Source organism: Glycomyces luteolus, assembly GCF_027622875.1.
Classification (GTDB): domain Bacteria; phylum Actinomycetota; class Actinomycetes; order Mycobacteriales; family Micromonosporaceae; genus Glycomyces; species Glycomyces luteolus.
The window spans coordinates 1-54,771 of record NZ_JAPZVP010000017.1 but is presented as its reverse complement, the minus strand read 5'-3'; the positions used below and the strand labels follow the sequence as shown (position 1 = coordinate 54,771).

The 54,771-nt window shown below is 70.3% G+C and carries 55 protein-coding genes and 1 pseudogene (1 of these 56 only partly in view); 22 read left to right on the top strand and 34 right to left on the bottom strand.

The annotated features are described in order from the left end of the window. The 13 genes in view from O1R50_RS19730 to O1R50_RS19670 are tightly spaced (at most 34 nt apart) and all read right to left on the bottom strand, a layout consistent with a single transcriptional unit that may run on beyond the window. Positions 1–64, bottom strand: partial view of a LysE family translocator gene (locus O1R50_RS19730; RefSeq protein WP_270111900.1) — the start only. The gene continues 611 nt to the left of window position 1, outside the view; the window shows 64 of its 675 coding nt (coding positions 1–64); the start codon lies at positions 62–64; the stop codon falls past the left edge of the window. Positions 65–78: 14 nt separating this feature from the next. Continuing rightward, complete coding sequence (locus O1R50_RS19725) at positions 79–1,065, bottom strand: ornithine cyclodeaminase family protein (protein WP_270111899.1); 987 nt, start codon at positions 1,063–1,065, stop codon at positions 79–81. Continuing rightward, positions 1,062–1,550 carry a GNAT family N-acetyltransferase gene (locus O1R50_RS19720; protein WP_270111898.1) on the bottom strand — a complete coding sequence of 163 codons (489 nt, stop codon included), beginning with the start codon at positions 1,548–1,550 and terminating at the stop codon, positions 1,062–1,064. Before O1R50_RS19720 ends, O1R50_RS19725 begins: the two co-directional genes overlap by 4 nt. Continuing rightward, the gene (locus tag O1R50_RS19715; RefSeq protein WP_270111897.1) at positions 1,547–2,722 is read right to left on the bottom strand and encodes a 3-dehydroquinate synthase II; all 1,176 of its coding nucleotides are present in this window, start codon (positions 2,720–2,722) and stop codon (positions 1,547–1,549) included. The genes O1R50_RS19720 and O1R50_RS19715 overlap by 4 nt, the downstream gene beginning before the upstream one ends. A 19-nt stretch (positions 2,723–2,741) precedes the next feature. Next, positions 2,742–3,560 (bottom strand): class I fructose-bisphosphate aldolase, encoded by an 819-nt coding sequence (locus O1R50_RS19710; protein ID WP_270111896.1) that lies wholly within the window; start codon positions 3,558–3,560, stop codon positions 2,742–2,744. A 34-nt stretch (positions 3,561–3,594) separates the two neighbouring features. After that, the gene (locus O1R50_RS19705) at positions 3,595–4,179 is read right to left on the bottom strand and encodes a UbiX family flavin prenyltransferase (protein ID WP_270111895.1); all 585 of its coding nucleotides are present in this window, start codon (positions 4,177–4,179) and stop codon (positions 3,595–3,597) included. Next, positions 4,176–5,147, bottom strand: coding sequence for an enolase C-terminal domain-like protein (locus tag O1R50_RS19700; protein ID WP_270111894.1), 972 nt, complete (start codon positions 5,145–5,147; stop codon positions 4,176–4,178). The genes O1R50_RS19705 and O1R50_RS19700 overlap by 4 nt, the downstream gene beginning before the upstream one ends. Continuing rightward, positions 5,144–6,148, bottom strand: a complete 1,005-nt coding sequence (locus tag O1R50_RS19695) for a DUF1611 domain-containing protein (protein ID WP_270111893.1) — start codon at positions 6,146–6,148, stop codon at positions 5,144–5,146. Before O1R50_RS19695 ends, O1R50_RS19700 begins: the two co-directional genes overlap by 4 nt. Next, positions 6,145–7,584 (bottom strand): UbiD family decarboxylase, encoded by a 1,440-nt coding sequence (locus O1R50_RS19690; protein ID WP_270111892.1) that lies wholly within the window; start codon positions 7,582–7,584, stop codon positions 6,145–6,147. The genes O1R50_RS19695 and O1R50_RS19690 overlap by 4 nt, the downstream gene beginning before the upstream one ends. A 16-nt stretch (positions 7,585–7,600) precedes the next feature. Beyond that, complete coding sequence (locus O1R50_RS19685) at positions 7,601–9,229, bottom strand: TrpB-like pyridoxal phosphate-dependent enzyme (RefSeq protein WP_270111891.1); 1,629 nt, start codon at positions 9,227–9,229, stop codon at positions 7,601–7,603. Positions 9,230–9,241: 12 nt separating this feature from the next. Continuing rightward, positions 9,242–9,520: a BMC domain-containing protein gene (locus O1R50_RS19680; RefSeq protein WP_270111890.1), complete on the bottom strand. Its 279-nt coding sequence runs from the start codon at positions 9,518–9,520 to the stop codon at positions 9,242–9,244. 18 nt (positions 9,521–9,538) lie between these two features. Continuing rightward, positions 9,539–9,826 (bottom strand): hypothetical protein, encoded by a 288-nt coding sequence (locus O1R50_RS19675; RefSeq protein ID WP_270111889.1) that lies wholly within the window; start codon positions 9,824–9,826, stop codon positions 9,539–9,541. Next, positions 9,823–10,074: a EutN/CcmL family microcompartment protein gene (locus O1R50_RS19670; RefSeq protein WP_270111888.1), complete on the bottom strand. Its 252-nt coding sequence runs from the start codon at positions 10,072–10,074 to the stop codon at positions 9,823–9,825. The genes O1R50_RS19675 and O1R50_RS19670 overlap by 4 nt, the downstream gene beginning before the upstream one ends. Positions 10,075–10,489: 415 nt before the next feature. Between O1R50_RS19670 and O1R50_RS19665 the strand changes: the two genes are divergently transcribed. Genes O1R50_RS19665 through O1R50_RS19655 form a run of 3 tightly spaced genes read left to right on the top strand, consistent with a single transcriptional unit; the run spans position 10,490 to position 12,959 of the window. After that, a complete protein-coding gene (locus tag O1R50_RS19665; RefSeq protein WP_270111887.1) occupies positions 10,490–11,173 on the top strand; it encodes a DUF2306 domain-containing protein in 684 nt (227 codons plus the stop codon). Continuing rightward, complete coding sequence (locus tag O1R50_RS19660; RefSeq protein WP_270111886.1) at positions 11,170–12,300, top strand: sensor histidine kinase; 1,131 nt, start codon at positions 11,170–11,172, stop codon at positions 12,298–12,300. The genes O1R50_RS19665 and O1R50_RS19660 overlap by 4 nt, the downstream gene beginning before the upstream one ends. Next, positions 12,297–12,959 (top strand): response regulator, encoded by a 663-nt coding sequence (locus O1R50_RS19655; RefSeq protein WP_270111885.1) that lies wholly within the window; start codon positions 12,297–12,299, stop codon positions 12,957–12,959. Before O1R50_RS19660 ends, O1R50_RS19655 begins: the two co-directional genes overlap by 4 nt. Here O1R50_RS19655 and O1R50_RS19650 read toward each other — a convergent pair. Further along, positions 12,952–13,455 carry an ArsR/SmtB family transcription factor gene (locus O1R50_RS19650; protein WP_270111884.1) on the bottom strand — a complete coding sequence of 168 codons (504 nt, stop codon included), beginning with the start codon at positions 13,453–13,455 and terminating at the stop codon, positions 12,952–12,954. The genes O1R50_RS19655 and O1R50_RS19650 overlap by 8 nt on opposite strands. An 81-nt stretch (positions 13,456–13,536) precedes the next feature. Between O1R50_RS19650 and O1R50_RS19645 the strand changes: the two genes are divergently transcribed. Continuing rightward, a complete protein-coding gene (locus tag O1R50_RS19645; protein ID WP_270111883.1) occupies positions 13,537–14,493 on the top strand; it encodes a S41 family peptidase in 957 nt (318 codons plus the stop codon). A 6-nt stretch (positions 14,494–14,499) separates the two neighbouring features. Here the strand turns inward: O1R50_RS19645 and O1R50_RS19640 are convergent, their stop codons facing one another. From O1R50_RS19640 to O1R50_RS19630, 3 genes are all read right to left on the bottom strand, one after another. Continuing rightward, positions 14,500–15,063, bottom strand: a complete 564-nt coding sequence (locus O1R50_RS19640) for a GNAT family N-acetyltransferase (protein WP_270111882.1) — start codon at positions 15,061–15,063, stop codon at positions 14,500–14,502. Between the two features lie 277 nt (positions 15,064–15,340). Beyond that, entirely contained in the window at positions 15,341–16,246 is a 906-nt protein-coding gene (locus O1R50_RS19635) for a diacylglycerol kinase catalytic domain-containing protein (protein WP_270111881.1), read from the bottom strand. Then, positions 16,243–17,244: an SPFH domain-containing protein gene (locus tag O1R50_RS19630; RefSeq protein ID WP_270111880.1), complete on the bottom strand. Its 1,002-nt coding sequence runs from the start codon at positions 17,242–17,244 to the stop codon at positions 16,243–16,245. The genes O1R50_RS19635 and O1R50_RS19630 overlap by 4 nt, the downstream gene beginning before the upstream one ends. Positions 17,245–17,311: 67 nt before the next feature. Here O1R50_RS19630 and O1R50_RS19625 point away from each other — a divergent pair, with 67 nt between their 5' ends. After that, the gene (locus O1R50_RS19625) at positions 17,312–17,992 is read left to right on the top strand and encodes an NUDIX hydrolase (protein WP_270111879.1); all 681 of its coding nucleotides are present in this window, start codon (positions 17,312–17,314) and stop codon (positions 17,990–17,992) included. A gap of 29 nt (positions 17,993–18,021) precedes the next feature. Continuing rightward, the gene (locus O1R50_RS19620; protein ID WP_270111877.1) at positions 18,022–18,795 is read left to right on the top strand and encodes a hypothetical protein; all 774 of its coding nucleotides are present in this window, start codon (positions 18,022–18,024) and stop codon (positions 18,793–18,795) included. Here O1R50_RS19620 and O1R50_RS19615 read toward each other — a convergent pair. Together O1R50_RS19615 and O1R50_RS19610 are read right to left on the bottom strand one after the other, a co-directional pair. After that, positions 18,759–19,961, bottom strand: coding sequence for a sulfotransferase family protein (locus O1R50_RS19615; protein ID WP_270111876.1), 1,203 nt, complete (start codon positions 19,959–19,961; stop codon positions 18,759–18,761). The two genes, O1R50_RS19620 and O1R50_RS19615, sit on opposite strands and share 37 nt — an antisense overlap. 86 nt (positions 19,962–20,047) lie before the next feature. Further along, on the bottom strand, positions 20,048–20,503 hold the full coding sequence (locus O1R50_RS19610) for a MarR family winged helix-turn-helix transcriptional regulator (RefSeq protein ID WP_270111875.1): 456 nt from the start codon (positions 20,501–20,503) through the stop codon (positions 20,048–20,050). A 53-nt stretch (positions 20,504–20,556) separates the two neighbouring features. On the opposite strand from O1R50_RS19610, the gene O1R50_RS19605 reads away from it, so the two are divergent. After that, complete coding sequence (locus O1R50_RS19605) at positions 20,557–21,051, top strand: SgcJ/EcaC family oxidoreductase (RefSeq protein ID WP_270111874.1); 495 nt, start codon at positions 20,557–20,559, stop codon at positions 21,049–21,051. 29 nt (positions 21,052–21,080) lie between these two features. Further along, positions 21,081–21,839, top strand: coding sequence for an SIR2 family NAD-dependent protein deacylase (locus O1R50_RS19600; protein ID WP_270111873.1), 759 nt, complete (start codon positions 21,081–21,083; stop codon positions 21,837–21,839). Between the two features lie 9 nt (positions 21,840–21,848). On the opposite strand, the gene O1R50_RS19595 is transcribed toward O1R50_RS19600, so the two are convergent. The 6 genes and pseudogenes from O1R50_RS19595 to O1R50_RS19570 all read right to left on the bottom strand — a co-directional run bounded on the left by O1R50_RS19595 (position 21,849) and on the right by O1R50_RS19570 (position 26,973). Continuing rightward, positions 21,849–22,358 (bottom strand): mycothiol transferase, encoded by a 510-nt coding sequence (locus tag O1R50_RS19595; RefSeq protein ID WP_270111872.1) that lies wholly within the window; start codon positions 22,356–22,358, stop codon positions 21,849–21,851. 125 nt (positions 22,359–22,483) lie between these two features. Then, a pseudogene (locus tag O1R50_RS19590) lies at positions 22,484–23,411 on the bottom strand (ADP-ribosylglycohydrolase family protein). A gap of 52 nt (positions 23,412–23,463) precedes the next feature. Beyond that, positions 23,464–24,009, bottom strand: a complete 546-nt coding sequence (locus tag O1R50_RS19585; protein ID WP_270111871.1) for a hypothetical protein — start codon at positions 24,007–24,009, stop codon at positions 23,464–23,466. 4 nt (positions 24,010–24,013) lie between these two features. Further along, positions 24,014–24,907: an alpha/beta fold hydrolase gene (locus O1R50_RS19580; protein ID WP_270111870.1), complete on the bottom strand. Its 894-nt coding sequence runs from the start codon at positions 24,905–24,907 to the stop codon at positions 24,014–24,016. A gap of 20 nt (positions 24,908–24,927) precedes the next feature. Further along, entirely contained in the window at positions 24,928–25,497 is a 570-nt protein-coding gene (locus tag O1R50_RS19575) for a TetR/AcrR family transcriptional regulator (protein WP_270111869.1), read from the bottom strand. 66 nt (positions 25,498–25,563) lie between these two features. Next, a complete protein-coding gene (locus O1R50_RS19570; protein ID WP_408612755.1) occupies positions 25,564–26,973 on the bottom strand; it encodes an aminotransferase-like domain-containing protein in 1,410 nt (469 codons plus the stop codon). Here O1R50_RS19570 and O1R50_RS19565 point away from each other — a divergent pair. Then, positions 26,972–28,045, top strand: coding sequence for a DMT family transporter (locus O1R50_RS19565; protein WP_270111867.1), 1,074 nt, complete (start codon positions 26,972–26,974; stop codon positions 28,043–28,045). The two genes, O1R50_RS19570 and O1R50_RS19565, sit on opposite strands and share 2 nt — an antisense overlap. Here the strand turns inward: O1R50_RS19565 and O1R50_RS19560 are convergent. Next, on the bottom strand, positions 28,042–29,466 hold the full coding sequence (locus tag O1R50_RS19560) for a dihydrolipoyl dehydrogenase family protein (RefSeq protein ID WP_270111866.1): 1,425 nt from the start codon (positions 29,464–29,466) through the stop codon (positions 28,042–28,044). The genes O1R50_RS19565 and O1R50_RS19560 overlap by 4 nt on opposite strands. Before the next feature lie 870 nt (positions 29,467–30,336). On the opposite strand from O1R50_RS19560, the gene O1R50_RS19555 reads away from it, so the two are divergent. Next, on the top strand, positions 30,337–30,633 hold the full coding sequence (locus O1R50_RS19555; protein WP_270111865.1) for a hypothetical protein: 297 nt from the start codon (positions 30,337–30,339) through the stop codon (positions 30,631–30,633). Between the two features lie 340 nt (positions 30,634–30,973). Here the strand turns inward: O1R50_RS19555 and O1R50_RS19550 are convergent, their stop codons facing one another. The 5 genes from O1R50_RS19550 to O1R50_RS19530 all read right to left on the bottom strand — a co-directional run bounded on the left by O1R50_RS19550 (position 30,974) and on the right by O1R50_RS19530 (position 37,807). Beyond that, the gene (locus O1R50_RS19550; RefSeq protein WP_270111864.1) at positions 30,974–32,470 is read right to left on the bottom strand and encodes a ricin-type beta-trefoil lectin domain protein; all 1,497 of its coding nucleotides are present in this window, start codon (positions 32,468–32,470) and stop codon (positions 30,974–30,976) included. Positions 32,471–32,646: 176 nt separating this feature from the next. Then, positions 32,647–33,744, bottom strand: a complete 1,098-nt coding sequence (locus O1R50_RS19545) for a Gfo/Idh/MocA family protein (RefSeq protein ID WP_270111863.1) — start codon at positions 33,742–33,744, stop codon at positions 32,647–32,649. After that, on the bottom strand, positions 33,723–34,424 hold the full coding sequence (locus tag O1R50_RS19540) for a ThuA domain-containing protein (protein WP_270111862.1): 702 nt from the start codon (positions 34,422–34,424) through the stop codon (positions 33,723–33,725). Before O1R50_RS19540 ends, O1R50_RS19545 begins: the two co-directional genes overlap by 22 nt. Positions 34,425–34,537: 113 nt before the next feature. Next, complete coding sequence (locus tag O1R50_RS19535) at positions 34,538–35,536, bottom strand: glycosyltransferase family 2 protein (protein ID WP_270111861.1); 999 nt, start codon at positions 35,534–35,536, stop codon at positions 34,538–34,540. Positions 35,537–35,656: 120 nt separating this feature from the next. Further along, positions 35,657–37,807 (bottom strand): alpha-galactosidase, encoded by a 2,151-nt coding sequence (locus tag O1R50_RS19530; protein WP_270111860.1) that lies wholly within the window; start codon positions 37,805–37,807, stop codon positions 35,657–35,659. Between the two features lie 261 nt (positions 37,808–38,068). On the opposite strand from O1R50_RS19530, the gene O1R50_RS19525 reads away from it, so the two are divergent. The 10 genes from O1R50_RS19525 to O1R50_RS19480 all read left to right on the top strand — a co-directional run bounded on the left by O1R50_RS19525 (position 38,069) and on the right by O1R50_RS19480 (position 50,103). Further along, a complete protein-coding gene (locus tag O1R50_RS19525) occupies positions 38,069–39,760 on the top strand; it encodes an ABC transporter substrate-binding protein (RefSeq protein ID WP_270111859.1) in 1,692 nt (563 codons plus the stop codon). Between the two features lie 6 nt (positions 39,761–39,766). Further along, positions 39,767–40,735 (top strand): ABC transporter permease, encoded by a 969-nt coding sequence (locus O1R50_RS19520; protein ID WP_270111858.1) that lies wholly within the window; start codon positions 39,767–39,769, stop codon positions 40,733–40,735. Beyond that, positions 40,732–41,730 (top strand): ABC transporter permease, encoded by a 999-nt coding sequence (locus tag O1R50_RS19515; protein ID WP_270111857.1) that lies wholly within the window; start codon positions 40,732–40,734, stop codon positions 41,728–41,730. The genes O1R50_RS19520 and O1R50_RS19515 overlap by 4 nt, the downstream gene beginning before the upstream one ends. Continuing rightward, entirely contained in the window at positions 41,727–42,566 is an 840-nt protein-coding gene (locus O1R50_RS19510; RefSeq protein WP_270111856.1) for an ABC transporter ATP-binding protein, read from the top strand. The genes O1R50_RS19515 and O1R50_RS19510 overlap by 4 nt, the downstream gene beginning before the upstream one ends. Next, positions 42,563–43,468 carry an ATP-binding cassette domain-containing protein gene (locus tag O1R50_RS19505; protein WP_270111855.1) on the top strand — a complete coding sequence of 302 codons (906 nt, stop codon included), beginning with the start codon at positions 42,563–42,565 and terminating at the stop codon, positions 43,466–43,468. The genes O1R50_RS19510 and O1R50_RS19505 overlap by 4 nt, the downstream gene beginning before the upstream one ends. Then, positions 43,465–44,757 (top strand): alpha/beta fold hydrolase, encoded by a 1,293-nt coding sequence (locus O1R50_RS19500; RefSeq protein ID WP_270111854.1) that lies wholly within the window; start codon positions 43,465–43,467, stop codon positions 44,755–44,757. Before O1R50_RS19505 ends, O1R50_RS19500 begins: the two co-directional genes overlap by 4 nt. After that, positions 44,754–46,196 (top strand): aminopeptidase P family protein, encoded by a 1,443-nt coding sequence (locus tag O1R50_RS19495; protein ID WP_270111853.1) that lies wholly within the window; start codon positions 44,754–44,756, stop codon positions 46,194–46,196. Before O1R50_RS19500 ends, O1R50_RS19495 begins: the two co-directional genes overlap by 4 nt. Continuing rightward, a complete protein-coding gene (locus tag O1R50_RS19490; protein ID WP_270111852.1) occupies positions 46,193–48,604 on the top strand; it encodes a beta-L-arabinofuranosidase domain-containing protein in 2,412 nt (803 codons plus the stop codon). The genes O1R50_RS19495 and O1R50_RS19490 overlap by 4 nt, the downstream gene beginning before the upstream one ends. Then, a complete protein-coding gene (locus O1R50_RS19485; protein ID WP_270111851.1) occupies positions 48,601–49,278 on the top strand; it encodes a GntR family transcriptional regulator in 678 nt (225 codons plus the stop codon). The genes O1R50_RS19490 and O1R50_RS19485 overlap by 4 nt, the downstream gene beginning before the upstream one ends. Before the next feature lie 90 nt (positions 49,279–49,368). Beyond that, positions 49,369–50,103: an SDR family oxidoreductase gene (locus O1R50_RS19480; RefSeq protein ID WP_270111850.1), complete on the top strand. Its 735-nt coding sequence runs from the start codon at positions 49,369–49,371 to the stop codon at positions 50,101–50,103. Positions 50,104–50,135: 32 nt separating this feature from the next. On the opposite strand, the gene O1R50_RS19475 is transcribed toward O1R50_RS19480, so the two are convergent. Then, the gene (locus O1R50_RS19475; protein WP_270111849.1) at positions 50,136–51,032 is read right to left on the bottom strand and encodes an RNA polymerase sigma-70 factor; all 897 of its coding nucleotides are present in this window, start codon (positions 51,030–51,032) and stop codon (positions 50,136–50,138) included. A gap of 143 nt (positions 51,033–51,175) precedes the next feature. Between O1R50_RS19475 and O1R50_RS19470 the strand changes: the two genes are divergently transcribed. Then, on the top strand, positions 51,176–52,270 hold the full coding sequence (locus O1R50_RS19470; protein WP_270111848.1) for a cellulose binding domain-containing protein: 1,095 nt from the start codon (positions 51,176–51,178) through the stop codon (positions 52,268–52,270). Between the two features lie 156 nt (positions 52,271–52,426). After that, positions 52,427–52,831 (top strand): DUF7144 family membrane protein, encoded by a 405-nt coding sequence (locus O1R50_RS19465; RefSeq protein WP_270111847.1) that lies wholly within the window; start codon positions 52,427–52,429, stop codon positions 52,829–52,831. 12 nt (positions 52,832–52,843) lie between these two features. Here the strand turns inward: O1R50_RS19465 and O1R50_RS19460 are convergent, their stop codons facing one another. Together O1R50_RS19460 and O1R50_RS19455 are read right to left on the bottom strand one after the other, a co-directional pair. Further along, a complete protein-coding gene (locus O1R50_RS19460) occupies positions 52,844–53,908 on the bottom strand; it encodes a signal peptidase I (RefSeq protein ID WP_270111846.1) in 1,065 nt (354 codons plus the stop codon). Beyond that, entirely contained in the window at positions 53,908–54,498 is a 591-nt protein-coding gene (locus tag O1R50_RS19455; protein ID WP_270111845.1) for a hypothetical protein, read from the bottom strand. The genes O1R50_RS19460 and O1R50_RS19455 overlap by 1 nt, the downstream gene beginning before the upstream one ends. Between the last annotated feature and the right edge of the window lie 273 nt (positions 54,499–54,771).

Sequence of the window (54,771 nt, the reverse complement as noted above, 5' to 3'; positions counted from 1 at the left end):
AGTCCGGTCCGGGCGAGGCGGCGCCGAGGATGAACACGCCGCCGTATACGAGGAGTTGCATCATGTTCGCGTCGCTCCTCAGAACTCGACCCATTGGCCGAGGCCGGCGCGCACGGCGACCTCGTAGAGGTGCCGGGCGGCCACCACGTCCTCGACGGCGAGGCCGAGGGATTTGAACACCGTGATCTCCGCATCGGACGTGCGCGCCGCGATGGTCCCGGCGAGGATCTCGCCGAGTTCGCCGCGCACGTCCGGTTCGGTCACCACGCCCGCCTCGACCGCGCGCAGGTAGTCGCCGGACTCGTTCACCAGCGACTCCTTGCGGTCGCACCAGAGCGACGCGGCCGCGATGAGGTGCGGGTCGAGTTCGGCCGCAACCGGAATGGAGGATCCGACCGCGTTGACGTGCGCACCGGGGGCGACCCAGTCGCGGAACAGGACCGGGTCGTGCGAGGTGGTGGCGGTGACGATCACGTCGGCGCCCGCCACCGCCTCCTCGGGATCGCTGAAGGCGGTGATCGGCACAGCGACGCCCGAGGTCTCGGTCTCGGCGAAGGCCCTGGCGTTGGCGGGGTCGCGGCTGACGACGCGCACTTCGGTGAACGGCCGCACGTCGGCGAGCGCCCGCAAGTGGGCCTTGGCCTGGGTCCCGGTGCCGAAGATGGTGAGCACGTTCGCGTCCCGCCGGGCGAGGGCCTCGGTGGCGAGCGCCGAGACGGCCGCGGTGCGGACCTCGGTGATCGCGGCGGCGTTCATGATCGCGAGCGGTTCGCCGGTCTCGTGGTCGAACAGGGTCACGACGCCCTGGTGGGCGTCCTTGCCGCGCTCGGGGTTGCCGTGGAAGACGCACACCGACTTCATGCCGAAGCTCGGCCGTTCACCGTCCACATGCGTCGACATGAGGGCGAGCAGCCCGGCCAGGCCCGGGGGCCGGACGACGGTGCGCAGCGGCAGGAACACCTCGCCGCCCGCCAGGGCCAGGAGCGCCTCGCGCATCAGGTCGCGGCAGTCGCGCGCGGTCAGATGCTTGTGGACTTCGTCGCCCGACAGCACCAGGAGTCTCATGGGGATCCGTCCTTTCGTTCTGTCTGTTTGGTGAGGTACACGAGGGTGAGCCGGGTCGAGACCGGTTCGCGGCGCGTCTCGCGGTACCCCTCGCTCTCCAGCAGCGCCAGGTACTCCACGCTGCGGTGGCCGGTGTAGAACTCGAGCTCGGCTCCCGGCGGGGCGGCGGCCTCGATGCCGCGCAGGAGGCGCCGCCCGATGCCGGCCCGCCGGAAGCGCGGGTGCACGATCAGCCGTCCGATGTGGAATCTCAGGCTGTCGGTCTCGGCGCGGACGCTCGCGATGAGCTCGCCGTCGAGCCGGCAGGCGATCACCGTTTCGCGCTTGAGCACCGAGAGCAGCGTGTCGCGGGGCTCAACGAGCGCGGGCAGCCGCCACTCGTCGTAGCGCTCGGCTTCGCCCTGGTAGCAGAGGTACTGCAGTTTCAGCAGGTCGTCGACGTCGTCCTCAGTGGCCGGCTCGAAGACCGGTTCACTGGGGCTCATCGCTCGTCGATGGTCTCGTCGATGCGGATCCCGACGTGCCGTCCGGGGCGGTCGAGGTAGCCGAGCAGCCGGTCGCCGAGCTTGATCTCGGCGGAGGGCCGGATCTCGCCGTCGGCGCCCATCATTCGGACGTGCCAGTCGTCCTGGATGAAGGTGTTGACCTCGCGCCCGTCGATCTCGGCTTCGATCAGCAGCAGCGGCCGCCGTTCGATCTTGACCCGCCCCACCGTGACCGGCCGGGCGCGGCCTTCGGCGTTGACCGCCAGGACCTCGGAGCCGGCGCGCAGGTCGCTGAGATAGACGGCCCGGTCGTTCGGGCCCCAGACGTACAGGTGCAGCGCCCCCGCGTTGACCCTGAAGGGCCGCAGGTTCATGTACGGCAGGAAGTGGGTCTCGCTGCAGGTCATGAGCCCGCCGGTGGAGGTCGAGCCGATGAGCATGCCCTCGTCGACGCCCAGTGCGGAGGTGGTGTCGACGCAGACCCGGGTCCCCATCGGCACGTGGGTGACGGCGGTGACCGTGGCGGGGCGGAGCGCGAGCTGCTGGCGGGTGCTCTCGCTCGCGATGTCGGCCAGCCTGGTGACCTCGACGATGTCGGTGGAGCGCAGCACGATGATGTCGGCCCCGGACTCCATCGTCATGAAGCTGACCTCGCCGTCGGTGCCGCTCTGGACGATTTTCGCGACCCGGGTGCTGGTGTGCTGGGCCTCGGCGAGCACCAGTTCGAGCGGGATGTTGGTGGGGTCCTTGAAGACGATCGCGACGAGGTCGACGCGGCCGAGGTGCTCGACGACCCGCATCAGCGAGTCGTGGTCGTCGACGTGTTCGAGCAGCCCGACGGGGCCGTCGTAGCCGCTGGACGGCAGCGCCTCGGGGGAGGTGCCGACCAGGCAGTCGAGCCTGCCTTCGATCACCGGGTGCTCCAGGATGGCGGCGGCGTCCTCCGCCTGCTCGATGACGGGGCTGATCAAAGCCCGTTGCGGCAACTGGTAGGAGGCCAGCACATCGAGGCCGTCCACAGTGGCCATGAAGCGTTCGTATCCGGACTGGCAGGCGCGGTCGACGACGGCGACCGGGGTCGAGGCGTCGACCCAGAGCCAGGCCTGCTGGTCGCCGCGCTTGCCGGGGCGGGTGTCGCGGGCGACGGGGTTCTCAGTGGTCGGGGCGGTCATGGTGGTCCTCTCGGTCGGCTCAGAACGGGTTGCGGGGGAGGTCGGGGATCGGGTAGGCGTCCAGGTCTTCGAAGGACCGCACGCGGGACTGGCCGTGTACCGCCGCGTACAGCTCCTTGGCCGAGCGCTGCGGGTCGGCGTCCTGGAACACGTTGCGGCCCAAGGCGACACCGCTGGCTCCGGCCTCCATCGCGAGGCGGACGCCGTCGAGGACGGCCTGGCGGTCGTCGTTGTACGGCCCGCCCGAGACGACCACGGGGACGCCCGCTCCGGCGACGATGCGCTCGACCTCTTCGGGAACGAGGGGCATCGACACCTTCACCAGGTCCGCGCCCAGCTCGGCGGCGGCGCGGGCCACGTGGACGATGTCGTCGGTGGCCTCGCCGCTCATGCCGGGCGGCTGCGGGTAGGTCATGGCGAGCACCGGCAGTCCGAGCAGCCGGGCCTCGCGGGTGACCCGACCGACCGTGGCCAGCATGTCCGCGTCGCCTTCGCAGCCGAGGTTGAGCTGCACCGAGACGCCGTCGGCGCCGAGCCCGGCGGCCTCTTCGACTTCGGCGACCAGAACCTTCGCCGGGTGGCTCGAGGCCCCCTGCACGGAGGCGTTGAGGTGCACCAGCACCGCGACCTCGGGGTGGTCGCCCAGTTGGCGGGACACGACCGGGATCTGGCCCTTGTGGACGACGATGGCGTCGACGTGGCGCTTCACGCGCTCGACGGCCAGCTCCAGGTCGGTCAGGCCTTTGATGGGGCCCAAGGTGACACCGTGGTCCATCGGGCAGATGACGACGCGTCCCGTCTCGGGGTGCCGCAATCGCCGCAGACGCAGTTCCTTCACGACGGGACTCCTTTCCTGGCAGGTGTTTTCGAACTCAGGTGTCGCACAGTTGATTCGCCTTCCATGCTTTGAGCCGCCACGAGCGCACGCCGAGGCAGGCGGCGGTCTTGGCGGCCACGAATTCGACGAGTTCCTCCATCGACTGAGGTCGGTGGTAGAAGCCGGGTGACGCGGGGGCGATGATGACGCCGAGCCCGGAGAGCCGCGCCATCTGCTCGAGCGTCCCGGTGGCCATGGGCATCTCGCGGGGGACGACGACCATGCGCCGCCGCTCTTTCATGGCGACCATCGCCGCGCGGGTGATCAGCGTGTCGGCCATGTGGGCGTTGAGGCGGGCCAGCGAGTTCATGGAGCACGGCACCACGGCGAGGCCGTCGAACACGAACGAGCCGGAGGCGATCGACGCGCCGATGTCGGCGTCGTCGAAGACCTCCGTCGCCAGCGCCAGCACCTGGTGCAGGCGTTCGGGTTCGACTTCGTGCCGCAATGTCACGAGGCCGCCCGCGGAGATCACCACGTAGGCCTCGTGGCCGGCCTCGACGAGGATCTCGATGAGCCGCAGGGCGTACTCCGATCCGGACGCGCCGGTGATCGCCACGACATATCGCTCGGTGCTCATGCCGTCCTCCCGATGCCGGGTCCGTCGTCGAGCCGGAGGCGGGACCGCTCGGCCCCGGTGAGCCAGCGGTCGCCGTCGAGGTCGACGTGGTCGGCGAGGCCGGTGAGGGCTCCCGCGTAGGCGATGGACCGCTCGGGTTCGATGAAGCAGCCGATGCCGATCTCGGCTCCGGCGGCCCGCGCGATCCGGATGCCGTCGAGGACGGGCAGGAGGCCGCCGAACTTGAGCAGTTTGAAGTTGATCCCGGCGGCCGCGTCGCCGTGGCGGCGGACGGCGTCGGTGTCGCGCACCGACTCGTCGAGGAAGATCCGGTCGCGCCGCCACTGCGCGCGGCGGGGAACGATCGCCTCCAGGGACCGGACCGGGTCTTCGACGCCGATCGGATCGCATTCGCGCAGCGCCGGGGCGAGCGCATCGTACTCGGCGAGGTCCCAGCCGCTGTTGACGTCGAAGAGGAACCGGCTGCCGGTGCCGCGGCACGAAGCGATGATCGCGGCGTCGTCGGGTCCGCCGAGCTTGACCTTGTAGCGGCCCGGCGTGTGCGTCCAAGGCCTGTCGGTGTCGAGCAGGTCCACAGTGGTGAACAGCGGGGCGCCGTCCGGTCGCGGCAGGCCGAGGTATGACCACAGCGGCTCGTTCGCGGCCGTGGCGAGCGCGTCCAGGACCGCCATCTCGACGCCGAGCGTGGCCGCCGTCGGCAGTTTCCCGTAGTAGGGGGCGAGGAAGTCCGCGAGGTCGTCGGCGTCGGCGACGTTCCGGTCCTCCACCGCTTCAGCGATCTGGTCGGCGGCTTCGCGCATCGCGTTCGCCGAGACGGGCGCCCAAGGGCCGGTGGCGACCTCGGACCAGCCGCGCGTCCCGGCTCCCGTGTAGACGAAGCGGTGCACGCGCACCTCCCGGACCACGGTGTGCGACACGGCGAGCGGGAACAGCAGGCCGCGGTCTTCGCTCTCGCAGGTCAGCTTCATCGGGCCACCAGCCGATCGGCGAGCGGCTCGAGTCCCAGCCGCGGGCTGACCACGGGCAGGCCGAGATCGGATTCGATCCTGGCCATGTGCCGACGGGCCTCGTCGATGCGGAGGTCGGCGTCGAACATGACGCTCACGGCGACGACCTCGGCCGGTCGCAGGCGCGCGGCCAGCGCCTGCGTCAGCGCGATCTGCTCGCCCAGGTCGCCGATGGCCTGCCCGAAGTAGGCGAGGCGGGTGCGGCTCAGGTCGTGGCAGAACACGAGCTTGTCGGGTGCGGCGCCGTGCATCAGACCGAGGGCGACCCCCGAGTACGCGGGGTGGAACAGCGAGCCCTGGCCTTCGACGAGGATCAGGTCGGCCTCGGCGGCCTTCATGACCTCGTGCTCGACCACTCCCGCGAGGAAGTCGGCCTTGACCGCGTCGACCGCCCGGCCAGATCCGGTGATGTACATGCCGGTCTGGCCGGTGGCCACGACCGCTGTGCGGCGGCGGCCGCGGAGCATCCGCTCGATTTCGAGGACGGTGGTCATCTTGCCTGAGGCGCAGTCGGATCCGACCGTGAGCAGCACGGAGGCCTCGAGTTCGGCCGCCTTGCCCGACCCGATCCGGTCTTCAACGGGCAGATGGCGGAGGTCGATGAGCCGTTCGGCGCTCGGGAACCGGTCGGCGAGGCGCTCGTGCAGGCCGCTGACGAGCCACATGCCGCGGTCGAGCACGTCCCGCACGAACGGGAACACGGCCGCGGTCGACCCGCCGCCGGGGGGCGAGCCGCCCAGGACGACTTCTTCCGCGCCGAGAGCGCAGGCCTCGTCCAGGCCGGCGACCACGGGAATCGGCCGTCCGATGTAGGGCACTACCTGGTCTGCGCGCTTGCCCGCGTGCGCGGCGTCGATGACGGCCACGATGTGCTCGCAGAAGCGGGCGATGCCGTGGCCCATCTTGGCCTGGAGGTCGGCGAGCTGGCCGAAGGTCGCCACGGCCGCCGGTGGACGGGTCATGACGCCCCACCTCCCAGGAAGTCGGCGCGGCGGAACCGCCGGCGCATCTCGAACGGCGCGGTGCAGTCGAACACCGCCTTGGTGGTGGTGCCGACGTGCCGGTTGGCCGGGTTGAACTGCGGGTTCTGGGACGGGTCGAGCGGGTGCCCGTTGAGGAACGGCACGGAGATCAGCGACGTGTCGGCCTGGAACCGGGTCGTCATCGCCCACAGCACGTCCTGCTCGCTGAACAGGTCCACGTCCCGGTCGACCAGGTAGACGTGCTTGAGCTCGTGGAAGGCCGCGAACGCGGCGAGCCCGGCCTGCCGGGCGGTCGCGTCGTCGACCGGGCCGGTCTTGTCGAACTGGAGGACGGCCGAGAGCTTTCCGCCGCCGTGGTGCGGGCAGTGGCAGTTGACCAGCGATCCGGTCACCCCGGCCGTGAGCGACTGGTAGAGGCTCGCCTCGGTCGGCAGGGCCAGGATGTTCGACTGCTCGCTGCCGGGGCCGAGCAGGCACTGGTACAGCGGGTTGCGCCGGTGCGTGACCGCCGTGACCTCCACTCGTGGCAGTGCGGACTGCGCCGATCCCTGGTAGCCCAGGAACTCGGGGAGCGAGCCGCCCTCATCGTCCGTGGGGTGCTCGCGCATCATCGTGTCCGAGAGGTAGCCCTCGATGACGATCTCGGCGTTCGCGATCGCCAGGCCCGGCACAGTGGCCGCCTCGCAGACCGGGACGCCGCGGCCGCGGATCGACCCGGCGACGTTGAGTTCGTTGAAGCCGAACGGGGTCGTCGGGTAGGTGAAGGCCGCGACCAGGTAGATCGCCGGGTCGAGCCCGATGCTGATGGTGATCGGCAGGCGTCCGCCGCGCTCGACGGCGCGGCGGCGGAGCCGGTCGATGTGCCTGCCGGGCACGAAGTACGCGCTCAGCGTGTTCGGTCCTTGCAGGCAGAGCCGGTGGATGGTGACGTCCTGCTCGCCGGTCTCCTCGTCGACGGCGTACATCAGGCCCATCGTGATGTACGGCCCGGCGTCCTGCGGCGTGTGCGTCAGTGCCGGGATGACGCGGCGCACGTCCAGGTCGGGGCCGTCGAGGACGACCTCCTGGCACGGCGGCGGCCCCTGGACCCTGGCCGGCGGGTGGTCCGCGTTGACATGCGCCGCAAGGTCGAGCGCGATCCGCTCGGGTGCCATCCCGATCATGGCCGCGCAGTCGGCGCGCCTCCCGTGGACGCCCATGACGACCGGGACGTCGAAGCCGACCGGATTCGAGTAGATGGTCGGGCGGGCGTCGGCGAGGTTGTGCTGCGAGGGCACGCCGCCGCCGGCCGCCGCGTGGTGGGCGGCGATCTCGTGGACCGGTGACAGCGGCTCCTCGACCACCGTCGGGGCCTCGCCGTTCACGGTGAGGAACTCAAGCGCGGAGCGCAGGTCCTCGATCTCCTCAGCCTTCATGCTGTGTGCTCCGGCATCATGAGTTCCGGACGATCCTGATGGACCTGCGCGACAGTTCGTCCTGCGCCAGCGGCGTGACCACCGCGCCCGCGGCCAGGCGCACCTCGGTGGCGTCGGCCGCGAGGTCGCCGAGCGTCCGCGTGGTGACGACCGCGTGCCCGCTCAGGTCGGCGGCGCCTTTCGGCGCGGCGGGCGCGGGTTTCGCTTCGGCCGTTGCCGGCGTTGCGGCGCCGTCGAAGTGCCGCCGCCACCACTCCTGGAAGGAGTCGCTGCCCTTCCCGGAGGCGACGGGTTTCGACACCTGCTGCGGCTCAGGCCTGTCGATGCCCCCGATGGACTCGCGAAGCGACGCCGAGATCGTCTCGGTCGGCGTCGCCGACTCCTCCATGCCGCCGCCGATGTACGTCCCGTACGCGGTCATGTCGAAGTGGCCGTGGCCGGTGAGGAGGAAGACGATGTCCAGCTCCTCGCCGCGGTGTTCGGTGGCGGTGCGAATCGCCGCCGCGACCGAGTGCGCCGCTTCGGGAGCGGGGATGATGCCCTCGCTCCTGGTGAACTTGAGGGCGGCCTCGAACACCTCGATCTGCGGGATGGCGACGGCCGAGCCGTGCCCGTCGTGGATGAACTTCGAGACCTGCGGGGAGAGCCCGTGGTAGCGCAGGCCCCCGGCGTGGATGCCGGGAGGCGAGAAGCGGTGGCCGAGGGTGTACATGCGCACCAGCGGCGTGAGCTTGGCCGAATCGCCGTGGTCGTAAGCGAACTCGCCCGCGGTGACGGTGGGCACCGCGTTGGACTCGACGGCGAGGAATTTCGGCTGCTTGCGTCCCTTGGCGCCCATGCCGAAGAACGGGAAGACCAGCCCCGCGAAGCTGCTGCCGCCACCGATGCAGGAGATGAGCAGGTCCGGCTCCACATCGGCTTCGGCCAGCTGCCCGGCGAGTTCGAGCCCGATCACGGTCTGGTGCATGCACACGAAGTTGAACGCCGACCCGAGGCTGTAGAAGGTGCGGCGGTCCTCTTTGGCGCTCTCCACCGCCTCGGCGATGGCGAGGCCGAGGCTGCCGGGGGAGTCGGGGTCGGCGCGCAGCGCCTCCTTGCCCACGGACGTCAGTGGGCTCGGGCTGGCGTGGACGGTGGAGCCGAAGGTCTCCATGTACAGGCGCCTGCCGGGCTTCGAGTCGAAGCTGTTGCGCACCATGAAGACTTCGCAGTCGAGCTCCTGGAACGCCGAGCCCATGCTGATCGCGGTGCCCCACTGGCCCGCCCCGGTCTCGGCCACGACCCGCCGCGCCCCAGCTCGCTTGGCGTAGTGGGCTTGGGCGACACCGGAGTTCGCCTTGTGGCTGCCGATCGGGGACCCGCCCTCGTACTTGTAGTACAGGCGGCACTTGGTGCCGAGGGCCCGCTCGAGCCCCCTGGCCCGCCGCAGCGGCGAGGGGCGCCACCGCGAGTAGGCCTCGCGGACCGGCTCGGGGATCGGAATCCACGTGCGGTCGTGGTCGAATTCCTGCTCGGCGAGTTCGGGCGGGAAGACGTCGGCGAGGTCCTCGGCCTTCAGCGCCCGGCCGGTGGCGGGATCGAGGTAGTCCTCGGCGAGCTCGGGATGGTCGGCGGCGATGTTGTACCAGTAGCGCGGGGCGGTCATCGGTGCGGTCCTCTATTCGCCGGCGAGGCCGAAGGCGCGCACGACCTCGTCGTGGGGCCGGGGGATGACGTTGGTACTGATGACCTCGCCGTGGCGGCTCGCGGCCTCGACGCCGGATTCGATGGCGGCCTTGACGGCGGCGACGTCGCCGCGAATGAGGACGGTGACGAACGCGGACCCGATCTTCTCCACTGAAGCGACCTCGACGGTCGCGGCTTTCACCATTGCATCCGCTCCCGCTATCGCCGGAATCAGTCCTTTGGTCTCGAGTAGTCCCAGTGCGGTGTTCATTGAGAGTTCCCTTTCTGTTCAGTCGCCGAACGTTTCCGATTCGCGGCCGGTGGCATTGAGGAAGATTTCAAGTTCAAACGGATGATTGATCTCGTTCGCTATGCGGGCACGGCAGAGCCGCGCTTCCGAGGCGATATCCGCGGAGCAGTGCCAGATGGCGATGACGCGCCCGCCGCCTCTTTCCGAGGTGATGGTGGCGCCGACCATTCCAAGATGCTTCGCGAGTAGGTCGACGATCGTGAAGATCGAGGTGAATCCAAATGAGGTGGCCACAACCATGGCCTTATGACCTGCTTGTACGTTCATTCCAGAGGTTTGGTTCCGCTGTCGACGATCGCCACGATCACTGCATCGGCGACCCTGTCCATGTCGCTTGCAAGGGTTTGTGCCGCACATCCGGTCAGGATGAGGACTTCTTGTCCGACATGCGTGCTGAGGTTGTCCAATGCCGCAATGCGAGTGCCGTCGATTTCGACTTCCAGAATGCTCGACGAGCCGAGTCTCGGATCCCGGGTGGTGGCCACCAGCGATCGTTTGACCGTCCCTATCCTCATGGGGACTCATTTCGTTCAGGGTGCTTCGAGGGGTGCCGGGTCCCTTGTGAGGCGGCCTGTGGAGAATCATAACGGCTCTAATCCACTTGTCGAGGACAGTGGAAAATGGATCCATTCACATAGAAATCGTTTGATCCCTTGTTGAACATTCGCCACTGGGGTCCCACTGGTCCAACCGGATGGTTCGCGCCGCGGCGCCGCCGTTGTCGCAGCTCCGGAGCGTTCCGTCGTGGGAGCGCGCACAAACCCGTCCGAGATCGCCGTGTCGGGTATCACATCACGAAGAGAACGCACGGGCCCACCGACAGTTTGTGCGCTCATTTAGGACCAAGAGCGCAAATGCTGACACGCCTCCCGATCGCATTCGGCCACATGGCTGAAGCGGCGCGGACCCCGCCGCGCACAGCATTGAGTCATGGACACTCCTCAACTGCACCTCCAGACCCGACGCCCGCGCCGCGAGTGGCCGATCGCCGCCGGACTCCTGCTGCTCGCCCTCGTGCCCTCCATCGCCGGAGCCTTCCGCATCGGCGAGATCGCCTCAGGCGCACCGGAAACGGCCGCCAACGCCCGCTTCATGCAGATGCCCCTGCCGGTGGCGCTGCACATCGCCGGCGCGCTCCTCTACTCCACCGTGGGCGCCTTCCAGTTCCTGCCGCGCCTGCGGCGCGGCCACACGGGCTGGCACCGCTTCGCGGGCCGCTACCTCCTGGTGCCCGCCGGGCTCGTCGTCGCCGGAACCGGGCTGTGGATGACCGCGTTCTACGACACGCCCGCCGTCGACGACCGCGCCGTCGCCGTCTCCCGGTACGTCATCGGTGCGGCCATGCTCGCCTGCATCCTCCTCGGCGTGGCCGCCGTGCGGCGCCACGACTACTTCGCCCACGGGTCCTGGATGATCCGCGCCTACGCGCTGGCGATGGGCGCGGGCACGCAGGTCCTCACCTCGGGTCCGCCGCTGCTCCTCTTCGGCGAGCCGACCGAGCTCGCGCGGCTGCTCCAAATGGACGCGGGCTGGATCATCAACGCCCTCGTCGCCGAGTTGATCATCGCCCGCAGACGCGCGGCCTCGCGCCGGCCTGCGACGATGATCGCGTGATCGACGTGAGCGCCTTTCGGCGGACGATGCGCGGCGCGTGGTCGAGGCCCCGCGTCGCGGGCGCCGACGGCCCGCGGACGCGGGACGCGGTGCTCGCGGGCGCGATCGCCGCGATCGGCGTCCTCGAAGGCGCGGTGCGACCCGACCTCGAATGGCGGGCGGCGACGGTGCTCGCCACGATCGCGATCCTGCCGGTGCTGCTGTGGCGGCGGACGAGGCCGCTCTTGAGCGCGGTCGTCCTGACCGGCTCGACGGCGGCGTTCGCGCTCGCGCACTCCGCGGCCGGGATCGAGCCGAACGCGCTGATCGCCACGTTCGTGTTCCTCACCGTGCCGTACGCCCTGTTCCGTTGGGGCTCAGGGCGGGACCGGCTCGTCGGCGGCGCCGTCATCGCGGTCGGGCTGGTGTGCTCGAGTTCGCTCGGCTCGGATCCGATCGCGGACATCGCCGCCGGGGTCGCGTTCATGGGCGGGGCCTGCCTGATCGGGGCGCTGCGTCGCGAGCGTCTGGAGGCGCGGGCGCGGTTGCTCGACTCGGTGCGGGCGCGCGAGCGCGAGGCCTTGGCCCGCGATCTGCATGACACTGTGGCGCACCATGTCTCGGCGATCGTGATCCGCGCGCAGGTGGCGAGCGCGGACGCGGAGCGGGTGGCCGAGTCGCTCGACGTGATCGAGCGCGAGGCGCAGGCGGTGCTGGGGGAGATGCGTTCGCTGGTGCGGACGCTTCGCGCGCCCGCCGACTACGCGCCGACCGCGGGCCTGCCCGAGCTCGCACGCCTCGCCGATCCGGGGCCGCCCAAGGTCACCGTCCAGATCAAGGCGCCCGAGGAGCTGCCGGTCGTCGTCGCCTCCACCCTGTTCCGGATCGCCCAGGAAGGCGTCACGAACGCGCGCCGCCACGCCCGCGACGCCTCCCGCATCGAGGTCGCGGTCACCGTGGAACCGGACGCCGCGAGGATCGCCGTGCGCGACGACGGCGCGCCCTCGCGTCCGGGCTCGAACGGCGGCCACGGCCTGCAGGGCATGGCCGAGCGAGCGGCGCTGCTCGGCGGCGACGTGAGCGCTGGGCCGGAGTCAGGCGGCGGCTGGACGCTGCGCGCCTCACTGCCGTTGGGAGACAAGCGATGATCCGGGTGATCGTGGCCGACGACCAGGAGCCGGTGCGCACTGGACTGCGCCTGCTGCTCGACTCGCAACCGGGCATCGAGGTCGTCGGCGAGGCCGCCGACGGCGTGGAGGCGGTCCGCCTCGCGCAGCGGGTCCGGCCCGATGTGGCCCTTGTGGACATCAGGATGCCGGGTCTCAACGGGATCGAGGTGACCGCGCTGCTCGCGGGCGACCGGATCGCCGACCCGATCGCGGTCGTGGTCATCACTACGTTCGACCTCGACGAGTACGTGCACGGTGCACTCCGCGCCGGCGCCAAGGGCTTCCTGCTGAAGGAGGCGGGCCCGCACCTGATCGGCGAGGCCGTCCGCGCGGCCGCCAATGGGGACGCGCTCATCGCACCGCAGGTGACGCTGCGCCTCCTCGGCGAGTTCTCGCGCCCGACCCGGCGGGTCCGGCAGCCGTCCTCGCCGCTCACCGCACGCGAGGAGGAGGTGCTGGCGCTCCTGGCCTCCGGGTTGACGAACACCGAGATCGGCGCGCGGCTCTTCCTCTCGCTCGGGACGGTCAAGACCCATATCGCGGGCGTCCTCGCCAAGCTCGGCGTCCGCAACCGGGTCGAGGCCGCGATGTGGGCGCACGAGTCCGGCCGCGTGCGAGGCCAGGACGAGGTCAGCTGACGCGGTCGCCCGTCCGGGGCCGGTAGAGGCCGACCAGCACGCCGTACCGCGATTCGCCGTCCTCGTCGGGAAGCTCGTGGACCAGCTCCTCCAACGTCCGGCGCAGGCGCTGCACCTGGGATTCGCTCAAGCGGACGCTGCGGAGCGTCAGCAGCGGGTCGACATCGTTCACGACCTCATCGGCGACCGCCGCGAGCACCGCTTTCGTGGTCTCGCCGTGGTCGAAGCGGATCCGCTCGGCGGTGCGCTTGAAGCGCTGCTCGGTGCCGCCCCTGACCGTCCGCGTGCTGTCGATCCGGATGAGCCCGGCCTCGCGCAGGACCTTCAGGTGATGGGCCGCGCTGCCCTTGCTGATGCCGAGCTCGGCCGCGAGCTCGCTCAAGGTCGCGGTCCGCCGCCCGAGCATGAACAGCAGTCGGTGCCGCACGGGGTGGGCGAGCGCGCGGTGCTGCTGCGCGGTCGAGAGCGTCATCTCCACGGGATCGGAGTCGTCCATGAATCAAGTGTCCAGAATACTGGACACTTTGTCAAATCAGTGGTTCACTACTAGCCAGCACTCGCCCCTCTGGAGGTCCCGATGTCCACTGCCGCAGTCGTTCCGCAGATCGCGAAACTGCTCCTCGAGCGCTACGTCTTCCCCGAAGTCGCCGCCGAGATCGCCGCGGTCCTGACCGCCGCGACCGCCGACGGCCGCTACGAGGGCGCCGACCAGGCCCGTCTCGCCGATCTCGTCACCGCCGACCTGCAATCGGTCAACGGCGACCTCCACCTGCGGCTCATGCACAGTCCGACCGAACTGAGCGACACCCACGACGACGAGGAAACCCAGCTTCGCCAGATGGCCGAATGGAGCGACCTGACCTGCGGCGGCGTCGCGAACGCGCAGCGCCTCCCCGGCAACGTCGGCCTGCTTGCGATCGCCCCGCTCTTCTTCCCGCCCTCGGTCGCCGCCGAACGCGTCACCGCCGCGATGCACCTGCTCGCGTCCACCGACGCCCTGATCCTCGACCTGCGCGAATGCCTCGGCGGCGACCCGACCATGGTCGCCTGGGCCTACGGCTTCCTCACCGACACCGAGCCCGTGCAGCTCTCGGGCATGGCCCACCGCGACCCGGAGGACCTCAAGCAACTGTGGACCTCGCACGTCCCCGGCCCCAAATTCGGTGGCACCAAACCAGTCTGGGTACTGACCAGCGCGAAGACGTTCTCAGGCGGCGAGGCCCTGAGCTTCGACCTGCAAGAGCACCAGCGGGCCACCGTGGTCGGCGAGCGCACGCGCGGCGGCGCGCACCCCCGCGACAGCATCAAAGTGGACTCCCATCTCGAACTCGCCCTCCCCGTCGCCCGCTCGGTCAGCCCGATCTCCGGCGGCAACTGGGAGGGCACCGGCGTCGAACCCGACGTGCCGACCTCGGCCGCCGACGCGCTGGCGGAGGCCCACCGCCGAGCCCTCGAAGCGGTCCTGACCCTCGGCTCGGACGGCTTCCGCAGGCAGGTGGCCGAAGAGGCCGCTCGAGCCCTCGAAGCCCGTTGAGCCCGGTCAGGCCCGGCTCGAGGACCACCAGGTGGCCGACGCCGCCTCGGCGAACCCGAGCTTCTCGTACAGCGGCAGGCCGAGCTTCGAGGCGGTGAGGGTGACCGGGACCTGCGAGAGGGGTGCGAGCGAGCCGAGCATGACGGCGCGGCCGATGCCCCGCGAGCGGGCGGCCTCGGTGGTCCCGACCCAGTAGTGGCTCGCGAAACCGTTGGCGGTCACGGTGACACACGCCCCGGCGACCGTCCCGTCGACTCGCGCGACGAATATCGCCACCCCGGGCTCGTCGAGGAGCGACACCGGGAACAGCTCACCGGGCTTGCGCGGCTCGAAACGGTCGAGTCCGAAGCTCTCGATCACGGCCCGCTCCGCGCCGTACAGGTCCGCTTCCTCGCTGACTCTTTGCACCGCAACGGAAGGCGCGTCCACCGCGCCAGGTTGGCGAAGCATGACCGGCATCTGCCAGGAACCCATGCCCAAGTGCCCGAGCTCGGTCGCGCTGAACGGGTCCTCCATGTCGACCGGGCCGACGGCGCCGCGCGAGCTCGGCGATCTCGGCGAGCTCCTCATCAGCGAGGTCCGGTTCCTGCAGCAGCACACGCAGGCCCGCGCGCTCGTCGCCGAGCACGGCGAGGAAGCCACGGCGGCGGATCACCTCGTGCTTGCGGGAGCGGCCGGTCGCCGCCCAGAACGCGGCGGAATTGCGGGCTTGGAGTCGGGGCGCGTCGGCGAGTGCCGTGGCGGGGAACGGGTTCGTCATGCCCGCAACGATTCCCCATTCGCCGCTCGTCCGCCACCCGGAGTACCGCCGTGCCACCGGGGGCTCCGGCGGCACGGCGGTCCGGCGCTACCCGGGGACGACCAGATGCAGATGGCGGTCCGCCAGGCCGATCGTGAGCTGCTGGCCCCAGGTGACGGTGAGGTGGTCGGACTCGACGCCGTCGGCGAAGACCACCAGCCGTTCGCTCTCGCAGACCAGCCGCAGTTCCTCGCCGCGGTTGAGCACCCCCGCAGTCAGGGTCGCGCCGGTCGCCGGGGACGGCCACGCCTCCCTGACGAACCAGGACAGCGACGCATCCTCCGGTCCCGGCAGCTTCCCGCCCCAGCTTCGGTCGGCCGCGATCGAGGCGGTCCAGCCGGTCGCCCCGGTGCCGGTGCCGATCAGCACGCCGGACGAGGACTGGCGCTCGGCCCGGCCGTCAGCCCCGACCAGCCGGTAGCGCGCGGACTGGTGGGCGGCGTGGCCCGCGTACACCTCGTTGAGCCCGGCCAGCACCTGCCCGTCGTCGAGCCGCGCCGCGACCATCGTGAGCCGACTGATCGTCGCCGTCTCCGCGGCCACCGCCCGGAGCGCGGCACCGACCTTGCCTGCGTGGAACCGGATCAGCACGCCCGGGTTGCGTCCCGGCTCCGGATCCACACCCAGCACCGGCTGGCCCGCAAGGTACTTCGCGAGGTTCGCCACGAGCCCGTCCTGGCCGACCGCGACGACGATGTCCTCGGGCCCGAACAGGAACCTCGGCAGGTCCTCGCGGTCGACCCTGCCCCGGCGCCAATCCGCCGGGACCGCCGCGTCCACTGTGGTGAGCGCCGCCTGCAGCGCCTCGTGCCGGGCCGCGACCTCGTCCAGGTCGCGCCCGCGCTGGCGCAGGAAGTGGTCCGCCGCCGCGCGGGTGCCGTGCCGGACGAGCAGCTCGTCCAGTTCGCTGCGGCGGCTGACCACCACCACTCGCGGCGCTAGGGTCGCGCTCATCGCGACCCGTCCGCGAGGCGCGCGAGCGTCCCGGTCAGCAGGTCCGGTGTGATCGTGATCTGGCCGATCTCCGGCAGCTGCCCCGCGAGTTCACGCAGCGCCAGCGCCTGCAGCACCGAGGGCGGCAGGTCCCGGTAGGCGGCGAGGCGGGCCGCCTCCGCTTCGGCCTCGGCCGCGCCGACGGCCCGCACCTTGTCGGCGTGGGCGATCGCCAGCGTGCGCTCCCGTTCGGCTTCGCCTTGGGCCGCAGCGAGTCCGGCGGATGCCGCCAGTTCGGCCTGCCGTTGGGCGTTGGCTCCCTTCTGCTCGACCAATTGCTGCTCACGCCGGGCCAGCTCGATCTTGTTCTGCAGTTCGTTCTCGGCGATGGCCCGCTCCTGCTCGACGGCCTGGGCGCGCCGCGAGTAGGTGGCCTTGTCCGCGTCCCGTTGCACCGCTTCGCGAGTGGGGGTCTGCAGTGAACGCTCCAGCTCCGGTTCGGGGCGTACCGCGACGACGCGGGCGCTGACGACGGCGACGCCGATGTCGGCTAGCCGGGCGTCGGCGGCGAGTGCCGCTGCGACGTCCTCGCGGAGCTGCGGGACCGCGCTGGTGAGCGCCTCGGCCAGCGGCAGCCGGGCGAGCAGGTCGATCGCGGGCTGCTGCGCGAGCTCGGTGAGCAGGGTGGCGACCTGGTCGAGCGGCCGGGCGCGGGCCTGTCCGCGGTAGGGGTCGACCGAGAAGTCGAGGCGGGTGGCGGCGAGGGCCGGGTCGTCGATGCGGTAGGTGACGGTGGCCTGGACGGTGACGTCGGCGAAGTCGGCGGTGCGGGCGTGGAACATCAGAGGGAGTTCGCGGTCGTCGACCGGCACTTCCGAGAGCACGGCCACCAGCGGGCGGTACCAGAACGATTGGCTGGTGCCTTCGCGGAAGGAGCGGCCGCGCTTCTGGTACCGGACCCAGACGGTGGGGGTGCCGCGCAGGTGGCGCAGGTGGAGGAGCTTGGTGACATCGGCCATGGGGGCCTCCTTTTTCTCGTCATTCTGACGATAATGCACGTGATAGATTATCGTCAAGGTGGTGATAATGAGTTATCCGGTGTTTGCCGTCACTGTCGACCTCGTGGTCCTCACGGTCCGCGACGGCGAGTTGAACGTGCTTCTCGTGCAACGGGGTCTGGAACCCCACCTCAACCAGTGGGCGCTGCCCGGCGGCTTCGTCCACGCCGACGAGGACCTGACTTCGGCCGCGCGTCGCGAGCTCGGGGAGGAGACCGGCCTCGACGGTCCGGGCGGCCACTTGGAACAGCTCGGCAGCTATGGCGACCCCGACCGCGACCCGCGCGGCCGCGTCGTCACCGTCGCCTACCTGGCGTTCCTGCCCGACTTGCCCGCCCCGACAGCGGGAACGGACGCGGCGGCGGCCGCCTGGAAGCCGATCGGCGCCCACGGCCTCGCGTTCGACCACGACCGCATCCTCGCCGACGGCATCGAACGCGCCCGCTCCAAACTGGAGTACACGCCTCTGGCAGCGGCGTTCTGCCCGCCCGAGTTCACCATCGCCGCGCTCCGGCAGGTCTACGAGGCGGTCTGGGGCGAGAAGATCGACCCGCGCAACTTCCACCGCAAGGCCACGACCACGCCCGGCTTCGTCGAATCCACCGGCCGCTCAACCGAAGGCGAACCAGGCCGCCCGGCCCGCCTCTACCGCCGAGGAGACGCCGCCCTCCTCAACCCCCCGATCCTCCGCCGCAAACTCGATGGCTGAGAGTGCATCCGCGGGATTACAGTCCACGAGTGACCTCACCGGACTCCCTCCAAGGCGCCGGCGACCGGCTGTACACCGCCTTCGCCTCGGTGCCGAAGCCCGCGACGATCGAAGGCTGCTCGCACTGCTGGAACGAGCGTGAGCAAGCGGCACTGCTGGCACCGGTGCCCTTGCGAGAGCTGTCCGCCGACTCGCTGCGGCCGTATCTCGCGAGTGTCATGTCCACCATCGGCTCGGAGGCCGACTTCCGCTACTTCCTGCCTCGGCTCCTCGAGATCGCCTGCACGACCGGGTTCAACTTTCCCGAGCTCGACCACGTTCTCTCCCGGTTGGCTATCGCAGGCTGTGCCGACTGGGCTCCCGAAGAGCGGCAAGCGATCCGCGAGCTGGAGCAAATTCTCTGGACCAGGACGCTCGCGACCTACCCGAGCGACGTCGATGCCGAGGATCTGCTCTTCGCCATCGGTCTAGCCGAACCCGATCTCACCCCCCACTTGAACGAGTGGACGGCGTCGCTGCGGCAGCCGGCCGCAGCGGCCCATCTCGCCGACCTGCAGATATACGCGCCTGAGCTACTGCACAGCATGCTCGGTCCGGTGGAGCCTCCTGCCTCGGACCTGCGGCAGCAGATGCTCCGCTGGTCCATCAGCCCCGAGGTGCGCCGAGCCGTGGCCGAAGCGGTCGACTTCGCTGACTCCGAGGAGGCCCTGCAAGTGCTCGTGGGGATCGACGGCTACTTCTCCGAGTACGACGAGGTCATGGCGCGTCAGTCGAGGCGGAGCTTCTCCACCATTCTCGGGTAGTCGCCGAAAGCGTCCTCCACCCGCTGGGGGCTGAGGCCGTAGCGGGCGAGTTCGTATTCGTGCTGGCGGCCGACGCCGGGGCGGGCGAGGACGGAGTCAAGGGCGCGGGCGTCGGCGTCGGTCCACTTGGCACCCAGGCGTTCGTACAGGAGCGGCACCTTGTCGTGCGGCTCGGCGGCCAGCCACGGGTATGGGACGTCGACGAACGAGGACCGCGGCCAGTCGACGCGCGCCTTCCGGGCGCGGTCGATCGCGGTCGACTGGATGCGGAGCCAGGTCTCGCCGATGGCGTGCAGGTCCGGGTTGCGCTCGTGCATGACCTGCGAGGACTCGACGAGCGAGCACAGGGAGCCGAGCACGGTGATCGGGTCGCGGTGCGTCCACACGATGGTCGCGTCCGGGAAGACCTTCCGGATCTCCGGCAGGTGGTCGAGATGCATGGGCGACTTGAGGATCCACCGCTTGCGCTCGCGCCCGAACTGCAGCACCTGCAGCGCGAGCTTCAAGTACTCGTAGTCGGGCAGCACGTCGTGCTGCCCGATCCACTTGTAGTACCTCGGCATGTGGACCCGGGCGAGGTGCTGGTGGCCGTGCGGCAGCAGGTAGTTGCACTCGTCGGGCTTCTGGGCGTTCAGCGGGTGGATGACCTTGAACGCCGGGGCGAGGCGCATGAACGTGCCGACCAGGCGCTCGGTCTGCCGGATGCGGCGGCGCCGCTCCTCCTCGCCGCGGTCGATGTCGGTGAACATCCACTCCCACAGGGCCGGGCCGCGGTGGTCGGCGGACTTGGCGATGATGTTGTGGGCCAAGGTGGTCGCAGTGCGAGGGAGCCCGACGATGAAGACCGGCTTCTCGATCGGCTCGGCGGCGATCTCGGGATGCTCGGTGACCAGGCGCTGCACGCGCAGGCGGTTCTCGATCCGCAGGCGCAGGTCGCCCTGGACGCTCTGCCAGCCCATCGGGCTCAGGCGCGGGCTCTCGGCGAAGCAGCGCGTCAGGTACCGCATCCCGTCGAGGAACTCGCCGATCGCGGCGCGGTCGCCCCGGGTGGACCGCTCGGCTTTCGCGACGATGCCGTCGAAGATCTTGTCGGGATCGCGCCGGGTCGACATCGTCGGCTGCAGCAGCACGTTGAGGACGCTCGTGGTCATGGACTTGCGGCGCATAGGGGTTGCTTCCCATCCGTGAGGCTGTGAACGCGCGCCATTCTCGCAGGGCCGAGAGTGTGCTGTCCAGTGTCGAGTCGTGTCCTTCAGTCCGATTCCCGGATCATCTCGATCGCCTCGTGGAACGCCGGGGTCGCCCGTTCGAAGTGGTCGGTGAGGGCGGCGATCTCGGCGGGGGAGCAGGCCGCGAAGACCTCGCCGAGCTTGTCGCGCGCGGGCGCGAGCGCGGCGTCCAGCTCGAGCGCATCGGTTTCGACGGCTTCGACCAGCACCCGGCGGCGGTCGGCCGGGTCCGTGACGCGGCGGACGAGGCCGCGCTGCTCGAGTCGGTCGATGAGGCGCGTGGTGGCCCCGGTGGTGAGCCCCGTCTTGGCGGCGAGGTCGCCGGAGGTCATGCGGCCGTAGAAGGAGAGTGTGCCCACCGCGTACAGGTCGGTGGGCCCGAGGCCGACCGCCTGGGCGGTCGCGAGGCCGTGGAGGACGATCGCGTTGAGGTAGCGCGGGTAGACCGCGCCGAGCCGCTCCAGGTCGGGTCTTGACATCTCAAGGTCACCTTCGCTAATCTAATATCTGCATGAATGCAGATAATGCTTCAATGCAGCTAACAAGTTACCAGAAGGAGACCGCCGTGAACACCGAGCGCACCGCCGACACCGAAGCCGTCGAGGCCGTCATCCGCGACACCGTCGCCGCCTGGAACGCGGGCGACGCCACCGCGTACGGCGCTTGCTTCACCGCCGACGCCACCTACGTGACCTGGGTCGGCACCCGCTACCAGGGCCGCCAGGAGATCGCCCGCGCCCACGCCGCCCTCTTCCGCATGTTCCTCAAAGGCTCCACCCTCGCCGACGAGATCGTCGCCGTCCGCTTCATCGGCCCCGACGCCGCGATCGTCTCCAGCAACGGCGACGTCGTCAAGGGCGGCAAGCGACCGGAGGGCGTCAAACTCACCAAGGCCCAGACCTACACCATCGTCCGCGAGGCCGACGGGCACTGGCGGATCGCGTCCTTCCACAACACCAAGCACAAAGCCCTCATGGAGCGGATCTCCTTCGCCTTCGCCCCCGAGACCATGCCCGCGGGCGCCTGAGCCGCTCGGTCTGCGGTACCTTCCGTCAGATGAGCACCACTACCGCCGCCGAGGTGGCCCGCCTGCTCGGCGAGGCCGCCTCGATCACGGTCCTCACCGGCGCCGGAGTCTCCACCGACTCCGGTATCCCCGACTTCCGCGGCCCCCAAGGGGTCTGGACCAAGAATCCCGCCGCCGAGAAGCTCTTCACCATCGACAACTACCTCGCCGACCCCGACGTCCGCCGCCAGGCGTGGGCCGCCCGCCGCAAAAGTCCCCTGTGGACCGCCAAGCCGAACGCCGCCCACCGCGCCCTCGCCGACTTCGAACGCACCGGACGGCTGCGCGCCATCGTCACCCAGAACACCGACGGCCTCCACCAGGCCGCCGGCTCCGACCCCGCACGCGTCATCGAGATCCACGGCACCGCCCGCGACGCCGCCTGCCTCGATTGCGGGGCAAGGATGCCCATGACCGAGGTCCTGCCCCGACTCGAAGCGGGCGAGACCGATCCGCCCTGCCTCACCTGCGGCGGCATCCTCAAATCAGCGACCATCTCCTTCGGCCAGCAGCTCGACGGCGACGTCCTCGACGCCGCCGTCGAGGCCACCCGCGAAGCCGACCTCTTCATCGCGATCGGCACCTCGCTCGGCGTCTACCCCGCCGCCGGGCTCTGCGACTACGCGCTGGCCCACGGCGCCCGCCTCGTGATCCTCAACGCCGAACCGACCCCGTACGACGAGGTCGCCGACACCGTGCTCCGCGAACCGATCGGCGACGTGCTGCCCGGGCTCCTCAGCGACTCCTGACGCTGCGGCTCAACGTGATCCGAGCAGGCCGCGCACGTACGCCGCCTGACCAGTGTGCTGCTGGTTGTCGTTGACGACGCTCACCAGCCGCACGCCGAGGGTCACCGCCGGGTCCCAGCGCGTGTCCACGATCCGGTCGAGGTCGTCGGCTGTGAGGGTCTCGACGTACTCGAGGGTCGCCGCGTGGACAGCGTCGTAATACGTCCGCAGCTCGGCCGCTTTGATGCCGCTGACCTGCTCCGCCTGTTCGCTCGTGTGCCCGTATCCGATGTCGCGGGGCTCGAGCTCGAGTGCGAATCGGTCGTGCCAGCCGCCCGCGGTCCAGGTCTGCTCCCGCCCGGCAACGTCCGAGACGTGGTCGTCCTGGACGCGGGCGATATGCCACACCAGCCACCCGATCGAATTCGCCCCGGGTCCCGGTCGCGCGTCCAGGTCCTCCTGCGAGAGCCCGTCCAGCACCGCGTGCACTTCCTCCCGCACCCGTGAGAACGCGTCCGCGAAGACTCCGCTGACCTCCATGAGCACTCCTGACTTCTATAGCCGCCGTTGGTCTCCGATCAATCCTCGCACCGGCTCGCGGGCGCGTCTCCCGAGCCGGTCGATCCGTGGCCCGTCGTCGGACACGGCAACCTCTCAAGGAGGCCTCAGGGCACCAGCGCGGCGATGCGGTCGGCGGCGGTGCGCACCCGCTCGGCCTGCTCGAGGCCCGCCGTCCACGTTTCGGGGACGGCGGTTTCACCGCAGTAGGCTCCGCATGCGGCCGCCGCCATCGCGGCGATGGTGTCGGTGTCGCCGCCGAGCCCGATCGCCTCCTTGACGAGGGCCACCGGGTCGTCGGGATGGCGCAGGAACACCGCGATCGCCGCCGGTACCGAGCCCAGAGCCGTTGCATCGCAGTGGAAGCGTTCACTGATGGCCTGAGGCGGGCCTTCGAGGAGCGCTGGAACCGCCCGCAGTTCGGCGGCGAACGCGGTGCCGGTGCGGGAGGCGATCTGCTCGATCACCTCGTTCGCTTGGGGGAGTAGGCCTCTGGAGGCGATGGCGACCGTCAGCGCCTGCGCGACCGCGCCTTCGACACCCTCGGGGTGGACGTGCGTGACCTCGGCCGAATCGATCGCGATGGCGGCCACCTCGTCGAGGCTCCTGCCCGGGACGAGCCCGACCGGGGCGACGCGCATGGCCGCGCCGTTGCCGAGCGACCCGGCGCCGCCGAAGACCGCCCGGGCCGCCCGCTGCCACGGCGTGCCGCCGGTGATCTGCGAGAGCATCTGCGCCGCACCGAGTCCGTAGCCGCCAGGGCTCGGCCGTCCACGCGGCGGCGAAGGCCGCGGCGAGCGCGCCGGGTTCGATCCGGCCGCGTCGGCCGGCGAGGTGTTCGGCGAGGACGAGCATCTGCGCGGTGTCGTCGGTCCAGCCGAAGGGCGGTTCCGCGCGGTCGACGGCGCGGTCCACGAGTCCGGGCCGAATGGCCCGCTGTCCCTCAAAGGCCGAGCCCAGGGCGTCCGCGCACGCCGCGAGCAGCAGCGATCCTCGCACGCGCGACCGCCGCGAAGCCTCGATCGGTGCCGTCATCCCGTCCCTCGTCTCCGTCGCGATGCGCCGACTGTATCGCGGCGGCGAGGGCTCAGCCGCGCTTGACGACCGCCACGCCGGTGGCCCAAAGCGCTGCAGCCGAACCGAAACCGGCCACCGCCCCGGCGAGGACGACCCCGCCGGTACCCGCGGCGATGCCCGCGATCCCGGCGACGATCATCGCGTACCCGGTCCAGCGGTACTTCGGCTCGTCGAACGCGCGGGCCAGCGGGATGAAGTGCGCGCCGACGATGGCCGCGATCGTTCCCGGAAGGAAGCCTGTGAGGTCGAGTCCGCGGAGCACGAGGATCGCGGCGACGATGAGCACGACCTCGAAGGCGATCCAGATCCCGTACCGGCGCCGCCAGTCCTTCGGCAGTTCGCGCGGCCGCTCGCGGGAGGAGCCGACGCGGGGGACCGCGATGACGAGGCCGATGCTCACGGCGGCCGCCAGTGCGAGCCCGATCCAGTAGGCGGCGCCGTCGCCGAGCGCTCCGGCGCCGCCGATGAACCAGCCGAGGGCGAAGAACGCGCAGATCGTGACGCCGTTGCGGCGCATGTCGCGGCTCATCTTCTCTGGGGCGGTAAAGGTTTCCATCGGTCTATTGTGGCGGAACGTGATCAGAGCTCGCACTGAGGAGCGCCTTGAGTGCGCCACCGAACTGCGTCGGGCGCTCGACCGAACCCAGGTGCCCGCCCGGCAATTCGGTGAGTGGCAGGCCGAGCCGGGAGGCCAGGGCTGCCGCGGTCTGGAACGGCAGGTCCTTTCTCGAGTCGATTCCCACGGCCAGGAAGAGCCGGTCGGCCTGCGCTTCGAGCGCGGCCAGATCCGGTTCATAGCCGGTGAACTGGACCAGCACGTGCTCCAGGAACAGCGGCTGCAGGTCGCCGAGCCGGCCGATGAGCTCCAGCAGCTCCGGGGTCGGCGATTCGGACGCGGTGTCCGCGTAGCCCTCGGTCCAGGAACCGAATTGCCGCACTGCCGGGGCCTCGAACCTGATGTCGGTGTCGATCATCAAGGCGGCCATGGCGGTTCCCGCTCCGGCGAAGTTCTCGGCGCGCGCCATTTCGCGCACGGCCTTGATTTCGGCCAGCAGTCTCGCGGCCTCGGGCAGCAGGTGCACGAGCGGGGGTTCGTGGACCACGGCGAGGCGGACGTGCTCGGGGTGGTGGGCGAGCAGTTCGAGGGTGGTGACGGCCCCGGAACTGAAGCCGACCACGATCGGCGCCTCGTCGAAGAGCGCGTCGACCAGGCCGACGGCGTCTTCGGCGTGGGTCTTCGGGTGCTGGTCGCCGAGCACGGTGCCGGGCTGCTGCGGTGAGGCGACGCGGCTGCTCATGGTGACGACGTCGTAGGCGTCCGCGAGCTGGTCGGCGAGCCGCTCGAGGACGCCGCCGTGGCCCGAGCCGCCGGGGATGAGCAGCAGCGGCGGGCCCTCGCCGCGGCGGTTGTACGCCACAGCGGTGTTCTCGCGGGTGATGTTGCGTTGCCGCATGGGGTTGCTCCTGTCTGGGTTCAAATCCGCGACCATTCGGTCAGGGTGTGGTGCAGCGCGTCGACCGCGCGCCGCCACGACGCGTCCAGGGAGCGGTCGGCGGTGAAGCCGCCGGTGGCCTCAAGGTCGCTGAAACCGTGGAAGGTGCTGCGCAGCAACCGGACCGCGTCAGTGGCGTCCGGTTCGGGCAGGTCGTAGCCGCGCAGCAGGGCGTAGCAGGCCTCGATGATGCGGGCGACGCCCTGGGAGGCCGCGAGCCGCTCAGGCGCGATGGGGTACCGGGTGGCGGCGTACCGGCCCGGATGCCCGGTCGCGAACGCCCGGTACGCGTCGGCGAAGGCGGTCAGGGCCGCGTGGCCGGAGCGTCCGGCCACGGCCTGCCCTAGGACCTCCGCCCACTCGTCGTGGGCGAGCAGCGCCACGCCCTCCATGAGGTCGGAGAGCCCGCGTACATGCGTGTACAGGCTCGCGTCGCGCACGCCGAACCGCTTGGCCAGCACCGCGAGTGTGAGGTGCTCGAAGCCGATCTCGTCGGCGACGTCCGCCGCGGCACTGATCAATGCGTCCCGGGTGAGTCCTACGCGCGGCATGGGTTTCCTAACCTTCCTAGGTTTTAACCTAAGGTACCTAGGATAGGTCGCGATGCCAAGCCGTTTTCAAGACTGCTCTTCCAACCCGGCCTGCAGGAGCCGCGCCGCCTCCGGGAACCGGTCCGGCGCCGGGCCCGCGAAATTGACCCTGACGTAGGGCCCGGCGGCCTCGGCCGGAAACCACTCCGTGCCGGGAGCGATGAGGAGCCCCCGGGAATCGCAGTCCCGCACCAGCCGTTCGACATCGGTGCCTTCGGGCACGCGCAGCCACAGGTTGAGACCGCCGGCCGGGACGCGCTCGAGCGCCGCGCCCGGGGTGTGCTCACTGAGCGCGTCGATGAGGAGGTCCCGGCGCAGTCGCACCTGGTTCCTGAAGCCGCGCAAGTGGTTTCGCCACCCCGGCTGCGTGACCACGTCGAGCGCGGCCGCCTGCAGGACGCCGCTGACGTACATCGCCTCGGACCCCTGGTCGGCCACGATCCGGTCGCGCACCGGCCCGCGCGCGACCACCGCCGCCACCCGCAGCGCGGGGGACACGCTCTTCGTCAGCGACCGCAGATAGATCACGTGCCCGCCGTCGTCATGGGCCGCAAGGGGAGCCGGCTCCGCGTCGATCGCGAGATCATGCGCCCAGTCGTCCTCGATGAGGAACGCCCCGTGCTCCCGCACGACCGCAAGCACTTCCCGCCCGCGCCGCGGCGACCACTGCACCCCGGTCGGGTTCGCGAACGTGGGCTGCGCGTAGAACGCCCGCGCCCCCGTCTGCCGGAACGCCCGGTCCAGCTCCTCCGGGTCCGGACCCTCAGGGCCGCTGGGGATCGGCACCAGCGTCAACCCGGACTGCTCGGCACCGAGGATCGCGCCCCAGTACGTGGGCGACTCGATGAGGAGCGGGCGGCCCGGACCCACGACCGAGCGGAACACCGAGCTGAGACCGCTTTGGCTGCCCGACACGATCATCACGTCGCGGGCCGTCGGCGCGGCCGTCCCGGCCGGGGCGGTAGCACCCAGCTCGGCCGCGAACCACGACTGCAGTTCCGGCAGCCCGCGCATCGGCGAGCGCGTCAGCGCCGCCTCGGACTTCGCCGCCCGCGAAAGCGCCGCCCGCACCATCCGCTCCGGAAGCAGTTCCCGGTCCGGATAACCCGAATGCAGGCTGATCGCGTCCGGCGCCGCCGACCGCTGCGTCGAGGACACGATCGGCAGACGTGCATGAGGAGCACCCAAAGCAGCCGTCTGCCAACCGAAGTCCGCCGCCCGCGGCGCGCGCACCGCCCGCACGAAGGTGCCCACCCCGGGCCGGCTCTCCACCAGTCCGAGCGCGTTGAGGGCGTGCATCGCCTTCTGCACGGTGACCGGCCCGGCCCCATACTCCCGCATCAGCTCCCGGTTCGTAGGGACCTTCGCACCCGGCGGCGCGGTCGCGATCCACGCGCGCAGGCCGTTCACAATCCGCTGAGTGCTACCATTCGACATGAAGATAGATAGTAGCACTATCGTAGATTCACGGCCCGCGCTATCGCAGCACGCGGGCCTGTGGTGGGGCTTCCTCGGGGTCCTGGCGTTCTCCTTCACCCTCCCGTTCACCCGCATCGCGGTCGCGGGCCTCTCGCCGCTGTTCATCGGCTCCGGCCGCGCCGTCATCGCAGCGGGGCTCGCGGCCGTCGCGCTGGCCGCGACCCGACAGCGCTTTCCCTCTGCGGCCCAATGGGGTCGGCTCGCGATCGTCGCGGGCGGGGTGGTGGTCGGCTTCCCTATGCTCACCTCGTACGCGCTCACCACCTCCACCGCCGGGCGCGGTGCGGTGGTGGTCGCCCTGCTCCCGGCGGCGACGGCGATCATGGTGGTGCTGCGGGTGAAGGAGCGCCCGGCGCGCTCGTTCTGGACGTTCGCCGGTCTCGGCGCTGTCGCCGCGGTGTGCTTCGCGGCGTTGCAGGGCGGCGGGTTCGGGTCGCTGGGCGTCAGCGACCTGCTCTTCTTCGGGGCGGTGGCGGCCGCCGCGATCGGCTACGCGGAAGGCGGGCTGCTCTCGCGCGAACTCGGCGCCTGGCAGACGGTGTCGTGGGCGCTGATCCTCGCCGCTCCGGTCATGATCGCGTTGGGCGGCATCGCGATCGCGCAGGAGCCGCCGTCGGCGACAGCCGTGCAGTGGCTGGCGTTCGCCTACCTTGCCGCCGTGAGCATGTACCTGGGCTTCTTCGCCTGGTACCGGGGCCTTGCTATCGGCCCGATGGCGCAAGTCAGCCAAGTGCAGCTCACGCAGCCGGTGATGACGATCGCCTGGGCGGCGCTGCTCCTCGGCGAACCGCTCACCTGGTCCACTGTGGCGGGCGGGCTCGCCGTGATCGCCTGCGCGGCCCTCGCCGTGCGCGCCCGCCTCGCGAGCGTCATGCTCAGGGCCTCTCCGGTGAATCCGGAAGGCCGCTATCCCGCTCGCCGCGGTGCCGGGCCTCTGCACGCAACACCGGTATTCAGCGGCCCTTCCGCCTTGCCAGCGAACACATCGACGCGGATATCGCCGCACCCGGATTCACCGGACAGGCCCTAGGACGGTCGCCCGTACTCCTCGAGCAGCCGCAGCCAGATCTCACTCACCGTGGGGTAGGACGGCACGGCGTGCCAGAGCCGGTCGATGGGGACCTCGCCGACGATGGCGGTGGTCGCCGCGTGCACGAGCTCGGCCACGTCCGGGCCCACGAACGTCGCCCCGATCATGACGCCGCGGTCCTCGTCCACGATCATCCGCGCGGCGCCCTGGAAGTCGTCGCGGGCGACGCTCGCGCCGGCGACCCAGCCGAGGTCGTAGTCCACGACCCGGATCGACCTGCCTTGCGCGCGAGCCTGTTCGGCCGTGGGCCCGACTGCCGCGATCTCCGGGTCGGTGAAGATGACCTGCGGGACCGCGTCGTGGTCGGCGGTGGCGACGTGCGCGCCCCAAGGCGCGTCGTCGACCGGTCGGCCCGCGGCGCGGGCAGCGATCACGTCGCCCGCCGCGCGCGCCTGGTACTTGCCCTGGTGGGTCAGCAGCGCCCGCCCGTTGACGTCGCCGACGGCGTACAGCCAGTCGAAGCCGTTGACGCGCAACGTGTCGTCGACCTCGAGCCGCTTCCCGGGGTCGAGCCCGATCCGCTCCAGGCCGAGCCCGGCGGTGGCGGGCGAACGACCTGCGGCGACCAGCAGCTCGGTGGTCGCGACCGTGCCGTTGTCGGTCTCGACCAGGACATCGCCTTCAGTGCGCTCGACGCGCAGTGTCGTGGTGTCCGTGAGGATCTCGACCCCTTGCGACCGCAGCGACCCGGCCACGCGCTCGGCCGCGAACGGCTCGACGACGTCGAGCACGCCGCGCCGGGCGATCATCGTGACCGCCGCGCCGAGCGCCTTGAACACGGTGGCCATCTCGACCGCGACCACGCCGCCGCCGATGATCGCGAGGCTTTTCGGGATGGACTTCGCGCTCGTCGCGTCCCGGCTCGTCCACGGCTTCGCTTCGCGCAGACCGGGAATGTCCGGCAGGTTCGGGGTCGACCCGGTCACGAGCGCGACGGCGTGCCGGGCCCGCAGCACCGTGGTGCTCCCGTCCTTCGCCGTCACGGTGACCTCGCGTTCGCCGCTCAACTCGGCGCTGCCGCGCACCAGGTCGATGTCCGCGCTCTCGAGCCAGCTCACTTGGCCGTCGTCGGACCATCCTTTGGTGATCGCGTCGCGCCTGCGAAGCACCGCAGGCACATCGAGCCCGCCGTCAACGGCCTCGGCCACCCCCGGGAGCGCCCGGGCCGCGCCGAGCACCTGCACCGGGCGGAGCAGCGCCTTCGACGGCATGCACGCCCAGTACGAGCATTCTCCGCCCACGAGTTCGCGTTCGACGATCACCGTCTCCAGGCCGCCTTTGACTGCGCGGTCGGCGACGTTCTCACCGACCGCCCCGGCGCCGATCACGACCAGGTCGACTTCGCGCTCCTCGGATGCCATCTGCAAGTCCCTTCCCGATGCGTCCCAAGGACGAAGCCTACGCGTCTCGACGTGCCCGCGAAGAGGTTCGCCCTCCTTGAGGCTGGGTTCAACCGAGGGCGTCTGTTCGAAACTGCTCGCGAGTTTCCCGGAGTTCAAGCGGGCAGCGACGGGGAGGTGGATGGATGGCCTCGGATGTCGGGTGGCGGGTTTGTGTTGGCTTGGGGCGCAAGGGGTCTGGTCGGGTTTGGGCGCGACCGGGCGTCGAACGTGAGGGTTTTCCCTGCGTGTGGGTGATGACGGCGGGGTCTGCGGTGGGGATAATTGAGTTACGTACAGGGATACGGAATCCGTGTAGGTGAACGATATGGTGGTAAGCAGACTACGACATAAGCCTCTGGCCATATGCCTGCATTGCACGGACGTTGAGACCGGTGTCGGAGCCATGAGGAGCTCCGGCGTCACTCGGCCACGGCCCTTTGCGATCAGCCGTTGAACTGTCCTGGCAGGGACAGGTGACACGGCATGCACCCCCGGACCGGGTAAGACCCGGGACGGACAGCGGCAGGCGCTTGAACGGTGCCTGCCGGCAGGTCCAGGCCCGATCGGAGGATCAGGAGCCAAGGGCCAAGAATGAAGAGGCCAGCGCCCCCCGATATGCGAGTGGGAGTGAGGGTCTGGAGGCCAGCGCCCCCCGATGTGCAAGAGGGGCAATGGTTTGGAGGCCGGTGCCCCGAAGTATGCGGAGGCAGGGGTCTGGCGGCTGGTGCCTGTGAAGGTCGGGTCGCTGATCGCAGGCTCAGGCGAAAGCCGAAGCCTGAATCGGAAGCCTAGGCCAGGGAGGCCGAGGCACGGGAAGCGCGAGGAGTAGCGGGAAGGAGGCGAGAGGACATGACGACCACGACCGTGCGCATGGCCCGCACCGCAGCCGCGACCGAGGGGATGCCCGCCGCTGACGGCTCCCGCATCGCCGCCTGCTTTGTCGCTCCGCAGTCCACCACGGTCGCTGTGGCTTCGAGCCGGACTCGCCCGGTCGCTTCGGCACCGGCACGAATCCGCCCGGCCCGGCCGGAAGCGGCAACCGGCCCCGCCCGCCCGGCCCGCATCGCCTGTTCGGTGGCGACGACCGGCCCCACCCCGGCGACGCACCCCGGGCAGCCGCTCACCTCTTCATCGCTGCCCGCCTGAACCGCACGCCGAAGACGACCCGGCCCCGGCCAGCCGCCCCGAGCAACCTCTCGCCTCTCCGTCGCTGACCGCTTGAAGCCGGCCCGAAGACATCCCGGCCCGGCCAACCAATCGCGATCGGCTCGCCACTTCGCCGTCGCTGACAGCCTGTGGCGCAACCAAAGCGCCCCCGATCCACCGACGCCACCCGGCGCCACCCCGCCATCGGGCCGCCAGCGACACCATCCAGCCCCGCCAACGACACTGGGTGAACTCTTACTTCTTCGTCGCTGACGGATTGAAGCTCGCCTGAGACGCGGGCCGATCTCGGTCGCGCGCCTCAAGGCGAGCCCTTCATTCTTTAGTAGACGCTCGCTCCGATCCAGTCGTCGTAACCGTAACCTGCCGGGTCGGCGTAGTCGCGGTCGGTGAGGACCAAGGCAGTCGGTCCGCACTGCGTCAGGACCAGCGATGCACCCGTCCCAGTGCCGTCGAAGCCGAGGCACAGGTCCGGGTGGCCGACGGGGTGGATGCCGGTGCCGGTCGCGTCGAACTCCTGGTTCAGCCCGCCGTGGCAGTCCCACAGGACCAGCGGGGTCCCGGCCTGCATCCGGCCGCTCTCGACGTCGACGCAGCGGTCGTGGCTCAGCTCCACGTGCAGCGAGCCCCGCTCCTCGTCGAACCAGAAGCCCTGATTGCGGGCGCCGTTGCAGTTCCAGGCGATGAGTTCGGTGCCGTTGCGGGAGTCGTAGCCCTCGGCGTCGGCGCACAAGCCGCCCGAACTCTTGAGGTCCTGGAATTCGAGCAGCCCTTCGTAGAGCACGGCGCTGCCGGTGCTCGCCGGGTCGACGCACGTCGAGGTCGGCCACTCCGGATGCTCGTAGAACTCGGTGATGCACTGCGCGAACGCCCCGTGCCCGAGGTAGTTGGGGTGCAGCGACTGCCGGAACGCGTGCTCTGAAGGCAGCTCGCCCACTTCGACGTAGACGCCGCGCGCCCACGGCTGCGCCTCGCACACGCCGTGGCCGTCGAAGAGACGCTGCGCGTCGAGGTAGCGCGCGCCCTTCCCGAGCGCGGCCTCGCGGATGCCCTGCTCGAACAGGGGCACGGCCTTGTTCCGCGCGAAGGCCGCGTCAGCGAGGTAGAGCAGGCAGCCTCCCGCGTACCAGCCGGGGAAGTCCGGGTTGTCCTCCACATCGGGCCCGCCGGGACTGGGGTAGGACATGACGACGAGGTCGTAGTCCGTGGCGAGGTAACCGGCGTCGTTCATGGTCTCGCGGACGCCGTCGATGGCGTTCTCGACGCCCTCCTGGCTGACCTCGACGCGGGCCGCCCAGTCGTCGGTGTGGCTGTCCCAGCACGGCCCGAGGAACAGGATGCGGTTGGTAGCGCACTCGGTGGCGACCGGCCCGAACTCGATGCCGCCGGCATCGTTGGCGCCCACCACGATCCACACCAGCTTCACGTGGGTATTGCGGGCCTTGATCGCGAGCTGGTCGCCCTGGTTGAGCTCGTTCCACTGCTGCTCGCCGCTGCCCTCGAGCAGGTGCGGGGAGGCGGCGCCGGAGCACGCGACGTTGTACCGCTCGTCGCTCTCGATGCCGGTGCGGAAGAGCGCCTGGTCGAGCGAGCGGTCGCACCAGTTGCCGTCCGTGTGCGTGCCGGGCTCGTAGTTGCCGACGCCTTCGCCGGAGATCTCGCTGTCGCCCATGGAGACCAGCGAGGTCTTGCGCTGCTCGAGGGGGAGGATGCCGGGGCCGCCGTAGAGCTCGGTCGCTTCGGCGGCGCGCACGGCCTCGAGGTGGTCGGGCAGCGGAACGGGATCGGGCCGTTCCGCCGCCTGGGCCGATGAGGCCATTGTGGACAGAGTAAGGGTAGAGAACACCGCTGCGGCCAGCGCAGCGGTGATCCTGTTCCGGGGAGTGGACATGGCAGTCTCCTGTTCGGAAACATCGCTGTCGACGGATCGTAAAAGCGAGACTACCGTTACTCCACGGTAATGTGAAGATTGTCGGATTGATCAATTTCGATATTTCAGGCGGCGGTCCAGTCGGCATGAGCCGTGAGCGGCACCAGCTCCGGGCGTGCCACCGTGGTCCGGATGTCCAGCCGCCCGCCCGTTTCGGCAGAGCGCAGCAGCGAGGTCATCACCTCGAGGACGTGCAGCGCGAGCGCGCCGTCCGCCCGCGGGGCCCGATCCCCCTGCGCCCGGGCCATGTCGATGAGCCCGACGCCCCGGCCCGATTCGGCGTACCCGGCGCTGGCCGGGAGCACGATCCGGTCGTCGCCGATCCGGTGGAGGCTCACCTCGCCGTCGAAGTGGTTCGGGTCGGGCACGCCGATGGTGCCCTCGGTGCCGTGCACTTCGATGTTCGGGGCCTGCGTGGCGTGCCCGTCGAAGCTCATCACGAGGGTGCTCAGCGCGCCGCCCGCGTGTTCGAGGATGCCGGTGACGTGCGTGTCGATCGAGACCGGAACCTGTTCGCCCGCACGGGGACCGGAGTGGATGGTCCGCTGGTCGCGGGAGCGGCTGGAGGCGCCCGTGACCGAGACGACCGGGCCGAGCAGGTGCACGAGCGCGGTCACGTAGTACGGCCCCATGTCGAGCAGCGGCCCGCCGCCCTCGGTGTAGTAGAAGTCCGGGTTCGGGTGCCAGCGCTCGTGGCCGGAGGCGATCATCGTCGCCGTGGCGAACGTCGGGGTGCCGATGTCGCCCTTGTCGATCGCGGCTCGCGCGGTCTGGGTTCCGGTGCCCAGCACCGTGTCCGGTGCGCAGCCGACCCGCACGCCCGCCGCGTCGCCGGCCTCGACCACGCGCACGGCGTCGTCGAAGGCGGCCGCGAGCGGCTTCTCTCCGTACACGTGCTTGCCCGCCGCGATGGCCCGCAGTGCGATGTCGGCGTGGGCCGCGGGGATCGTGAGGTTGAGGACGGTGTCCACATCGGGGTGTGCGACGAGTTCGTCCACGCTGAGCGGCGCGGCCCCGGTGGCCTCGGCGACCTCGGCCGCGCGCGCCTCGTTGAGATCGGCGACGGCCGCGATGCGGATGCCCGGGCAAGCCGAGAACGTGTTGAGGTACTGGCCGGAGATGGCTCCGAGGCCGACAATGCCTACGCCGTGCGGGTCGCCCACAGCATGCCCCTTTCGATGATGGTGCGGACGTTCTCGTCCTGGAGGATGTCGACGCTGTGGCCGGGGGTGGCGACGACGATGCGTCCCTCGCCCCACTGGCGCGTCCACACGGCCGGGGAGGTGATCGGCCGGTGCCACGGGTGCCACGGCCGAACGGGGTGGGTGGTCGTGGCGAGGACGTCGATGAGGTCGTCGTGCAGCACCCAGTACTGCTCGGTGTCGAGCTCGAAGTCCTCGAGGCCCTCCATGATCGGGTGCTTGCGGCCGAGCTCGGTGAGTTCGACGGTGTAGGGCAGGTAGTTGTCCTCCTGGCTCCCCTTGCACATACCCGGTTCCTTGGAGGGGTGGGTCGCGAACTGGCCGCCGATGAGCTGCAGGTAGTCCGAGGAGTTCCGGTAGGAGTCGGCGATGCCGCCGTGCCAGCCGACCATGCCGGTGCCCGCCGCGACGGCGTCGCGCAGGCCTTTGAGCTGGTCGTGGCTGATCTCGGACATCGTCACGCTCTGGACGATGAGGTCGGTCGCGGCGAGGGCTTCCGTGTCGGCGTACACCTCGGGGGACTCCTCGACCCGCACTTCGAAGCCGTTCTCCCGCAGGAAGGGAAGAAACAGTTCAGTCGCCTCGACCGGTGCGTGCCCCTCCCATCCGCCTCGGACGACCAGGGCTTTTCGCTCGCTCATATGGTTCCTTCGCCGGTGCTCTGACACCGCTTGTCGAATCGTTTTCATGCCTCGCGGATCGACCGTAGCCGATGGCGCGACCGACCGCAACGGTCTTCCCGGCCGATGCTGATTTACCGAGACATATAAAAAGTTTCCAGTTCTCGGAGCAGTGCCGGATCGGCCTCGGCCCGCTTCAGCAACCCGTCAGCCTCGGTCAGGCTCATCGCGTTCGACCAGTACCCCCGGAACAGGTACGCGTCGAGCGACCGGTGCCGATCGCAGAAGTGCGCGAGGTTCCGCATCAACTGCGCCTTCATGATCCGCCCGGCAGCGACCGGATCGGGATCGGCGAGCGGGTGCACCTGGTGATAGTTCACCGCCTCCGCGTTCACCGTGAACCGCAGCCCGGACCGGTGCAGCCGGTAACTCAGGTCGGTGTCCTCCATACCCCAGCCCGTGAAGGCCTCATCGAAACCGCCGACCGCCGCGACGGCCTCGCGCGGCACCGCCAGGTTCGCGGTCGTGGCCAGGCCCCAGCCGAACCGGAAGTCCTCCAGGTCCGGCCCGAACTCCTCGACGACCTGCCGGTAGTTGTCCCGCTCCTCGCCCAGGTCGACGCGGGCCAGCGCGCCCTCGGCGTCCGCCTCCAGCTCGCCCGCCTCCAGGAGCCGCAGCGGCTCGCGCAGCCGCGCGGTCCCGCCCACCCTGAACGCCAGGCGCATCAGGTCGGCCTCGCCGATCGGCAGCATCCCCGGCCGCCACCACGTGAGCGCCCGCCGCTTCCAGCCGATCACGCCGCCGCCGTCCGCGGCGTCCGCGTGCGCGGCCACGAAACCGGGTGCGGCCAGCCGGTCGTCGTCGATGAAGACGACCAGATCCCCTTGGACCCGTTCAAGGGCCGCGTTCCGAGCCGCCGCCCGGCCCCGGTTCTCCTGCACCACGACCTGGAGATCGAGCCGGTTCGCGAAGGGCGCCACCACATCGGCTACACCGCCCCGCGTCCCGTCGTCGCACACCACCACCTCGAACCGCGACTCGGTCTGCGCGAGCAGCGATTCGAGCGTGAACGCGAGGTATTCGCGCTTGTCGCAGGTCGCCATGACAAGGCTGACCGAAGGCCGGTTCGCCATCGAGGTCTCCAGGGGCGGTGAGGGGGACGCGCGGCGCGCTCACCCTAACACCGGGGTGCACGGAAAACGGGGCCTCGCACCGAGTGCGCGGCCCCGCCCGAACCGTGTTGCGCCGCTAGATCATTCTGCGGTCAGGTGGATCATGACCGCCTGCACCGGCCATAGGCCCGGCGGTTGCAGTCCGACCTCGGCGAGGACGCGGCCCGAGACGGTGACCGGGTCCTTGCCGAGCCACGGCGGCGTCGTCCAGCCGTGCTTCGAGTCGCCGATCTCGTCCCGCACCCGCAGCATGTAGCGGCGCTGCGGGTCGAGCCCGTCGAGCCGGACCCGCTCGGGCAGCGCGTCTTCGATGGAGGCGACCGTGGCGATGGTGAACACCGCTTCGGAGCGGTCGGCCGCGACGACGCCGCGCACGCGCAGCGCCGGGTCCACCACGTCGGGGTGGACGACTCGGCCGGTGTGCAGCAGGCCGCGCAGCTCCTTGTAGAGCGCGCCGAACGCCTTGATCTGCTCGGTCTCCGATTCGTTGCAGGACATGATGTCCCATTCGAACCCGGCCGATCCCTGCAGCGAGGTCGCGATCCGGTAAGACAGCGGCGTGGCCCGCCCGGAGGAGTGGGCGGGGGAGGGGCCCACGTGGGCGCCGATCATCTCGGGCGGCAGCACGAGTTCCGTCCAGCGCTGGATCTCCTGGCGCTCGACGGGATCGTTCGAGTCGGAGGCCCAGACCCGGTCGGTGCGCGCGAGGATCCCGAGGTCGGTGCGGGCGCCGCCGGACGAGCACGACTCGATCTCGAGGCCGGGGTGGTCGGCCTTGAGCCGGTCGATGAGCCGGTAGGTCGCGAGGGTCTGCGGGTGCGTGCCCGGCCGCCCGTCATGGACCGCTTCGACCAGGTCGCGGTTGTGGTCCCATTTGATGAACGCGATGCCGAGCCGCTCGACGAGCGTCGACATCTGCGAGCGGATGTGCTCGAACGCTGCGGGATTGGCGAGGTCGAGCACGTACTGCGTGCGGAACGAGATCCCTTCGGGGGACGGCACGGAGGCCGGATTGGCGAGCAGCCAGTCGGGATGCGCGCGGGCGAGGTCGGAGTCGAGGTTCACCATCTCCGGCTCGAACCAGAGGCCGAACTGCATGCCGAGGGACCGCACTAGCTCGGCGAGCGGTTCGAGGCCGTCGGGCCAGACCGCGGGGTCGACCTCCCAGTCGCCGAGGCCGGACCGGTCGTGGCGCCGGGCCATGAACCAGCCGTCGTCGAGCACGAACCGCTCCACGCCGATCTCGGCCGCTTTGCGCGCCAGGGCTTCCAGCCGCGCCGGGTCGTGGTCGAAGTACACGGCCTCCCACGTGTTGAGCACGAGCGGGCGGGCGGTCTTCGGGTGCTGGGGGCGCTCGCGCATCCAGGTGTGGAAGCGGTCCGCGATGCCGTCGAGGCCCGTGTCCGACCACGAGAAGTACGCGGTCGGCGCCTGGTAGGAATCGCCGCTCGCGAGGCGGATCTCGTTGGGGCGCAGCAGCTCGCCCGCGCCGATCAGCGTCACGTGGTCGGTGTGGCGGTCGGTGCGGTGGCGCACGTCGGCGCTCCAGCCGAGGTGCACGGCCCACACGTTCCCGGTCCGGTTCCGCGGAGTCCCGTTGGAGGCCAGGGCGACCCACGGCGAGTCGTGGCCGCCGCGGCCGCGCCGCGACTCGCGCACGGTGGTGCCGCGCGGGATCGCGGACGTCGCCGGGGCCTTCTCGCGGGCCCAGCGGCCGGTGAAGGAGGTGAGGTGATCGGCGGTCTTCGGCACGGGCAGCGTCGCCTCCAGCCAGGCGACCTCCACGGTCCCGCCGCCGTCGTTGCGCAGCTCGTGGCCGACCAGGACGAGTCCGCCCGCGCCGATCGCGAGCCGGGTCAGCAGCGTCAGGCCCGCTTCGGCATCGACGGCGGTGACCTCCGCGGAGGCTTCGCCGGTCTGCTCGACGGTCGCCGTCCAGCGCGGGAAGAGCGGTCGCCCGTCCCTCGTGGCGAGGAGCGCCGGACGACCCGACCAGCCCTCGGACTCCTGCGGCGCCAAGGAGAGCCGCCACGCGGCGTCGAGGGTGCCCGGTGCGGTCTGCCGTCCCGTCAGCCGGTCGAGCCCGTCGAGGTCCGCGGCTTCGAGCGGTCCGAGGTCGGCGCCCCAGTGGAGCACGGCCGGGAGGCCCGATGCCGGCGCGGCGGCGCCGCGCCCGTCCAAGACGAGGGCCACGCCGTCGCGGCGCAGGAGTGTCCAGGTTCCGTTCTTCACGATGCTCCTTCGAAGGATGCGGACAGGGCTTGCGGCGCTTGAGAAGTCGATCGTCTTGGCGCCGCAGCGCGTTTCAGCATGTCGATGGGCACGGTACATGACTTAACCGGGTTAAAGAAACCCGATTCTCACGCCATTCCAATGGTATGTGATATGTGATATGTTACTGCGAATCCGAAGGCGTGAGGCCGGCAGCCAGCGGGTTCCAACGATGCGCACCCCCACCCCGCACGCCCGCGCGAACTAGCGATAGGACCCCCCATGATCAGAAAAGCAACCCGTGCGGCGGCGGCGCTCGCAGCCGCGGCGCTGCTGCTCACCGCCTGTTCCGGCGGCGACCAGGAAGCGACCGGCGGCGACGGCCCCGGCGGCACGCCCCAGACCGGCGGTACCGTCCACATGCTCCAGAACGCCGACTTCTCCTACCTCGACCCCGCCCGCGGCTGGGACGGCGGCGTCAACGCCTTCTACCGCCTCGTCTACCGCGGCCTCACCATGCAGGCCGCGGGCGACGCCGAAGACCCGAACGCCGTCGTCCCCGACATGGCCGAAAGCCTCGGCACGCCTTCGGAAGACGGCCTCACCTGGACCTACACCCTCAAAGAGGGCCTGAAGTTCGACAACGGCGACCCCATCACCTCGGCCGAGCTCGAATTCGGCATCTCCCGCGCCTGGGACCCCGAGATCGGCATCGGCTCGCCCTGGCTCAAGAACACCGTCGAGGCCCCCGCCGATTACCTCGGCCCCTACCAGTCCGGCGAGCACCCGGGCATCGAGACGCCCGACGAGCGCACCATCGTCTTCCACCTCAAGGCCCCGTTCCCGGAGTTCGACAACGTGGTGTCGCAGGTCAACGCCGTGCCGTTCCCCGTCGGCACCGGCGCGGGCGACGAGTTCATCAAGGACGTCATCGCCTCAGGCCCTTACACCCTCGACTCGTACACGCCCGGCAGCTCCATCAAGCTGGTGCGCAACGAGCACTGGGACCCCGACACCGACGACGTGCGCAAGGCCTACCCGGACGCGTGGGAGTTCGAGATCGGCCTCGAAGGCGCCACGATCGACGAGCGGCTCCTCGCCGGGCAGGGCTCCGACGTCAACGCCATCTCCGGCAAGATCCAGCCGGCCACTCTGGCGCGCCTCCAGACCCCCGAACTCCAGGAGCGGGTCATCAGCGCCGAGGCCTACTGCGTCACCTACATGGGCATGGACACCACCCAGGCGCCCTTCGACAAACTCGAAGTGCGCCAGGCGATGAACTACGCCGTCGACCGCACGTCCCTCCAGACCGCCTCGGGCGGCAACCAGCTCGCCCTTCCGGCCACCACGATCATCCCCGACGCGGTCAACGGCCACAAGGACTTCGACCTCTACCCGAGCGAAGGCAACGCCGGCGACCCGGAGAAGGCCAAGGAACTGCTCGCGTCCGTGGGACTCGAGGGCGGATTCTCGTTCACCCTCGACATCCGCTCCAACCCGATCATGCAGGCGCAGGCCGAATCCATCCAGCAGGCCCTCGCCAAGATCAATGTGGACGTGCAGCTCAACGTCATCGACACCTCCACCTTCTACGAGACGATCGGCACGCCCTCGCAGATGCACGACGCCGCGATCACCGGCTGGTGCCCCGACTGGGCCTCCAGCTCCAGCACCATGGTCCCGCCGCTGGTCGACGGCCGCGTCATCACCGAGAAGGGCAACACCAACATCGCGCAGATCAACGACCCGGGCATCAACGCCCGCATCGACGAGATCCGGGCGATGACCGACCTCGAAGCGGCGAACACCGAATGGGGCGAGTTCGACGAGGAGGTCATGGCGCTGGCGCCCATCGTCCCGCTGCTCCAGGAGCCGAGCGTGTTCCTGCCGGGCGAGAACATCGCCGGGTACATCCCGAACACGAGCATGACCGACCTGACGATCATCGGCCTGAGCGACCCTTCGCGGGGCTGATCACCGATGACCTTCACTCCGACTGAGCTCGAAGTCGAAGGCGCGGCGGGCGGTGAGGTGGTGCGCGAGGGCGCACCCGTCCCGCCGCCCGCCTCCGGGCGGCGAGTCGCCCGCGCCTTCCTCCGCGACCGCGCGGCCGTGGCCTGCAGCGTCTACATCGTCCTGATCGTCCTGATGGCGGTCGCCGCGCCGCTGCTGGTGAAGATCAGCGGCTACGGGCCCCTGGAGTTCGACCAGGACGCCGTCGACCCCAACCTGGGCGGCATCCCGCTCGGGGCCGCGGGCGGCATGGGCGCCGACCACTGGTTCGGCGTCGAACCGGGGAACGGGCGCGACATCTTCGCCCGGATCGTCTACGGCGCCAGGGTCTCGATGCTCATCGCGATCTCGGCGACGCTCCTGACCACCGCGCTGGGCGTCGTGTTCGGGCTCATCGCCGGATACTTCGGCGGCCGCGTCGACATGGTGATCTCCCGCGTCATGGAGTTCCTCATGGCGTTCCCGGCGCTCATCTTCATGATCGCCGTCCTCTCGGCCCTGCCCGCCGAGAACCGCCAGATCCTGCTGGTGCTGGTGATCTCGTTCTTCGGCTGGCCGTACCTGGCCCGCATCGTGCGCGGGCAGACCATGTCGCTCAAGGAACGGGAGTTCGTGGAGGCCGCGAAGGCCTCGGGGGCCACCAGCGCCCAGATCATCTTCAAGGAGATCCTGCCGAACCTCGCCTCCACGATCATCGTCATGACCACGCTCGCCGTGCCCGGCTACGTGGGCACCGAGGCGGGCCTGTCGTTCCTCGGCGTCGGCGTCGTACCGCCGACCCCGTCATGGGGCCAGATGATCGCGAGCTCCGTGCCCTGGTACGCCGTCGATCCCGCCTACTTCCTCATCCCGGGGGCCTTCCTGTTCCTGCTCGTGCTCTCCTTCACCGTGCTCGGCGACCGCATCCGCAAACTGCTGGGGGAGGGGACGGCATGATCCGCTTCGTCGCCAACCGGGTGCTCGGGATGCTCATCGTGCTGTTCCTGGTGTGCCTGTTCACCTTCGTGATCTTCTTCGCGCTCTCGCCCGACCCGGCGGTGCAGATCTGCGGCAAGAACTGCACACCCGAAGCGATCGACCAGATCCGCGCGAACCTCGGCGTCGACCAGCCGTTCTGGACCCAGTTCGGGACCTTCCTCTCCGGGCTCTTCGCGGGCCGCGCGTACGGGACGGGACCGAACGCGATCGACTGCGCCGCACCGTGCCTCGGCTACTCGTTCCAGTCGAGCCAGGCCGTTACGGACATGATCGTCCAGCGCCTCCCGGTCTCCGCCACCGTCGCGATCGGGGCGGCCGTGCTCTGGCTCCTCGCGGGCGTCGCCGGAGGCCTGCTCAGCGCCGTGCGCGAGGGCAGGTTCGCCGACCGCTTCATCGCGGGCCTCACCCTCACCGGCATGTCGATCCCGAACTACGTGCTGGCGCTCTCGCTCCAGTTCCTGCTCGTGGTCACCCTCGGCTGGCTGCCGTTCCCGCAGGCCGTGCCGTTCTCGGAGGATCCGCTCCAGTGGTTCCAGAACTTCCTGATGCCCTGGATCGTGCTCGCCATCGGCATGGCCGCCGTCTACACCAGACTCACGCGGGCGAACGTGATCGAGACGCTGCAGGAGAACTACGTGCGCACCGCCCGCGCCAAGGGCCTCAGCCCCGGCCTGGTGTGGCGGCGGCACGCGCTGCGCCCGGCCCTCACGCCGATCGTCACGATCTTCGGCATGGACTTCGCCGGCCTGCTCGGCGGGGCCCTCATCACCGAGACCGTGTTCGGGCTCAACGGCATCGGCAAGATGGCCGCCGATTCGATCACGAAGAACGACCAGCCGGTCATCATGGGCGTCACCCTGCTCGCGGCCTTCCTGGTCGTCGTCGGCAACATGGTGGTCGACCTCCTGTACACGGCCATCGACCCGCGAGTGCGAGTGGGGAGCTCGGCATGACGGACACGCTGCTCCACGTACGCGGCCTCACCGTGGGCTTCCCGAACGCGCACGGCCCCAACGAGGTCGTGAAGTCCCTCGACTTCGACCTGGAACGCGGCGGCGCGCTCGGCATCGTCGGCGAGTCCGGCTCCGGCAAGTCGATGACGAGCCTCGCCATCATGGGCCTGCTCCCCAAGGGCGCCAAGCGCACCGGCTCCATCGAGTTCGACGGCGCCGAGCTCACCGACCTGCCCGAACGCGCGATGCGCTCCTACCGGGGCGACCGGATCGCCATGATCTTCCAGGATCCGCTCTCCTCCCTCAATCCCTATTACACGGTGGGGACGCAGATCGCGGAGGCCTACCGCTCGCACCGCTCCGGCGTGACCCGCCGCCAGGCCCGCACCATCGCGATCGAGGCGATGGAACGAGTCCGCATCGGCGACGCCGCGAAGCGGGTCGACCACTACCCGCACCAGTTCTCCGGCGGCATGCGCCAGCGCGTCATGATCGCGATGACCCTGAGCATGGAGCCGGAGCTCATCATCGCCGACGAGCCGACCACCGCCCTCGACGTCACCGTCCAGGCCCAGATCCTCGACCTCCTGGCCGAGATCCGCTCCGACACCGGCGCCGGGCTCATCCTCATCACCCACGACCTCGCCGTCGTCAGCGAGGTCACCGACCACCTCGTCGTCATGCGCGACGGCGACCTCGTCGAGCAGGGCCCGGCCGAGCGGATCTTCACCGATCCGCAGGCGCCGTACACGCGGATGCTCCTGGACGCCGTGCCGCGCATCGACGACGAGATCGGGCTGCTCCGCACCCTGCCGACCACCGAGGAGGCCCGATGACCGGCGAAACCGTGCCGCGCCAAACCGTGCCGACCGAGTCCTCGTCCGCCGAGACCCTGCTCCGCGCGAGCAATCTCGTCAAGGAGTTCACCGTCTCCGGCGGCGGGCTCCTCGGCCGCTCCGGGAAGTTCCGTGCCGTGGACGACGTCTCGCTCGAAGTCCGCAAGGGCGAGACCCTCGCGCTCGTCGGCGAATCGGGCTCGGGCAAGTCCACCACCGCGCGCCTCATCGCGCGGCTCATCGGCACCACGAGCGGCACGATCGAGTTCGACGGCCGTGAGGTCCACGCGCTCACCGGGAAGGCGCTGCACGGTTTCCGCAGCGAAGTGCAGATGGTCTTCCAGGACCCGTACTCCTCGCTCAACCCGAAGCACACGGTGGAGCGGATCGTCACCGCGCCGCTCGCCTACCAGCGCCGCCCGATCCCCGGTGGCGCGCGCGCCTTCGCCGGGGCGCTCATGGAGCGCGTCGGCCTCGACCCCGACCACGCGACGCGCTTCCCCGCCCAGTTCTCGGGCGGGCAGGCCCAGCGCATCGGCATCGCCCGCGCGCTCGCCGTGTCGCCCAAGCTGATCATCGCCGACGAAGCGGTGTCGGCCCTCGACGTCTCGGTACAGGCGCAGGTCATCAACCTGCTCAGACGCCTCCAGGACGAGGAGGGCTTCAGCTACCTGTTCATCGCCCACGACCTCGCCGTCGTGCGGCAGATAGCGACCCGCGTGGCGGTGATGAACGGCGGCCGGATCGTCGAGGCCGGCGACCGCGACGCCGTGTTCGGCTCGCCGCAGCACGAGTACACGCGTAAGCTCCTGGCCGCCGTCCCGCGCATCCGGCCGGAGTGGGACGCGGCGAGAAGACGGAACGACCAGGCCCGCCGCGAACGAGAGGACCCCGGAGCATGAAGGAGCCCCAAGTGGAGTACGCGCTGCCGGGCATCTGGGTGCGCGAGCGGTACACGGCCGTCCCGCTCGACTGGTGGCACCCGGAGGACGGCGAGATCGAAGTCTTCGTGCGCGAGCTCGTCGACCCCGAGAAGCGCGGCGACGACCTCCCGCTCCTCACCTACCTGCAGGGCGGCCCCGGCGGGGCGAACCCCCGCCCGCTCGAGCCGAGCGGATGGATCACCGAGGCGCTGGGGCACTACCGGATCGTCCTCGTCGACCAGCGCGGCACCGGCCGCAGCACTCCGCTCGACGCTCAGATACTGTCCGTAATGGACGGCCAGACTGGCGCGGATCACCTGGCGCACTACCGCGCCGACTCGATCGTCCGCGACCTCGAGCACGTCCGCGCCACCATCTACAACGGACGCAAGTGGGCGACGCTCGCGCAGAGCTACGGCGGCTGGCTCACCCTCGCCTACCTCTCCCACAAGCCCGAAGCCCTCGCCGCCGCGTACGTGTGCGGCGGCATCCCCGGCAACCCGATGAGCGCCGAGGAGGTCTACCGCCGCACCTTCGACCGCGTCGCCGCCAAGACCCGCGAGTACTACCGCCGCTACCCGCAGGACGTCGACGCGGTCGCCAGGATCGCCGACCGCCTTGCGGCGGAACCGGTCCTGCTACCGGACGGCGACGTGCTCACCGTGCGCCGCTTCCAGTCCCTCGGCAACGACTTCGGCATGAAACCCGGCTTCGAGCGCATGCACTGGCTCGTCGAGGACGCCTTCGTCAGGGGCGACCGCCTCTCCGAAGGCTTCCTCGCCGCCGTCCTCGCCCGCACCTCCTCCGCCGCCAACCCGCTCTTCTGGACCCTCCAGGAGTCCATCTACGGCGACGGGCCCAACGGCCCCACGGCGTGGGCCGCCCAGCGCGAACGTGACCGCCGCCCCGAATTCGACGAGCGTGTGCGGCCGCTCCCGTTCACCGGCGAGATGGCCTTCCCCTGGATGTTCGAGGAGGTCCGGCTCCTGCGCGGCTTCGGCCCTGCCGTGCACGCCCTCGCCGCCCGCAAGGAGTGGAGCCCGATCCTCGACCCGGAACGACTGGGCGCCAACGAGGTCCCGGTCGCGGCGGCCGTCTACTTCGACGACATGTTCGTCGACTCAGGACTGCAACTCGACACCCTGCGCGGCCTCGGCAACGCCCAAGCGTGGGTCACCAACGAATACGAGCACGACGGCATCGGCGCCGAGCGGGTCTTCGCCCGCCTCCGGGAGCTGGTGCGCGACCGTGGAGGAGAACGGCGATGACCGACGCAAGGCCGCCCTACGCGGGCACCCGCTACCCGAGGATCGCCGAGCTCAAGGCGTTCACCGACCACATCGCCACCGGTTGGGCCACCGACCCGGTCCCCGCGAACCCGGTCGCGGGCGCGGCCGAGGCCGCCCACGCACATCGCCGCCGCCTCAGCGAGCGCCTGCCCGGCGAGATGATCGTGGTCCACTCCGGCACCGCCCCCACCCGCAACGACGACAACACCTACGCCTTCCGCCCCGACAGCGACTTCGTGTGGCTCACCGGCTGCCAGGCCGAGGACGCCGCGCTCGTCATGACCCCGCGCCCCGGCGGCCACGACGCCCGCCTCCACATCCCGCCGCCCTTCCGACCCGGAGAGACCGGCTTCTTCCGCGACATGAACCACGGCGAACTCTGGGTCGGCGCCTCACCCGGCCTGCCCGCCTGGGCCGAAGCCCTCCAGATCGACGTGGCACCACTGCGGGACCTCGAAGACGCCGACCTCAAGGGCGCGTTGACGATCCAGACGGTGGACCCGTCCTTCGCGGCCGACCACGGACTCGAACCCTCGGAACTCCTCGACCGCCACCTCTCGGTCCTCCGCATGGTCAAGGACGCGTGGGAGATCGAGCAGATGCGCCTCGCCGTCGACACCACTGTGGAGGGCTTCGCCGCAGTCGCCCGCGAGATCCCGCGCGCGATCGGCGACGGCACAGGCGAGGGGCTCGGCGAGCGCTGGCTCCAAGGCACCTTCGACCGCCACGCCCGAACCCACGGCAACGGCGTCGGCTACACCACGATCGTCGGCTCCGGCCCCAACGCTCCCATCCTCCACTGGGTCCGCTGCGACGGCCCCGTCCTCCCCGACGCCGCGCTCCTGCTCGACATGGGCGTCGAAGCCGACAGCCTCTACACCGCCGACGTCACCCGGACCCTCCCCGCGAGCGGCACCTTCAGCCCGCAGCAGCGCGAAGTCCACGACCTCGTCGAGCGAGCCCACCGCGCCGGCATGGCGCAGATCCGCCCCGGCGTCCAGTACCTCGACTTCCACTTCGCTGCCATGGAAGTCATCGCCCAAGGCCTCCACGACTGGGGCCTCCTCCCCGTCTCGGTCGACGAGTCGCTCTCCCCGGAGGGCCAGTTCCACCGCCGCTACCTCGCCTGCGGCATCGGCCACCACCTCGGCCTCGACGTGCACGACTGCAGCCACGCCGAATACGACGACTACATGGCCGCCGACCTCGAACCCGGCGTCGTCATGACCGTCGAACCCGGCCTCTACTTCCATGCCAACGACCTCACCGTGCCGCCCGAGCTGCGCGGCATCGGCGTGCGCCTAGAAGACGACCTCCTCGTCACCGAGGACGGCGCGGAAGTCCTCTCCGGCGCACTCCCGATCGATGCCGCAGGGGTCGAGGCATGGACGCAGGCCCGCCTGCGGGAGGCCGCATGACGGTGCCTCCCCGCCTGCGGCCCTTCGCACTCGGCGCGGTCCGCGTCGACGACGCGAGCGTCTTCGCCCGCGCCCGCGACGAGATGCTGCACCTCGCGCGCGTCTACCCCGTCGACCGCCTCCTCGCCGTCTTCCGCCGCAACGCCGGACTCGACACTCGCGGAGCCGCCCCGCCCGGCAACTGGGAGGACTTCGGCCACCCCGCGGAACAGGCATGGAGCGAGGCGGACTACCCCGGCCGCGAGCACGCGCCCACCGCGAACCTCCTGCGAGGCCACTACGCCGGGCACTTCCTCTCCATGCTCGCCATCGCGGCGGCGGGCGAGCGCGATCCCGTCCTCAAAGCCAAGGTGGACGGACTCGTCATGGGCCTGGGCGAAGTCCAGTCCGCGCTCGCCGCGACCGGGCGCTACTCCCACCCGGGTTTTCTTGCCGCCTACGGCGAATGGCAGTTCGCGCGCCTCGAGGACTACGCCCCGTACGGCGAGATCTGGGCGCCCTACTACACCTGCCACAAGCTCATGGCCGGGCTGCTCGACGCCCACGAACTCACCGGCAGCAAGCAGGCCCTCCCCATCGCCACCGCGATGGGACACTGGGTCCACCACCGCCTGTCGCGCCTCGCTCCCGAACGCCGCCAGAAGATGTGGTCCCTGTACATCGCGGGGGAGTTCGGCGGAATGAACGAGACCCTGGCCCGGCTCGCGGTCGCGGCACGCGTGCCGCTGTTCCTGGAGACCGCCTCGTTCTTCGACCAGGAGCACGTGCTCGAAGCGGGCGCGGCGGGCACCGACATCCTCACGGACATGCACGCGAACCAGCATCTGCCCCAGCTCATCGGCTACGTCGACGAGTACGAGCAGACCGGCGAGCCGCGCTACCTCCAAGCGGCGCAGGGCATCTGGGACCAGATCGTGCCCGGCCGCATGTACGCGCACGGCGGCACCGGCGAGAGCGAGCTGTGGGGTCCGCCGGACACGGTGGCCGGGGACGTGGGCCATCGCAACGCCGAGACCTGCGCCGCCTACAACCTGCTGAAACTCGCGCGCAGGCTCTTCGCGCACACCCGCGATCCGGCCTATATGGACTACTACGAGCGCACGGTCCTCAACCACGTGCTCGGCTCGCGCCGGGCCGCCTCCTCAGACGTCAGCCCCGAGGTCACCTACATGTTCCCGGTCCACCCGGGCGCGTTCCGCGAGTACGGCAACACCGGCACCTGCTGCGGCGGCACCGGCCTGGAGAACCACGTCAAGTACCAGGACACGATCTACTTCCACGGTGAGGTCGACCTCTACGTGAACCTGCCGATCGACTCCGAACTCGACTGGAGGGAAGCCGGGCTCCGCGTCCGGCTCCGCTCGGGCTATCCGCTGGGCGAGGGCGTCACGCTCGCGTTCGACGGCGCGGCCGCCGAGGAACGCACGGTCCACCTGCGCGTCCCCTCCTGGGCCGCAGGCGATCTCGAGCTGCGCCTCAACGGCGGGCCGACCGGGGCGACCCCGGTCCCCGGTGCGTATGTGTCGCTGACCCGGGCTTGGCGATCCGGCGACGAACTCCACCTCACCACCCCGGCCCGGCTCCGCGCCGAACCGATGCCCGATGACGATCGGCAATGCGCGCTCTTCCTCGGGCCGACGCTCCTCCTGGCCTGTTCGGAGCTGACCACCCCGCTCCCGTTCCCGCTCGCGGCCCGCAGCGACGGCGAAGGGCTCATCACGGACCGAACGGGGCCCGAACTGCTCGCCGAACTCGCGGCGGAGGGCGTCGTGACGCTCGACGGCGTCGCGTTCGAGCCGTGCTGGTCGGGGCTGGACACGAGATACCACATGTACGTCCGGTCGCACGAGGCCGAGATCGCGTTCGGCGGCATGGAGACCGGCATGCCCGCCGTCGCCGTCGAGATCCTCGGCGAACCGGCCCCTTCGGGCTGGTACACGACCGCGCCCTCCATCCGCCTCCACGCCCTCGAAGCCGACACCGCCGACTCGGGCCCATTCCGACTGGAATGGCGCCTCGGCGAGGGCGACTGGCAGCCCTATACGGCGCCCTTCCCGGTCGAAGCCGAAGGCGCCCAGTACATCGAGGCCCGCGTCCGCGACAGCGGCGGCCGCACCGCCACCACCGGCCGCGAACTGAGCATCGACACGACCCCGCCGAAATCGCGGGCCACCGTGAAGGAACTCGGATCGAGCTGGGAGATCACCCTGCACGCCGCCGACGAGGTCTCCGGCGTCGAGCGCATCCAATGGGAGGGCCCGGGCACGTTCTGGGGGACTTTCCAGGAGGCGTTCGTGCGCGCGATCGGCCCTGAGCCGCAGGTGATCGAGTACGCCGCGACCGACCGAGCGGGCAACGAGGAACCGCGGCGGCGGCTCGTGATCCCCGGGCAGGACGGCGCTCGATGAGCGACCGCCGCCTGGAACCCGGCGAGAGCCTGCGCGTGCGCATCGGCCGGATGCTCTCGCTCGCGATCATCTCCGGCGAGCTCGCACCGGGAACGCTGATGACCGTGCCCCGAGTGGCCGAGCGGTTCGCGGTCTCGGCGACGCCGGTCCGCGAGGCGATGCTCGACCTCGAGACCCGCGGGTTCGTGGAGACGGTGCGCAACAAGGGCTTCCGGGTCACCGCGGTGAGCGATGAACTGCTCCAGGACATCGTCGAGATCCGCCTGCTGCTCGAGCCGCCCGCGATGGCCCGCGTCGCCGGGGACTTCCCGGCCGAGCGGCTGGCGGGCTTCCGCGCCCAGGCCGACGCGATCGTGGACGGGGCCCGCACGGGCGACCTCCACGCCTATCTCCTCGCCGACCAGCGCTTCCATCTCGAACTGACCGCGCTGCTCGGCAACGACGTGCTCGTCGAGACGATCGCGGACCTGCGCGAGCGCACCCGCCTCGTCGGCCTCGTCTCGATGGTCGAGTCGAGCCGCCTGCACGTCTCGGCGGACGAGCACCACCGCCTCCTCGACCACCTCGCCGCGGGTGACACGGGCGCCGCCGAGACCCTCATGCGCCAGCACATCCGCCACGCGATCGGCTGGTGGGCGGGCAGAACCGAGGAGCCTCGCCCTCCCGGCGCCTGAGTTTTCCCGGTTTTCCTGTCACAAACCCGGGGCCTGCGCTGTCCTAGCTCGTATCGGGGCGGCCCACCGCCCCGCGAACAGGAGGAAAATATGAAGATCGCTGTCATCGGCGGTACCGGGCGCATCGGATCGCAGGTCGTGGACATCCTGAACGGCCGCGGGCACGAGGCGGTGCCGCACTCGCCGTCCACCGGGCTCGACGTCCTGTCCCGGCAGGGCATGCCGGAGGCGCTGGAGGGCGCCGACGTGGTGGTCAACCTGACGAACTCGCCGACCTTCGACGAGGCGTCGTTCGAGTTCTTCCAGCAGAGCATGGACAACATGCTGCAAGCCGCCGACGCCGCCGGAGTCGGGCACGCGGTGATCCTCTCGATCGTGGGCGTGGACCTGGTGCCGGAGCTCGACTACTACCGCGCCAAGACACTCCAGGAGGATCTGCTCAAGGCCGGGCCGGTGCCTTACACGATCGTGCGTTCCACGCAGTTCTTCGAGTTCATGGACGCGGTGATGTCCTGGACCTCGGACGACACCGCGGTGCGGCTGCCCGCCACGCCCGTCCAGCCGATCGCGGCAGCCGACATCGCGGCCGCGGTGGCGGAGGCGGCCGCGGGCGCCCCGCTCCAGGGCACGCGCGACGTGGCCGGGCCCGAGGTGTTCGCGCTCGACGAGCTCGGTCGGATCACCCTTGCGGCCCAAGGCGATTCGCGCACGGTCGTCACCGACGACACGGCCGGGATGTTCGCCGCGGTCAAGGGCGACGCCTTGGTTCCCAAGGGGGAGGCCGTGATCGCGAAGACCTCCTACCGGGAATGGCTCGCGCGTTAGCCGGTGCGGGCCCGCGCCCGCGCGGGCCCGCCTCAACCCCGCTGCGGCAGCGCCCGCAGCTTCTCGGGGTTCACCATCCACAGGACCTGGTGGATGCCCGCGTCCGAGGCGCTGACGGTGACGACCCCGTAGATCTCGCCGTCGCGGCGCAGCACCGCGCCGGCCTGGCCGTTCACGTCGACCAGCTCGATCTCGACGGCCTCCCAGAACCAGTCCGCGATGGCCGCGAGGAACTTCGCGACCCGCATCGGGCCCACGATCGCGCGCCGCGAGACCTGGTGCGCGCCATTGCCGTCGGACAGGCTGGTCACGTCCGCGGCGAACAGCCGCTCGAGTTCGTCCAGGTCGCCCGACTTCGCGGCGGCGAGGAACACGGACAGGAGGCGGCGCTGCGCGTCCGGTCGCACGGGCGCGCGCCGCCCTCCGGCCATGTGCTTGCGGGCCCGGCTCACCAGCTGCCGCACGGCGGCCTCGCTCGAGCGCAGGATCTCGGCGATCTGCGCATACGGATAGTCGAAGGCCACCCGCAGCACGTACGCGGCGCGCTCGTTGGGGGAGAGCTTCTCCATGAGCAGCAGCGCCGCGAACTCCAGGGCCTCGCCGCGCTCGGCGCCGAGGTACGGATCGGCCTCGGTGTCGACCGGTTCGGGCAGCCACGGCCCGATGTAGGTCTCGCGCCGCGCCCGGGCCGACTCGAGTGCGTTGATCGCGAGCCGCGTCGTGGTGGTCGCGAGGAACGCGCCGGGGTGCACCACCTTCGCGCGGTCGTACGCCTGCCAGCGCAGCCAGACGTCCTGCACCAGGTCCTCGGCCTCGGCGGCGCTGCCGAGCATCCGGTAGGCGATGCCGAACAGGCGCGGCCGCACGCTCGTGAAGACCTCGGCGGCGTCGTCGAGGCCGTTCGGAACGCGTTCCGCACCACTCGCCACGTCCCGCCCCTTCCGCTCCTGATCGGAGCGTACTCCGCGACGCCGGGCAAGCGATCCCGCGAGAGCGGCACATTCATATACTTGACTGTGTAAATTAAAGCTAGCTACGATCACCGGGAGCGCTCCCGAAAGGACGTAGCGATATGCGAAGTAAACGAAGCAGGCGGCTGGCCCTCACCACCGCCGCGGTCGCGGCCCTCGGCGCGGGGGCGCTGACGATCGCCACCGCCAACCAGGCGCACGCCGAAGACGGCTGCGAAGTCGAGTACAAGATCGTCAGCAGCTGGGGCAGCGGCTTCCAGGCGAACGTCGCGGTCACCGCCGCCGAACCGATCGACGGCTGGGAGATCACCTGGGACTTCCCGGCAGGAACCCAGGTCTCCAGCGCCTGGAACGTCGACTGGGACCAGTCCGGCACCGACTTCACCGGCGCCGACGTCGGCTGGAACGCGGCCATCGGCTCCGGCCAGACCCGCGAGGTCTTCGGCTTCATCGGCTCCGGCAGTACCGCCGCCCCGCAGGCCATCTCGGTCAACGGAGACCTCTGCGACGGCCAGGTCGACCCCACCGAGACCCCGACCGACCCGACCGAGACGCCCACCGAGGACCCGCCCGGCGAAGCCGTCAGGATCATGCCGCTCGGCGACTCCATCACCGGCAGCCCCGGCTGCTGGCGCGGCAACCTCTGGGACCTCCTCGACAAGGCCGGCCACGAGGTCGACTTCGTCGGCTCCCTCTCCCAGGCCTGCAACCCCGCGGGCTCGGACCCCGACCACGAAGGGCACGGCGGCTTCCAGGTCACCCAGTCCGTCGCGAACGGCAACGTTCGCGCCTGGCTCGAGCAGAACACCCCGGACGTGCTCATGATGCACTTCGCCACCAACGACGTCTGGTCGAACATCCCGCCCGCCCAGATCCTCGCGGCCTACACCCAGATCGTCGCGGACCTGCGCGAACTCAACCCGGACGCCGTCATCCTGGTCGCCCAGATCATCCCGCTCCACCCCGACGCGTCCTTCGGCTGCACCGACTGCCCGCAGCGCGCGATCGACTTCAACGCCACGATCCCGGCCTGGGCCGCCGAGCACACCACCGCCGAGTCCCCGATCGTCGTGGTCGACCAGTGGACCGGCTTCGACCCCGCCGTCGACACCTACGACGGCGTCCACCCCGACGAGGACGGCTACGTCAAGCTCGCCGCCAACTGGTTCGAAGCACTCGACCAGGTCCTTTCCTGAGCGCGGTCGTTCCTGAACGCAGCCTCTCCTGACCGAGGAAGCCGGGCGCCGCACGCGGCGCCCGGCGTCCGGTCCGGCGGAAACTTCCGTGTTTCACCTGGAAAACGGACGAATCAGGCTTACCGTGAGGGCAAAGTCCTTCACGAGGAGGTCGAGATGGACGGGGAAACGAAGGCGGCTTGGGCCGCCGGAGGCATGGTGTTCGCCGCGATCAGCATGATCATGATCGGCGTCTGGCAGGCGATCGAGGGCATCTTCGGGATAGCCACCGATGAGTTCTACACCGAAGTCGCGGATTACGTTGTCAACGTCGACACCACCGCCTGGGGCTGGGTCCACCTCATCCTCGGCGTGATCACGGCGCTGGTGGGCTGCGCGCTCTTCACCGGGGCCACCTGGGCGCGGGTCCTCGGCATCACGCTGGCGAGCCTGGTACTCATCAACAACTTCCTGTATCTGCCGTTCTATCCGTTCTGGTCGCTGCTGATCATCGCCCTCGCGGTCTTCAGCATCTGGGCCATTGCGGTGGCCCCGAAGCCCTCGGAGGCCGCCTACCGCTGACGCGGTGTGCTGTCACGGGACGGTCTCGCAGGCCGTCCCGTTGAGCGCGAAGTCGTTCGGGACGGCCATCGCCCAGGTGTCCTCGGGATCGTCGTACTCGCCCCCTCCGGTGATGTTGAGGGTCTGGATGTAGGCCGTCCCATTCGCGGGCACCGGCCCCATCCAATCGGCGCTGGTGTAGACCACCGACGCGCCCGACTGCTCCACCGTTCCGCCGTTGGGACTGGCCGCCGCGATCTGATCGGCGGTGAACGTCCAGCTCAGCTGCCACGGATAGACGATCTCGAAGTCGGAGTGGTTGTAGACCGTCGCCGTGCCTCCGGCCCCCTGGTAGCCGTAGAAGTCCCAGTGCACGCCGCAGTCGCCGCCGCCACCCGAGTCCCACTCGCCGGTTCCAATGGCGCCCGAGGCTTCGGCGGCCGCGGTGAACTCGGACATCTCGGTCCCGCCACCGCGCATCACGACGAGGTACCCGCCGGAGGCCAGGACCACCACGGCCACGAGCCCTTCGGCGACAGTGCGCGTCCCCGCCTGCCCTCGGGGGATGAGCGGGGCCGGGAATGAGCCGCGCACCAGGAAGATCAGGAACGCCGCCGCGATGAGCACTGACGGCCAGTCGCCGGCCTGGATCCAGACGACCGGCAGGCCGATCCAGGGAACGAGGATTCGTCCGAGTCCGATGACGTTCTCCGGCGGCACCGGGGTCGAATCGGCGCTGGAATTCGCGTCGCCCTTGGTGACGAACGTGCCGTCGTCGTTGATCTGCAGGATGCGGTGCAGCAGCCGCTCCTCGGGGTCGGCCGGGTTGACGAAGGAGATGACCTGCCCCGGACGCAGCTCGTCCGTGTCGATCTCCGAGACGAGCACCAGGCTGCCCACCGAGATGAGCGGCTCCATCGAGCCGCTCATGACCGTGGACCCCTGGAAGCCGAACGGGCGCGGCACGAAGGCGATGACCACCAGCGTGATGAGGAGGACCGTGGTGGCCAGGCACAGCGCGAGGCGCACGACCGTGGGCCAGGGCATCCGCTCGATGTACGCCAGATCCCTTTCGACGCGGTTGCGGACCCGGTCCATCAACTCGTCGTCTGGGCTTCCCAGACGAGTGTGATGCTCGCGTTCTTGCCCGCGGCGTCGTTGGTCGCCCCGGAGTTGAGCGTGAATTCGAACGTGTAGTCGATCGAGGCGGAGGCGGCCATGGAGTCCTCCATGAGGCCGCTCGCCCAGTCGGTGGCGCTGCCGAATTCGGCGAGCGTGGTCGTGACCGCTGAAGCCGCGCCGGTGCTGCTGATGGTGAGGTCGAGCTGTTCGGAGAGGTATCCGCCGCTGTCGTCGCTCAAGCCCGACGAGTAGAGCTTCAAGTCGAACGGCACCGAGCCCACATTGCTCGCCTTGACCACGACGGTCTTGCTGTCACCGGGGGTCAGTCCGGCGAGGTCGAACGCGGTCGACGAGGTGCCGCCCTGGGTGATCTCCGCGGCGATGTCCGGGGCTCCCGCGGTCTCTACGCCGCCGCCGACCTGGGCTTGATCGGAGAACGCGGCGGTCGACGCGCGATAGACCAGCCACGCGGCGACCAGCACCGCGACGGCGACCAGGATGCCGATGAACCAGACCTTCCCGCCTGCCTGCCTGCGCGGTTCGACTTCCTCCGCGAAGTGCGCCATGCTGCTCCTCCATATGCTCCGGTGAACCGCTTCGTATCGGAAAGCGGTCAAAATCGGATGCTAACCCCGCGTGATGGCGTGATTGCACGATTCGTCCACAAAGCATGCGTAGTGGCAGACATGAACAGCTACTGGTAGGACTGCGGTATCCGACTAGAGCGGATGAGGGTGGGTGGGCCGGCGTCCCCGCTTAGGCGCAGAGCCGCAAGAGTGTGGGCGTCCCCCTGGACAGCGCCGTCGCCGGTTCCCGCGGATGGCGCCGCTCGCCCAACG

Coding starts and splice junctions, on each gene's coding strand:
- O1R50_RS19725 (WP_270111899.1), bottom strand. CDS start 1,065: ATGAGACTCCTGGTGCTGTCGGGCGACGAAGTCCACAAGCATCTGACC.
- O1R50_RS19625 (WP_270111879.1), top strand. CDS start 17,312: ATGAGTTATCCGGTGTTTGCCGTCACTGTCGACCTCGTGGTCCTCACG.
- O1R50_RS19650 (WP_270111884.1), bottom strand. CDS start 13,455: ATGGACGACTCCGATCCCGTGGAGATGACGCTCTCGACCGCGCAGCAG.
- O1R50_RS19695 (WP_270111893.1), bottom strand. CDS start 6,148: ATGACCCGTCCACCGGCGGCCGTGGCGACCTTCGGCCAGCTCGCCGAC.
- O1R50_RS19665 (WP_270111887.1), top strand. CDS start 10,490: ATGGACACTCCTCAACTGCACCTCCAGACCCGACGCCCGCGCCGCGAG.
- O1R50_RS19540 (WP_270111862.1), bottom strand. CDS start 34,424: ATGAGCGAGCGAAAAGCCCTGGTCGTCCGAGGCGGATGGGAGGGGCAC.
- O1R50_RS19720 (WP_270111898.1), bottom strand. CDS start 1,550: ATGAGCCCCAGTGAACCGGTCTTCGAGCCGGCCACTGAGGACGACGTC.
- O1R50_RS19565 (WP_270111867.1), top strand. CDS start 26,972: ATGAAGATAGATAGTAGCACTATCGTAGATTCACGGCCCGCGCTATCG.
- O1R50_RS19555 (WP_270111865.1), top strand. CDS start 30,337: ATGACGACCACGACCGTGCGCATGGCCCGCACCGCAGCCGCGACCGAG.
- O1R50_RS19510 (WP_270111856.1), top strand. CDS start 41,727: ATGACGGACACGCTGCTCCACGTACGCGGCCTCACCGTGGGCTTCCCG.
- O1R50_RS19575 (WP_270111869.1), bottom strand. CDS start 25,497: ATGCCGCGCGTAGGACTCACCCGGGACGCATTGATCAGTGCCGCGGCG.
- O1R50_RS19635 (WP_270111881.1), bottom strand. CDS start 16,246: ATGAGCGCGACCCTAGCGCCGCGAGTGGTGGTGGTCAGCCGCCGCAGC.
- O1R50_RS19700 (WP_270111894.1), bottom strand. CDS start 5,147: ATGAAGCTGACCTGCGAGAGCGAAGACCGCGGCCTGCTGTTCCCGCTC.
- O1R50_RS19480 (WP_270111850.1), top strand. CDS start 49,369: ATGAAGATCGCTGTCATCGGCGGTACCGGGCGCATCGGATCGCAGGTC.
- O1R50_RS19560 (WP_270111866.1), bottom strand. CDS start 29,466: ATGGCATCCGAGGAGCGCGAAGTCGACCTGGTCGTGATCGGCGCCGGG.
- O1R50_RS19490 (WP_270111852.1), top strand. CDS start 46,193: ATGACGGTGCCTCCCCGCCTGCGGCCCTTCGCACTCGGCGCGGTCCGC.
- O1R50_RS19605 (WP_270111874.1), top strand. CDS start 20,557: ATGCAGCTAACAAGTTACCAGAAGGAGACCGCCGTGAACACCGAGCGC.
- O1R50_RS19690 (WP_270111892.1), bottom strand. CDS start 7,584: ATGAAGGCTGAGGAGATCGAGGACCTGCGCTCCGCGCTTGAGTTCCTC.
- O1R50_RS19630 (WP_270111880.1), bottom strand. CDS start 17,244: ATGGCCGATGTCACCAAGCTCCTCCACCTGCGCCACCTGCGCGGCACC.
- O1R50_RS19715 (WP_270111897.1), bottom strand. CDS start 2,722: ATGACCGCCCCGACCACTGAGAACCCCGTCGCCCGCGACACCCGCCCC.
- O1R50_RS19455 (WP_270111845.1), bottom strand. CDS start 54,498: ATGGCGCACTTCGCGGAGGAAGTCGAACCGCGCAGGCAGGCAGGCGGG.
- O1R50_RS19550 (WP_270111864.1), bottom strand. CDS start 32,470: ATGGCCTCATCGGCCCAGGCGGCGGAACGGCCCGATCCCGTTCCGCTG.
- O1R50_RS19520 (WP_270111858.1), top strand. CDS start 39,767: ATGACCTTCACTCCGACTGAGCTCGAAGTCGAAGGCGCGGCGGGCGGT.
- O1R50_RS19655 (WP_270111885.1), top strand. CDS start 12,297: ATGATCCGGGTGATCGTGGCCGACGACCAGGAGCCGGTGCGCACTGGA.
- O1R50_RS19705 (WP_270111895.1), bottom strand. CDS start 4,179: ATGAGCACCGAGCGATATGTCGTGGCGATCACCGGCGCGTCCGGATCG.
- O1R50_RS19470 (WP_270111848.1), top strand. CDS start 51,176: ATGCGAAGTAAACGAAGCAGGCGGCTGGCCCTCACCACCGCCGCGGTC.
- O1R50_RS19585 (WP_270111871.1), bottom strand. CDS start 24,009: ATGGAAACCTTTACCGCCCCAGAGAAGATGAGCCGCGACATGCGCCGC.
- O1R50_RS19460 (WP_270111846.1), bottom strand. CDS start 53,908: ATGGACCGGGTCCGCAACCGCGTCGAAAGGGATCTGGCGTACATCGAG.
- O1R50_RS19610 (WP_270111875.1), bottom strand. CDS start 20,503: ATGTCAAGACCCGACCTGGAGCGGCTCGGCGCGGTCTACCCGCGCTAC.
- O1R50_RS19535 (WP_270111861.1), bottom strand. CDS start 35,536: ATGGCGAACCGGCCTTCGGTCAGCCTTGTCATGGCGACCTGCGACAAG.
- O1R50_RS19465 (WP_270111847.1), top strand. CDS start 52,427: ATGGACGGGGAAACGAAGGCGGCTTGGGCCGCCGGAGGCATGGTGTTC.
- O1R50_RS19485 (WP_270111851.1), top strand. CDS start 48,601: ATGAGCGACCGCCGCCTGGAACCCGGCGAGAGCCTGCGCGTGCGCATC.
- O1R50_RS19640 (WP_270111882.1), bottom strand. CDS start 15,063: ATGAGGAGCTCGCCGAGATCGCCGAGCTCGCGCGGCGCCGTCGGCCCG.
- O1R50_RS19680 (WP_270111890.1), bottom strand. CDS start 9,520: ATGAACACCGCACTGGGACTACTCGAGACCAAAGGACTGATTCCGGCG.
- O1R50_RS19685 (WP_270111891.1), bottom strand. CDS start 9,229: ATGACCGCCCCGCGCTACTGGTACAACATCGCCGCCGACCATCCCGAG.
- O1R50_RS19570 (WP_408612755.1), bottom strand. CDS start 26,973: ATGTCGAATGGTAGCACTCAGCGGATTGTGAACGGCCTGCGCGCGTGG.
- O1R50_RS19670 (WP_270111888.1), bottom strand. CDS start 10,074: ATGAGGATAGGGACGGTCAAACGATCGCTGGTGGCCACCACCCGGGAT.
- O1R50_RS19615 (WP_270111876.1), bottom strand. CDS start 19,961: ATGCGCCGCAAGTCCATGACCACGAGCGTCCTCAACGTGCTGCTGCAG.
- O1R50_RS19495 (WP_270111853.1), top strand. CDS start 44,754: ATGACCGACGCAAGGCCGCCCTACGCGGGCACCCGCTACCCGAGGATC.
- O1R50_RS19645 (WP_270111883.1), top strand. CDS start 13,537: ATGTCCACTGCCGCAGTCGTTCCGCAGATCGCGAAACTGCTCCTCGAG.
- O1R50_RS19505 (WP_270111855.1), top strand. CDS start 42,563: ATGACCGGCGAAACCGTGCCGCGCCAAACCGTGCCGACCGAGTCCTCG.
- O1R50_RS19675 (WP_270111889.1), bottom strand. CDS start 9,826: ATGAACGTACAAGCAGGTCATAAGGCCATGGTTGTGGCCACCTCATTT.
- O1R50_RS19580 (WP_270111870.1), bottom strand. CDS start 24,907: ATGCGGCAACGCAACATCACCCGCGAGAACACCGCTGTGGCGTACAAC.
- O1R50_RS19515 (WP_270111857.1), top strand. CDS start 40,732: ATGATCCGCTTCGTCGCCAACCGGGTGCTCGGGATGCTCATCGTGCTG.
- O1R50_RS19500 (WP_270111854.1), top strand. CDS start 43,465: ATGAAGGAGCCCCAAGTGGAGTACGCGCTGCCGGGCATCTGGGTGCGC.
- O1R50_RS19525 (WP_270111859.1), top strand. CDS start 38,069: ATGATCAGAAAAGCAACCCGTGCGGCGGCGGCGCTCGCAGCCGCGGCG.
- O1R50_RS19600 (WP_270111873.1), top strand. CDS start 21,081: ATGAGCACCACTACCGCCGCCGAGGTGGCCCGCCTGCTCGGCGAGGCC.
- O1R50_RS19595 (WP_270111872.1), bottom strand. CDS start 22,358: ATGGAGGTCAGCGGAGTCTTCGCGGACGCGTTCTCACGGGTGCGGGAG.